At 66.1% G+C, this 57671-nt stretch carries 48 protein-coding genes; 19 read left to right on the top strand and 29 right to left on the bottom strand.

The annotated features are described in order from the left end of the window. Positions 1-394 precede the first annotated feature (394 nt). Together SPHI_RS08265 and SPHI_RS14970 are read right to left on the bottom strand one after the other, a co-directional pair. Positions 395-1612, bottom strand: a complete 1218-nt coding sequence (locus tag SPHI_RS08265) for a TetR/AcrR family transcriptional regulator (RefSeq protein WP_076744454.1) — start codon at positions 1610-1612, stop codon at positions 395-397. Continuing rightward, positions 1596-1811, bottom strand: a complete 216-nt coding sequence (locus SPHI_RS14970; RefSeq protein ID WP_158049660.1) for a hypothetical protein — start codon at positions 1809-1811, stop codon at positions 1596-1598. The genes SPHI_RS08265 and SPHI_RS14970 overlap by 17 nt, the downstream gene beginning before the upstream one ends. A 213-nt stretch (positions 1812-2024) precedes the next feature. Between SPHI_RS14970 and SPHI_RS08260 the strand changes: the two genes are divergently transcribed. The 7 genes from SPHI_RS08260 (at position 2025) to SPHI_RS08230 (ending at position 12826) form a co-directional block, all read left to right on the top strand. Continuing rightward, positions 2025-4601, top strand: coding sequence for a TonB-dependent receptor (locus SPHI_RS08260; RefSeq protein WP_083719893.1), 2577 nt, complete (start codon positions 2025-2027; stop codon positions 4599-4601). A gap of 60 nt (positions 4602-4661) precedes the next feature. Next, positions 4662-6128 carry an MFS transporter gene (locus SPHI_RS08255; RefSeq protein WP_076744452.1) on the top strand — a complete coding sequence of 489 codons (1467 nt, stop codon included), beginning with the start codon at positions 4662-4664 and terminating at the stop codon, positions 6126-6128. Between the two features lie 32 nt (positions 6129-6160). Continuing rightward, the gene (locus tag SPHI_RS08250; RefSeq protein ID WP_076744451.1) at positions 6161-7102 is read left to right on the top strand and encodes an SDR family NAD(P)-dependent oxidoreductase; all 942 of its coding nucleotides are present in this window, start codon (positions 6161-6163) and stop codon (positions 7100-7102) included. Between the two features lie 55 nt (positions 7103-7157). Next, positions 7158-8969, top strand: a complete 1812-nt coding sequence (locus SPHI_RS08245; protein ID WP_076744450.1) for a flavin-containing monooxygenase — start codon at positions 7158-7160, stop codon at positions 8967-8969. 1045 nt (positions 8970-10014) lie between these two features. Further along, a complete protein-coding gene (locus tag SPHI_RS08240; RefSeq protein ID WP_076744449.1) occupies positions 10015-11073 on the top strand; it encodes a type III polyketide synthase in 1059 nt (352 codons plus the stop codon). Further along, a complete protein-coding gene (locus SPHI_RS08235) occupies positions 11070-11759 on the top strand; it encodes a methyltransferase domain-containing protein (protein WP_076744448.1) in 690 nt (229 codons plus the stop codon). Before SPHI_RS08240 ends, SPHI_RS08235 begins: the two co-directional genes overlap by 4 nt. Further along, entirely contained in the window at positions 11738-12826 is a 1089-nt protein-coding gene (locus tag SPHI_RS08230) for an NAD(P)/FAD-dependent oxidoreductase (RefSeq protein WP_076744446.1), read from the top strand. Before SPHI_RS08235 ends, SPHI_RS08230 begins: the two co-directional genes overlap by 22 nt. A 139-nt stretch (positions 12827-12965) precedes the next feature. Here the strand turns inward: SPHI_RS08230 and SPHI_RS14965 are convergent, their stop codons facing one another. Both SPHI_RS14965 and SPHI_RS08220 read right to left on the bottom strand, forming a co-directional pair. Then, positions 12966-13130, bottom strand: coding sequence for a hypothetical protein (locus SPHI_RS14965; RefSeq protein ID WP_158049659.1), 165 nt, complete (start codon positions 13128-13130; stop codon positions 12966-12968). Between the two features lie 106 nt (positions 13131-13236). Next, positions 13237-13929 carry a DUF4197 domain-containing protein gene (locus tag SPHI_RS08220; RefSeq protein WP_076744444.1) on the bottom strand — a complete coding sequence of 231 codons (693 nt, stop codon included), beginning with the start codon at positions 13927-13929 and terminating at the stop codon, positions 13237-13239. 264 nt (positions 13930-14193) lie between these two features. Between SPHI_RS08220 and SPHI_RS08215 the strand changes: the two genes are divergently transcribed. The 3 genes from SPHI_RS08215 (at position 14194) to SPHI_RS08210 (ending at position 16537) form a co-directional block, all read left to right on the top strand. Beyond that, on the top strand, positions 14194-15255 hold the full coding sequence (locus SPHI_RS08215; RefSeq protein WP_076744443.1) for an AI-2E family transporter: 1062 nt from the start codon (positions 14194-14196) through the stop codon (positions 15253-15255). Between the two features lie 95 nt (positions 15256-15350). Beyond that, positions 15351-15491: a hypothetical protein gene (locus SPHI_RS14960; RefSeq protein ID WP_158049657.1), complete on the top strand. Its 141-nt coding sequence runs from the start codon at positions 15351-15353 to the stop codon at positions 15489-15491. Positions 15492-15706: 215 nt separating this feature from the next. Next, positions 15707-16537 carry an acyl-CoA thioesterase gene (locus SPHI_RS08210; protein ID WP_076744442.1) on the top strand — a complete coding sequence of 277 codons (831 nt, stop codon included), beginning with the start codon at positions 15707-15709 and terminating at the stop codon, positions 16535-16537. Between the two features lie 90 nt (positions 16538-16627). On the opposite strand, the gene SPHI_RS08205 is transcribed toward SPHI_RS08210, so the two are convergent. After that, the gene (locus tag SPHI_RS08205) at positions 16628-17200 is read right to left on the bottom strand and encodes a hemerythrin domain-containing protein (RefSeq protein ID WP_076744440.1); all 573 of its coding nucleotides are present in this window, start codon (positions 17198-17200) and stop codon (positions 16628-16630) included. 93 nt (positions 17201-17293) lie between these two features. Next, positions 17294-18133 (bottom strand): 3'-5' exonuclease, encoded by an 840-nt coding sequence (locus SPHI_RS08200; protein WP_076744439.1) that lies wholly within the window; start codon positions 18131-18133, stop codon positions 17294-17296. A 142-nt stretch (positions 18134-18275) separates the two neighbouring features. Between SPHI_RS08200 and SPHI_RS08195 the strand changes: the two genes are divergently transcribed. After that, complete coding sequence (locus SPHI_RS08195; RefSeq protein ID WP_076744437.1) at positions 18276-18821, top strand: TetR/AcrR family transcriptional regulator; 546 nt, start codon at positions 18276-18278, stop codon at positions 18819-18821. Between the two features lie 6 nt (positions 18822-18827). On the opposite strand, the gene SPHI_RS08190 is transcribed toward SPHI_RS08195, so the two are convergent. Genes SPHI_RS08190 through SPHI_RS08180 form a run of 3 tightly spaced genes read right to left on the bottom strand, consistent with a single transcriptional unit; the run spans position 18828 to position 22974 of the window. Further along, positions 18828-20267 (bottom strand): efflux transporter outer membrane subunit, encoded by a 1440-nt coding sequence (locus SPHI_RS08190; protein ID WP_076744436.1) that lies wholly within the window; start codon positions 20265-20267, stop codon positions 18828-18830. Next, positions 20267-21829, bottom strand: a complete 1563-nt coding sequence (locus SPHI_RS08185) for an MDR family MFS transporter (RefSeq protein ID WP_076744434.1) — start codon at positions 21827-21829, stop codon at positions 20267-20269. Before SPHI_RS08185 ends, SPHI_RS08190 begins: the two co-directional genes overlap by 1 nt. 2 nt (positions 21830-21831) lie before the next feature. Further along, positions 21832-22974 (bottom strand): HlyD family secretion protein, encoded by a 1143-nt coding sequence (locus SPHI_RS08180; protein WP_076744433.1) that lies wholly within the window; start codon positions 22972-22974, stop codon positions 21832-21834. A gap of 170 nt (positions 22975-23144) precedes the next feature. Here SPHI_RS08180 and SPHI_RS08175 point away from each other — a divergent pair, with 170 nt between their 5' ends. Further along, complete coding sequence (locus tag SPHI_RS08175; RefSeq protein ID WP_233130791.1) at positions 23145-24758, top strand: mechanosensitive ion channel family protein; 1614 nt, start codon at positions 23145-23147, stop codon at positions 24756-24758. A 32-nt stretch (positions 24759-24790) separates the two neighbouring features. Beyond that, complete coding sequence (locus SPHI_RS08170) at positions 24791-26077, top strand: glycoside hydrolase family 130 protein (RefSeq protein WP_083719905.1); 1287 nt, start codon at positions 24791-24793, stop codon at positions 26075-26077. Between the two features lie 44 nt (positions 26078-26121). On the opposite strand, the gene SPHI_RS08165 is transcribed toward SPHI_RS08170, so the two are convergent. The 6 genes from SPHI_RS08165 to SPHI_RS08140 all read right to left on the bottom strand — a co-directional run bounded on the left by SPHI_RS08165 (position 26122) and on the right by SPHI_RS08140 (position 35264). Continuing rightward, entirely contained in the window at positions 26122-27171 is a 1050-nt protein-coding gene (locus SPHI_RS08165; protein ID WP_076744561.1) for a LacI family DNA-binding transcriptional regulator, read from the bottom strand. Between the two features lie 5 nt (positions 27172-27176). Continuing rightward, positions 27177-28670, bottom strand: coding sequence for a tryptophan halogenase family protein (locus SPHI_RS08160; RefSeq protein ID WP_076744429.1), 1494 nt, complete (start codon positions 28668-28670; stop codon positions 27177-27179). Continuing rightward, complete coding sequence (locus tag SPHI_RS08155; protein ID WP_076744428.1) at positions 28667-29707, bottom strand: cupin-like domain-containing protein; 1041 nt, start codon at positions 29705-29707, stop codon at positions 28667-28669. The genes SPHI_RS08160 and SPHI_RS08155 overlap by 4 nt, the downstream gene beginning before the upstream one ends. Before the next feature lie 147 nt (positions 29708-29854). Continuing rightward, entirely contained in the window at positions 29855-30574 is a 720-nt protein-coding gene (locus tag SPHI_RS08150) for a SapC family protein (protein WP_076744427.1), read from the bottom strand. Next, positions 30571-32169 (bottom strand): tryptophan halogenase family protein, encoded by a 1599-nt coding sequence (locus SPHI_RS08145; RefSeq protein WP_408640482.1) that lies wholly within the window; start codon positions 32167-32169, stop codon positions 30571-30573. The genes SPHI_RS08150 and SPHI_RS08145 overlap by 4 nt, the downstream gene beginning before the upstream one ends. 50 nt (positions 32170-32219) lie before the next feature. Next, the gene (locus SPHI_RS08140) at positions 32220-35264 is read right to left on the bottom strand and encodes a TonB-dependent receptor (protein WP_076744425.1); all 3045 of its coding nucleotides are present in this window, start codon (positions 35262-35264) and stop codon (positions 32220-32222) included. Positions 35265-35589: 325 nt separating this feature from the next. Between SPHI_RS08140 and SPHI_RS08135 the strand changes: the two genes are divergently transcribed. After that, complete coding sequence (locus SPHI_RS08135; protein WP_076744424.1) at positions 35590-37827, top strand: beta-glucosidase; 2238 nt, start codon at positions 35590-35592, stop codon at positions 37825-37827. Between the two features lie 137 nt (positions 37828-37964). Here SPHI_RS08135 and SPHI_RS08130 read toward each other — a convergent pair whose 3' ends face one another. The 8 genes from SPHI_RS08130 to SPHI_RS08095 form a co-directional block, all read right to left on the bottom strand. After that, positions 37965-38351 carry a VOC family protein gene (locus SPHI_RS08130; protein ID WP_076744423.1) on the bottom strand — a complete coding sequence of 129 codons (387 nt, stop codon included), beginning with the start codon at positions 38349-38351 and terminating at the stop codon, positions 37965-37967. 282 nt (positions 38352-38633) lie between these two features. Then, positions 38634-39746 (bottom strand): S-(hydroxymethyl)glutathione dehydrogenase/class III alcohol dehydrogenase, encoded by a 1113-nt coding sequence (locus tag SPHI_RS08125; protein ID WP_076744422.1) that lies wholly within the window; start codon positions 39744-39746, stop codon positions 38634-38636. A gap of 146 nt (positions 39747-39892) precedes the next feature. Next, a complete protein-coding gene (locus SPHI_RS08120; protein WP_076744421.1) occupies positions 39893-40918 on the bottom strand; it encodes a sensor histidine kinase in 1026 nt (341 codons plus the stop codon). A gap of 55 nt (positions 40919-40973) precedes the next feature. After that, positions 40974-41417, bottom strand: a complete 444-nt coding sequence (locus SPHI_RS08115) for a response regulator (protein WP_076744420.1) — start codon at positions 41415-41417, stop codon at positions 40974-40976. 1 nt (position 41418) lies between these two features. Beyond that, entirely contained in the window at positions 41419-42930 is a 1512-nt protein-coding gene (locus SPHI_RS08110) for a sensor histidine kinase (protein WP_076744418.1), read from the bottom strand. Between the two features lie 58 nt (positions 42931-42988). Next, on the bottom strand, positions 42989-43747 hold the full coding sequence (locus SPHI_RS08105; RefSeq protein WP_076744559.1) for a 3'-5' exonuclease: 759 nt from the start codon (positions 43745-43747) through the stop codon (positions 42989-42991). 104 nt (positions 43748-43851) lie between these two features. Then, a complete protein-coding gene (gene pgmG, locus SPHI_RS08100) occupies positions 43852-45216 on the bottom strand; it encodes a phosphoglucomutase/phosphomannomutase PgmG (RefSeq protein ID WP_076744417.1) in 1365 nt (454 codons plus the stop codon). Positions 45217-45389: 173 nt separating this feature from the next. Then, complete coding sequence (locus tag SPHI_RS08095; protein ID WP_076744415.1) at positions 45390-46118, bottom strand: c-type cytochrome; 729 nt, start codon at positions 46116-46118, stop codon at positions 45390-45392. Between the two features lie 105 nt (positions 46119-46223). Between SPHI_RS08095 and SPHI_RS08090 the strand changes: the two genes are divergently transcribed. Both SPHI_RS08090 and SPHI_RS08085 read left to right on the top strand, forming a co-directional pair. After that, positions 46224-47114, top strand: a complete 891-nt coding sequence (locus SPHI_RS08090) for a prephenate dehydratase (protein WP_076744414.1) — start codon at positions 46224-46226, stop codon at positions 47112-47114. Between the two features lie 200 nt (positions 47115-47314). Further along, the gene (locus tag SPHI_RS08085; RefSeq protein ID WP_233130787.1) at positions 47315-49423 is read left to right on the top strand and encodes a S9 family peptidase; all 2109 of its coding nucleotides are present in this window, start codon (positions 47315-47317) and stop codon (positions 49421-49423) included. Between the two features lie 149 nt (positions 49424-49572). Here SPHI_RS08085 and nudC read toward each other — a convergent pair whose 3' ends face one another. The 3 genes from nudC to SPHI_RS15270 are packed head-to-tail and all read right to left on the bottom strand — an operon-like array spanning position 49573 to position 53005. Beyond that, the gene (gene nudC / locus SPHI_RS08080) at positions 49573-50442 is read right to left on the bottom strand and encodes an NAD(+) diphosphatase (protein ID WP_076744412.1); all 870 of its coding nucleotides are present in this window, start codon (positions 50440-50442) and stop codon (positions 49573-49575) included. Continuing rightward, positions 50439-51782: a serine hydrolase domain-containing protein gene (locus SPHI_RS08075; RefSeq protein ID WP_076744411.1), complete on the bottom strand. Its 1344-nt coding sequence runs from the start codon at positions 51780-51782 to the stop codon at positions 50439-50441. The genes nudC and SPHI_RS08075 overlap by 4 nt, the downstream gene beginning before the upstream one ends. After that, positions 51773-53005: an A/G-specific adenine glycosylase gene (locus tag SPHI_RS15270; RefSeq protein ID WP_233130802.1), complete on the bottom strand. Its 1233-nt coding sequence runs from the start codon at positions 53003-53005 to the stop codon at positions 51773-51775. Before SPHI_RS15270 ends, SPHI_RS08075 begins: the two co-directional genes overlap by 10 nt. 41 nt (positions 53006-53046) lie before the next feature. Here SPHI_RS15270 and SPHI_RS08060 point away from each other — a divergent pair, with 41 nt between their 5' ends. Genes SPHI_RS08060 through SPHI_RS08050 form a run of 3 tightly spaced genes read left to right on the top strand, consistent with a single transcriptional unit; the run spans position 53047 to position 54993 of the window. Continuing rightward, positions 53047-53574, top strand: coding sequence for a DUF721 domain-containing protein (locus SPHI_RS08060; RefSeq protein ID WP_076744410.1), 528 nt, complete (start codon positions 53047-53049; stop codon positions 53572-53574). Next, a complete protein-coding gene (locus SPHI_RS08055) occupies positions 53571-54242 on the top strand; it encodes a DsbA family protein (RefSeq protein ID WP_076744409.1) in 672 nt (223 codons plus the stop codon). The genes SPHI_RS08060 and SPHI_RS08055 overlap by 4 nt, the downstream gene beginning before the upstream one ends. A 19-nt stretch (positions 54243-54261) precedes the next feature. Next, entirely contained in the window at positions 54262-54993 is a 732-nt protein-coding gene (locus SPHI_RS08050; protein ID WP_076744408.1) for a thioredoxin domain-containing protein, read from the top strand. A gap of 153 nt (positions 54994-55146) precedes the next feature. Here the strand turns inward: SPHI_RS08050 and dapF are convergent, their stop codons facing one another. The 3 genes from dapF to SPHI_RS08035 form a co-directional block, all read right to left on the bottom strand. Next, a complete protein-coding gene (gene dapF, locus SPHI_RS08045; RefSeq protein ID WP_076744558.1) occupies positions 55147-56085 on the bottom strand; it encodes a diaminopimelate epimerase in 939 nt (312 codons plus the stop codon). Positions 56086-56356: 271 nt separating this feature from the next. Next, a complete protein-coding gene (locus SPHI_RS08040; protein WP_076744557.1) occupies positions 56357-56833 on the bottom strand; it encodes a DUF6456 domain-containing protein in 477 nt (158 codons plus the stop codon). A gap of 67 nt (positions 56834-56900) precedes the next feature. Continuing rightward, on the bottom strand, positions 56901-57671 hold a 771-nt coding region (locus tag SPHI_RS08035; RefSeq protein WP_332888909.1), incomplete at its 5' end, for a phosphatase PAP2 family protein.

Here is a 57671-nt window from a genome sequence, read left to right as displayed (position 1 = left end):
ATTCATTTAAGAGGACAGCTAACGAGCTTCAGCACCCAAGAACGGGCGGATGGCTAAGTCCCAAAGCCGAACCGGTAAGATACAGGCTGAGCAAACGACGGCTTTCGCGTATCGATCTGCCCGACGGGAACGGCAAGATGATTCACAAGCGGTCAGCGCCTTTCGGCTACACAGACCCATTCCCCCCACGCTCAAGGCCATCAGACAGCTTCCCGGAACCGGACGTCCGTTCATCGCCGCGAAGCATCGAGTCTGATCCGCCGCCGAGTTGCTCACGCGCTGGATTGCTATGAGTGTCGACTCGTCATCTCTGGACTCTGCTCCGCCCTGTCTCTCGACGATCTATATCGTCGTTCACCGATTCTCCTCGTAGCGGATTTTGGGTAAACCTGCCCTACCCGAACAACCCCGTTCGCAATGGTTCAAGATAGGCGCGAACCGCTTCCTCTCTGGACCGAGGCTTGGCCCATGTGCTTAGGTCCGAGGCGGCGCTGATCGCGGCCATTACCGTCTGGCTGGCGATCAGCGGATCGACCGGGCGGATCGAGCCATCGGCGATGCCGTCGGCGATCGTCCCCGCCACATGGCGGGTCACTTGGCCTGCCTGAATTAGCATGTCGCCCCGCAGATCAAGCGGCAGCGCTTGATAGGCGCTCATCCGCAGCAAGGGGCTATTGTCGTCGAACTGCAACCCGACGAGGAACGCCGCGGCGGTTGCCAGCCGCTCGCCTTCATCCTTTCCCACCGCATCACCATGCGCCTGTGCCGCCTCAATCGTTGCAAAAGAGCGTTGAAAGCAGGCGAGCACCAGATCGTCCTTGTTGGCGAGGTGATGGTAAAAGCTGCCGGTGCTGACGCCCAACTCGGCGGCGATCCGCTCCACGCTCGCGCCGACATAGCCGTGGCTATTGATGAGCCGGGTCGCCGCGGCAAGGAAGCGGGCCTGCACCGTATCTGCTTCATCATTGCTCCGATCAGCCGGCATCACCGCCCAGGCGCGGCCATCGCGCGACAGCCCGTGTGCCAGCACGTCGAACAGCCGCGCCTCGATGCGGGGAAAGTCGCGCAACTGATATCGATCGATCCAAGCGGGGAGCCATTGCAGGCTGGCGCTGAGATGCGTCGCCGCGATCGCCGAGCGTGATCCGACAGCAGCGCCGCTTGCGGGCACGAAATATCCGCGGATGATCGCGAACGATTCCGCATATAGTGTTTCCAGCGGCTTCCGCGCCGGCGCATCGAGCGCACGAATGTCGGAAAGAACGGCAAGTTCGCCAGCGCCCGGCGCACGCTGACTGCGGTGCAGATCGAATTGAGCGGCGATCAGGTGGCGCACCCGCGCGGGCCCGTCGCACTCCCTCGCCGCCGCCACGACCGCGTCGTGCCACCATTGCAATGTTCGTTCGAAACACGCGGCGGCCAACTGCTCCTTTCGCTTGAAATAATAGGTCACGCTGCTGGTATCGAGCCCCAGCGCCTTGGCCACCGCCGTCAGCGTCATCCCCCGCGCGCCATGGCGATTGATGTGCGCGGAGGCGGTGTCGAGGATCTGCGACCGCCGCTTTGCGAAGCGGACGGTGCGATCGGAGTCGAGATCAGGCCCGGCGTTCACCCGAAGAACGTACCCGATCCTGCGGCTGTTCTTCAACCATAACCCAATTTGGAATCTTGACAGTCGCGTGAGTTTTTCCAAAACTGGTTATGGAGAGAAGGATGATGAGGCGGTACGCGAGGATAGTCACGCCGGCCTTGGGTCGCGCATTGCGGATCGGCGGCGCTTCGGTGCGGCCAGCGACGGGCGGCACGGGCATCCCCTGCCCCTTCTCACAGATATGCCGGCCACCCCCGGCAGTCACAAACCAACGGGCAGCAAGCGTCAGACGCGCGGGCGCAATCGTCCGCGCCAGCCGGCACCACACAACAAGGCTTCAACAAGCGGATGGCAACAAGTTGACGAGTGAGACCTAGCGGACACGGGGCGACACGATCGCACCCGGCCGCCTTTTTTCAGGAGGAGGAAGGCGATGAAGGCAAGGATGCTGGCGGGTGCGGCGCTGATCGCGCTGGTGAGTGGGCGGGCGGGTGCGCAAACCGCGATTGAAGAGGCGGCGGCGCCGACAGCCGGCGCGGCAGCCGCGCCCGGCGGGGGCAACCCCACGGCGCCACAGGCCAATCCCTTCATTGCCGACATCATCGTCACCGCACAACGCCGCGCCGAAGCGATCCAGGACGTGCCGGTCGCGATCAGTGTCTTCGAATCCACCGATCGGGATCGCCGCGGCCTACGCTCGATCCAGGATTTCGCCAATTTCACGCCGGGGCTGACCTTCTCGTCGTCGCTCGACCGCTTGTCGCTGCGTGGCATCGGGCGGCTGACCAACACGATCGGATCGGATCCGGGCGTCGCGATCTACAATGACGGTTTCTACACCTCCTCTAACGCGGAGGCGTCCAAAACACCGATGTTCGTCGATCGCGTGGAGTTCCTGCGCGGACCACAAGGCACGCTTTACGGTCGCAACTCGGTCGGTGGCGCAATCAACGTGATCTCCAAACGCCCGACCAGCGATCTCACCGCCGAATGGCGCTTCTCGGTCGACAATCTGCAGATGGTGTCCGAAGGCTACATCGCCGGGCCGGTTGCCGGCGGGCTGTCGGCACGCCTTTCCGCGCAGCTTGGCCGGGCGATGGACGCGCGGTTCGAAAACATCGCGCGCACGCCGAATTCACGGGACGAAGGCTTTACCAACCGCTTCTTCGTCGAAGCGCAGCTTCAATATGATTTCTCCGACACCACGCAATTATGGCTGAAGTACAGCCATGCCGAATGGAACGACAGCAACCCGGTCGGCAATCAGGTCAGCCCCTATGTCACTGACGACATCGACGGCGCGACCAACAATTCGCTCACACCCGCGGCCGCCTTCGGCTATCCCGTGCTCAACCCGGGTGTTACTGACGCGCGTCGGATCAACAGCAACACGCGCAATCGATCGCTGCTGAGCGACAATCACACCTTTGTCGCGAACTTCACCGCCGATCTGGGCAATGTCGGGCTGAAATACGTCGGCGGATACAGCCAGTACAGTTATCAGGCGCTGTCCGATCTGGATTATACCGCAAACGAGCTGGTCACCACCAGCTTCGGATCGGCGCCGATTGCGGCACTGGCGCCGTTCGGTCTCGCCAATGCTTTTCGCACCTACAGCTACAATCCGACCTATGTTCAGGATTATGGCGAGCAGAAGAAGTATTTTACCAACGAGCTGACGCTTTCCAACGCCACGTCGGGGCGTTTCAACTGGATCGTCGGTGCGTTCCAGTTCTACGAGGAATTCTTCCAGCCCGTCACCTGGTTCGTGGATGGCGCTAATACCGATACGCTGAGCCAGCGGATTGCCGCGCCGATCTGTGTCGCCCCGGTCAGCTTCGCGGTGGTGCCGGACTGCCCCACCAACCCGCGCCGCGCCTTCTACGATGGTTCGGGCGATCTTCGCACGGAGGGTTATGCCGGCTTCGGCCAGGTCGATTATGAGCTGGTGGACGGGCTGAAGGCGACGGCCGGCCTGCGTTATTCGTGGGACAAGAAGCGGGGCGACGAGAGCTATCGCGTGGTCCAGTGGCAGCCGGCCAGCGCGAGCGTCTATTGCACGCTGACGCCGGGTGCCAATGCGACGGTTATCGGGTTTGGCGGGTGCGGCGCGGCTACGGCGGCGCAGGATCTTACTCGCTTCCTGCTCAACCAACCCGGCGTCGGCGCGGCGACGCGTCGGCTGGAGGATAGCTGGGACGGCTTTTCCTGGCGCCTTGGCCTCGATTGGAAGCCGGACGACAATACCCTGGTGTTCGGCAGCTACAGCCGCGGGCTGAAGGCGGGAGGGTTCAACCTCGGCAGCTATGCCGACGCGCCCGTGGTCGACAAGGAGACGGTGGACGCATTCGAACTCGGGCTGAAGAGCCGGCCGCTCGCGCCGCTGATGCTCAACATCACCGGCTTTTTCTACGACTATAAGAACGCCCAGATCCCGATCGTCGTGGTGCGCCCGGGATCGACGCTGACCACAACCAACTTCTTCAACATCGATCGCTCGCGCTCTTGGGGCATTGAGGTGGAAAGTGCGTGGAACGTCACCGATGCGCTGGAGCTGACCGCCAATTATTCGTTCAACGATACCGAAATCAGACGCGCGCCGCGGCTGTTCGACGACGAGGGCGTGCCCGGCAACGTGCTGGAGGACATCACCGGCAACCGGCTGCCCGCCGCATCGCGGCACAAGCTGGCCGTCTCCGCGCTCTACGATATCCCCGTCGCGGCCAACGATCACGTCTTCCTGGCGGCAAGCTACGCCTACCGCTCCGACGCTTATTATTCGGTGTTCCAGAACCCGATCAATCGCGCCCCGGGCTGGGATCAGGTGGATGCGCGGATCACCTATGCGCGGCCCGACGATGGCATGACGCTGATCCTCTATGCCCGCAACCTGTTCGACACGCTGGGATATGACGGCGCCTTCTCGACCAATGCCGGTACCATTTACCGGCAGGTCTTCAGCTACACCCTGCCGCGTCAGATCGGCGTGGAAGCGCAGTTCAAGTTCTGACCGCTCGCCACAAACCCACAAGCGCCGGATGCGACCGGTAGAAGGATTAGGGAGAGGATCATGGCGACCATTGCAGCCGACGTTCCCGGCGTTCCCGCAACCCTCAAGCGAGCCGGCCTGCCGCTCGCGACCAAGCTCGCCCATGGCACCGGTGCGGCGGCCAATGGCTCGCTGATCTATCTGCGGTCGCTGCTGCTGCTGTTTTACAGCCAGGTCGTCGGGCTAGAGGCGTGGATGGTCAGCCTGGCGCTGGCGGTGGTGATCGCCTTCGATGCCATCTGGGATCCGGCGATCGGCCACTTTTCCGATACGCTGCGATCGCGCTGGGGCCGGCGCCACACGTTGATGTTCGCCGCTCCTGTCCCTGCCGCGATCCTGTGCGCGCTGATGTGGAACCCGCCCCTTGGCATGACACCGGGCATGACCTTCGCCTGGCTGCTCGCCACCGCGATCCTGCTGAACCTCAGCTTCAGCTTCTTTGAAGTGCCGGCCAATGCGCTGACGCCGGAACTGGCCCCCGGCTATCACGTGCGCACCAATTTGCTCGCGTGGCGCTGGGTGCTCGGCACCGTTGGGGCGATGATCACGGCGCTGCTCGGCCTCGGCTGGTTCTTGTCCCCCGAGGCGGGCGCGGTCGGCCAGCTGGTGCGATCGGGCTATGGCAAGCTCGGCATTGCCGCCGCGCTGCTGATGCTCGTCGCCATGCTGGTCAACGCCTTCGGCACGCGGCGCTATCGCGGCATGCTGTACGAGCCGCCCGAGCGCAGCGGCGGGCTGCGCGCATCCCTGCGCGATGCGGTGGAGACGCTGCGCAACCGCAACATGGCGGTGGCGGTGATCGCGGGCGCACTGGCTGGCATCGGTTTCGGCATCCGTACCGTGCTGGAGGCCTATATCGCCACGTTCATCTGGGGCCTGCCCGCCTCGGCGCTGCTGCTCACCACCATTGCCGGCTTCGTCGCGACGCCGATCGGCGCCCTGGTCGGCGCCATGCTGTCGCGACGCTTCGGCAAGAAGCCGGCGTGCATGGGGCTGTTCTTCGTCGGTACGATCCTGACCAACATGCCGCTGCTGCTGCGCATGTCAGGCGTGTTCTTCGCCAATGGCGATCCGTTGCTGCTGCCGACGCTGATCGGTTTCGCCTTCACCTCAGCGGTCTTTTACTACGGCGGCTTCGTGCTGGTCAGTTCGATGATCGCCGACATTGTCGAGGATGCGCAGGCAAAGACGGGGCGACGATCGGAAGGGCTGATCACGTCGGCCGATCAGTTCATCCAGAAGATCATCACGGCCATGGGCACCGTGCTGGGCGGCGCGCTGCTGACGGTCATCGCCTTTCCGCGCCAGGCGCTACCCGGCCAGGTGCCGGCGGAGACGCTGGCGTCGCTCGGCTGGACGTTCCTGGTGCTGGTGACGGCGCTCAGCTTCCTGTCCATCGCGGTGTGGAAATTTTACCGCATTGACCGCGTCGGGCACGAGGCCCGGCTGAGCGCGCTCGACGTGCCCGAGGTGCGCGGCGCCGCCTGAATCAGAACAAAACACGTGGAGGGGACAGGATCATGAGGGATTTCGCGGGCAAGCTGGCGGTCGTCACCGGCGGCGGCACCGGAATGGGACGCGAACTGGTGCGCCAGCTCGTCGCGGAGGGCGCTAGCGTCGCGATGTGCGACCTGTTCGCCGATGCGATGGCCGAAACCACCCGCCTGTGCGAGGCGGATGGCGTCACCCAGGGCGCGCGCATCACCAGCCATGTCGTCGACGTCGGCGACGAGGCGCAGGTGATCCGCTTCGCCGCCGAAGTCGCGCGCGATCACGCTACCGACCACATCCACCTGCTGTTCAACAATGCCGGCATCGGCGGCGGCGGCAGCTTCGTGCTGGACGATCGCGCGGAATGGGACCGGGTGTTCCAGATCTGCTGGTTCGGCGTCTATTATTCCTGCCGCGCCTTTTTCCCGATGCTGGAACGCGCGGCGGAGGGGCATATCGTCAACACTTCCAGCGCGAACGGCTTCTGGGCGGCGCTGATGCCGGGCGTGTCGCAGACCGCCTATAGCGCCGCGAAATTCGCGGTGAAGGGCTTCACCGAAGGGCTGGTCACCGACCTGCGCAACTATGCCCCGCACATCAAGGCGTCGATCGTGATGCCCGGCGGCGTCGGCACGCCGATCGGCCTCAACTCGCGCCGCGTGCTGTCGGGCGAAGGCATGACCGAGGTGACGCGCCGCAAGCTGCGCCAGCACCTCAAGGCGATCGGCATGCCCGGCGGCGAAGACATGGACGATGCCGCGTTGGAAGCGGCGCAGCAGATGCTCGCCAGGCGCTTCGAGGAACTGGCGCCGACCAGCGCCGCGCAGGCCGCGACGATCATCCTCGATGGCGTCAAGGCCGACCGCTGGCGCATCATCGTCGGCGATGATGCGACCCGCCTCGACCGCCGTGTCCGCGCCGAGCCGGAACGCGCCTATGATCCCGATTTCGTCGCCTATGCGGCCGATTGACACCCGCCACGCACCCGGAAATCATCCGAAAAAAATATAGAGTTGGAGAGGATCTATGACCGTCAGCAAACGTCAGGAGACGGCGCCCGATATCGACGTGGAAGCATTGCGCGCCCGCTACAAGGCGGAACGCGACAAAAGGCTGCGCACCGACGCCGATCGCCAGTATAATGAATTGTCAGGGGATTTCGCCCGCTACGCCGAGGAAGACCCTTATGTCGAACCCGGCTTCACCCGCGCTCCATTGACCGACCGTGTCGAAGTGGCGGTGATCGGCGGCGGCTTCAGCGGCATGCTCGCCGCCGCCCGTCTCAAGGAGCAAGGCGTCACCGAACTGCGCATCATCGAGGCCGGCGGCGACTTCGGCGGCACCTGGTATTGGAACCGCTACCCCGGAGCGCAATGCGACATCGAAAGCTATTGCTACCTGCCGCTGCTCGAGGAACTCGGCTATGTGCCGAAGGAGAAATATTCCTACGTCACAGAGATTTACGAACACTGCCAGCGGATCGGCAAGCATTACGATCTCTACCCGATCACCCTGTTCCAGACGCGCGTCTCCGAACTCGCGTGGGACGATGCCGATCGCTGCTGGATCATCCGCACCAATCATGGTGACGCGATGCGCGCGCGCTTCGTCGTCTCCGCGCTCGGCACCGCCAGCCGCGCCAAGCTGCCGGGCATCCCGGGCATCGACAGTTTCGAAGGGCACAGCTTCCACACCAGCCGCTGGGATTATGGCTATACCGGCGGCGACACGACCGGCAATCTGTGGAAGCTCGCCGACAAGACCGTCGCGATCATCGGCACCGGTGCGACCGCGATCCAGTGCATCCCGGCGCTTGGCCGCCATGCCAAGCAGCTCTATGTCTTCCAGCGAACGCCCTCATCGGTCGACACGCGCGGCAACAAGCCGACCGACCCGGAATGGGTGAAGTCGCTCCAGCCCGGCTGGCAACGCGCGCGGCGGCATAATTTCGCCGACATCATCGAAGGCCGGCCGTTCGAGCACGATCTGGTGAACGACAATTGGACCGCGATCTTCCGAGAGGTGCAGGGCTTCGTCATCCGCAATGCCAAGACGATGGGGCCCGAGGCGGCGATCGCGCACGCCGAGGTTGCCGACTTCCGCAAGATGAACGCGATCCGTCAGCGCGTCGACGATGTGGTCGAGGATCCCGCCACTGCGGAAAAGCTCAAGCCCTGGTATCGCCAGTTCTGCAAGCGACCGACCTTCAACGACGAATTCCTGCCGACCTTCAACCGCCCGAACGTCGAGCTGGTCGATGTCAGCGAAAGCAAGGGAGTCGAACGGATCACTCCCAAAGGCTTAATCGCCAATGGCCGCGAGTACGAAGTCGATTGCATCATCTACGCCTCTGGGTTCGAGATCACGACCTCGTTCAAGCGCCGCGTCGGCTTCGACATCAAGGGCCGCGGCGGGCTGTTGCTCCACGAACATTGGGCGAACGGGTACAAGACGCTGCACGGCTTCGCGAGCCATGGCTTCCCCAACTGGTTCTACATCGGCGTGTCGCAGAACGGCCTGTCGGTGAACATGACCGCGATGTTCGACGATCAGGCGCAGCATATCGCCTACATCATCGCCGAGGCGCGCAAGCGCGGCGTCACCGAAGTGGAGCCGACGCCCGAAGCGCAGCAGGAATGGGTAAGCACGATCAAGAAGCTGTCAGTGGTCAACCGCGCCTATCTCGAAAGCTGCACGCCCGGCTATTACAACAACGAAGGCGATGTGAGCGGCGGCCAGGCCGGCCAGACTTACGCCCCGGGCATCAACGCCTTCAATGCGCTGCTTGCAGATTGGCGCAGCCAAGGCGAGCTCAGGGGGCTGTCATTGCGGGTATGATGGCGCTTCGGGACGCTGCCGGATTGATGTGGCAGCGTCTGGCGAGCGCTGACCGGCCTCGTTTGAGCTGGCGTTCAAGAGCCAAGCCATCCGGGGGGATGTCACGCTAACGTCCACAACCACTTCAGCCTCGAGCGACACCTTACCGATCGACAGACCTACAAGGAACGCCGCCCTGGCGGAATGGCAGATTCTTGCGAGCTAGTCCCCCCTCGCAGATCCACGCGCATCGTGCAGAGGCCGGTTCGCGTTAACTTGACAGCACCTTCGCTCGCTAGGCGGAGCCGGAAATTGGGGATCAATCCAAACACAGCGGCCAGATGGCGCAAGCGGTGGAGGTGGAGGACTGGAACAACGAGGCGAACGCCTCCATTCCACCACCCTTACTGAAGTCGAGGAGGCGATGGTTGCGGCATCCCGACGACACACGCTGCTATCGCCCAATCGGGAACAACACTGAGAGCGCACCGTTTCTGTCGCGCGGCTCTAGCCAGTCGCCAAAAAAGATGGGTCGCACCCGCGACCCGGCGAGTTTCCCTAGTCTCGTCGGGTCCAATCGTCTGTGTCAGACCCGACGATCAGAGCGGTAGCGGTAGCTGCGCCTTCCATCACCGTCGATGGGCGCTCAAGAACGAGGAGGCAGCCGCCTCACAACAGCTAATCTTCCCGTAAGAAGCTGCGCGGGCAAAGCTATCGAATCGCCTATTGCCCCGGAACATCACTTGATCCAGTTCATGCTGAACCCCGCTGACAAGCTGGCCGCCGCCGCGAAGTCGTCAAGATCCTCGCCGCACTTCCCAGCTTGGGCGGGCGTTCGCGCCCGACGGGGCAGGCCGATCCCTAACTCGCGAGCTCGTGGGTGACGTCTTCAACACGGCCGCTGGTCGTAGCGGGCTGAGGAAGTTGTAAAGGTGCAGCTCCCGGGCTTCTGTGGGAATAAGCGGACCACAAGCTCGGAGTAATTATTTGCCCCAACCAGCACTGCAGCGGGCCCCATAGACGCGGGCGGCGCGTTGTCGGACGGTCACTTTCTTTGCGAGGGCGTTTGTCCGCTTTTCTCCATGCAATCGGGACAGCAGTTCCCCGCAACGACGTCCATCACCGCTTCATCGACTGGGCGCGACAGCGGCTGAGCGGCGCGCGCGAGGCGGCATTGTTTGATCGCATGGCGGCACGCGCGGGCATCACCCACCGCTGGTCGGTACTGCCGGAAGCGCACGATCCGACCGGACCTGACGGCCTCTACGGGACGGACATATGGCCCGGCACCGCCGCGCGGATGGACATTTACGCGCAGGCCGCGCCGGCATTGGCACTCAGCGCCATCGGCGACCTTGCCGAAAAGGTGCCGCTCCGGGGGATCACCCATCTGGTGGTGGCGAGCTGCACCGGTTTCATTGCGCCCGGGATTGATCAGATCATCGCTGCCCGGCTCGGCCTGCCGTCTTCGATCGAGCGGATCCTGATCGGCTTCATGGGTTGCTATGCCGCCGTCTCGGCGCTGCGAACGGCGCGCCACATCATGCGCTCCGAGCCGGCCGCGCGCGTGCTCGTCGTCACCGTTGAACTCTCGACTTTACACCTGCAGGCCACGGGCGATCTGGAGGCGCTGCTTGCCATGCTCCAGTTCGGCGATGGCGCGGCCGCCGCGCTGATCACCGGTGAACCCGGCGGTATCGACCTGGGGCAACCCTTCGTGACGACGCTGTCCGACAGCGCTGACCTGATCCGCTGGACTGTAACCGATCACGGATTTGCCATGCATCTGTCCGGCGAGGTCCCGGGGCGGATCGCGACTGCGCTCGCTGACCCTGTTTTCGCCCTAGAGGCGACTGGTGGAACGTCACCTGCCGCGGTGGATGGGTGGGCGGTGCATGCGGGGGGGCGCTCGATCCTCGATGCCGTCGAGCGGTCGCTCAATCTCCCGCAAGAGGCTCTCTCTGCCTCACGCACGGTGCTGTCCGAAAATGGCAACATGTCGTCGTCCACGCTGATGTTCGTCCTCGCCCGGCTTCTCGACGGCCGCCGCATCGAACAAGGCGTAGCGCTCGCCTTCGGCCCCGGCCTGGCCGCTGAAGGCTTTCGGTTCGCGAGCGCCGCGTGAGCCTCGCCGCGCGACGCAATGCCGTCGAGCTGATGGACGCCGACGATCTCGACCCGGCGGTTTATGCCGCGGTCGTGGCGGATCTCGCCCGCGTGAACGCAGTGACGCTCGCCGCGCGACCGACGCTCGCCTTCTTGAACCGCATCGCGCGCGGCCGATCCCGTCTGCGCATTCTGGACGTCGGGTTCGGGGATGGCGACATGCTGCGCCGCGTCGAGCGCTGGGCCACCCGGCAGCGCCTCCTAGCGGATCTGGTCGGGGTTGATCTCAATCCCCGCAGCGAGGCGGCAGCGCGCCAACACACGCCGGCAGGGTCGCGCATCCGTTGGATCACGGGGGATTATGCCGATCTGGCCGACCAGAAGTGGGACGTGATCATATCCAGCCTCGTCGCGCACCACATGACTCATGACCAGTTGATCGCTTTCTTGCGCTTCATGGAGGCGCATGCGGCAGCAGGATGGTTCGTCAATGACCTGATGCGTCATCCAATCGCTTATCGCGGCTACCCGCTGCTGGCGTGGATCGCGCGGTGGCATCCCATCGTTCGTCACGACGGCGCGGTGTCGATCGCCCGTTCGTTTCGACCGGCGGACTGGGACGCGCTGCTGACGGAGGCCGGGATCGTCGACACACGCGTGTTCCGCGTTTTCCCCTTTCGGTTATGCGTCGAACGCCGGCACTGATCGTCGGCGGAGGCCCCGCCGGAGCCACGCTGGCGCTTCAGCTCGCCCGAGCTGGCATGCCGCACCTGCTCGTCGAACGGACGCGCGAAACCGGCGATGCGCTGTGCGGCGGGTTTATGAGTTGGCACATGCTGGGGATGCTGAAACGTCTCGGCGTTGCTCCCGAGACGCTGAACGCCGAGACCGTGATGCGCGTACGGTTGGTGACCCGTGACGCCGTAGCGGAGGCGCCGCTGCCCTCGCCCGCCCGCGCTGTGTCGCGGCGGCGGCTCGATACCGTGTTGCTGGCCGCCGCCGCGAGCGCCGGCGCGGTGATCGAGCGCGGGCTCGGTGTTCGGGGCGTCGCAGACGGCGTAGCTCGGCTGGATGACGGTGCGTGCGTCCGAGCCGACGCGCTGTTTCTTGCCAGCGGCAAGCACGACACGCGTGGACTGGCTCGCCCGCCGGAAGCACGCGGCGAGGATCCGACGCTCGGGCTGCGGGTCCGCCTCGCCCCGGGCAGAGCGTTGGAGCGCCTGGTCGGCGATGCCATCGAATTGCATCTGATGAAGGGCGGTTATGCCGGGCTGGTCCGGCAGGAGGACGGCAGCGGCAACCTGTGCATGGCGGTGCGTCGGTCTCGCCTTCAGGCGGCCGGAACGCCGGAACGGCTGCTCGACATGCTGGCGGGCGAGCAGCCGGCGCTTGGCGAACGGCTGGCGCTGCGCGCACCGAACAGCTTGGTCGATGCAGTCGCGAACGTGCCTTACGGCTGGCGCGCGACCGCGAGCACGGCGGGCATCTTCCGGCTTGGCGACCAGGCCGGCGTCATTCCCTCGCTGGCCGGCGAGGGAATGGCGATCGCGCTCGCCAGCGCACTGGCCGCGACCGACGCCTACCGAGCCGGCGGACCTGGAGCGGCCGTATCGTTCCAGCAACAGTTCGCCGCACGATTGCAGCGCCCCATCGGAATCGCCGCCGCTGCCTGGCATGCCGGCGAACGGCCGTGGCTTGCTTCACTCGCGATGCGCCTGGCGCATCTGTCCCCCACCCTGTTGCCGCTACTGGCACGCGCCACCCGTGTCTGATGTCGCGCTCTTTCGCGCCGGCGATCAGGCAGCCTGCCATATCGCTGGCCCGCAAAGTGGGTGCTTGACCAGGGGTGCCAATCGGCCGACCGAAGCCCCTCGTAGGTGGCTATCACCTACCCCGGACGATCAATGCCGGTCAGCTCGGATGCCCTTCGCTCTCCGTCTCGTCAGACCCACCCTCTTTGGGCTGAGAGGCGTTCTGGTAGGCAGCGCCTTCGTCGGCGATATTCGCGTCCTGGCTGCGCTGCGCGGTTTCCTTGAAGTCACTTGGCTTCGGTTCGCTAGGCTTGTGATCGGACATGGAGCTCTCCTTCATGTTCGCCCTCAACGCGCCGACGGCCGCTTCGGCTTCACAGTCTTCGTTATGCCAAAGCGGAATGCCACAGCAGGCCAAGGCCCGGCGTGATTCAGCCGATCAGCCGGCTGCCGTTCAGGACCGCCTCGACAAGTGAATCGCCCGCGCTGGCGGGCCTGGTGCGGATAGCTGCCTCCTCTCGCCCGATAGCACGCCATAGCCCGCGGGCAGCCTGGTCGGTCACGGTGCGTTGGATGCCCGCGATGTTGATCCCGGTGGCTGCGCCCAACACCGGCCCGAGAAGCGAGTTGCCGTCGAACTGGCGGAGCGCGCCGCCGACCTCCGGGAACATAGCGTCGATGATCCGATCTCCGATCGATCGCTCGAGGTAGGTTGTGGCCGCGGTGGGGCCGCCGCGCACAATGCCGAGTGCGTCGGAGAAGGTGAGCGAACGAATCGAGTCATAGATCAACGGCGCCGCCCGATCCGCAGCTTCGCCGGCGGCGCGGTTGATCGCCAGAGATAGTTGTCGCCGCACCGGCGCTGATCCCAGCAGCGCGCCAAGCACCGCCGTTGAGCGATCGTTGAGCTCGGCCGGGAAGGTGATGCGAGCTTCCGGATCGTTGAGAAAGCCATTGTCCGCGACCAAACGCGTCAGCGCGCGTTCGCTGGAGATGGCCAGAAGGCGGCGCAATCCTTCGGCCATGCCGCCATCGAGGCCGGTCGTGGCGCACGCCGGAAGGAGCAGCAGCGGCACGGCCAGGCCAGCGCCGAGCAGAAGCGATCTGCGGGTGGGATTGTTCATGCGGTGCGTCTCCTGCCTCAAGGACCCGCTCGTTGATCGCTGCGGTGTAACGGGCGCTGAACGGGCCGGCTGCGCAGCAGGATGCCACGGGATCGCGAAGGGCGGTGCCAGCTTTTTTCCGCTTCTTCATCTCGCAAACAGGGAAGCGGGGCTTGGAACTGGCCACATGCGGTCGGCGGTGCCAAAACGCGCGCTTGCTTCTTCCGGTAGGATCCTTGGATGTGCCAAGCGCAGCTGCCGGAACTCGCCGTGGCAGGGGGGACGATGCTTGCACGCAGACGCATAGAAAATGGCGGCCTGATCGCCTTCCTTGCCCTTATCACGATTGCGTTGATCGCCACCGTGTTCAGCTTCCTGGGTGCGCTGTTATCGGCAGCGCTGGCGGCCATCCTCTTCCAGCCGCTGTTTCAACGCATGTTGGCGCGCTGGCCCGGTCGGCGGAACCTCGCGGCTGCGATCACGCTGCTCATCATCACGGTGGCGGTGGTGATCCCGGCGATGATCATCGCCAGCCTGGTCGTCGATCAGGCCACGGGCGTGTACAATCGCATGCGTTCGGGACAGATCAACTTCGCGCTATATTTCCAGCAGGTTCACGACGCGCTGCCGCAGAGGCTCCAAGGATTGCTCGACGGCGCCGGGTTCAACAGCTTTGAACGGGCGCAGACACGGATCTCGCAAGCGATGAGCAGTTCGGCCACCTCGCTGGCACAGCGTGCCTTCTCCATCGGCGCAAACGCTGCGGCCTTCCTGCTCTCTTTCGGTGTCGCGCTATACGTGACATTCTTCCTGCTTCGAGACGGGGAACGTATCGGCCCAGCCATCGTCGAAGCGCTGCCGCTTCAGCCGGACGTTGCGGAGCGGCTTGCAGACAAGTTCGTCGCGGTCGTCCGCGCGACGATCAAGGGATCGGGCGTGGTTGCGCTGGTGCAAGGCGCTTTGGGCGCGGCCACCTTCGCGATCGTCGGGCTTCCGGCGGCCATCCTGTGGGGCATGCTGATGGCGATTGCCGCGCTGCTGCCGGCGATCGGACCAGCGATCATCTGGGGCCCGGTAGCAATCTATCTGCTGGCGACCGGGGCGATCTGGCAGGCAATGGTAGTTGTGCTTTCCGGTGTTCTCGTGATCGGCCTGGCCGACAATATCCTGCGGCCGATCCTGGTCGGGCGGGACACCGGCATACCGGACTGGCTGGTGCTGGTGACGACGCTTGGCGGGATCGATCTGCTGGGGCTCGGCGGGATCGTGATCGGGCCGCTGGCCGGCGCCCTGTTTATCACCGGCTGGCAGATACTGACCGAGCAACGGCAGGAAGCCCAGGCTTAGGCCCGATACTTCCGGACACATGGAGGCTTGTTGGGCGTTACCCTCCTGCATCGCACGTCGGTGCCAGCAAGGCGTGACGCGAGCAGGAGATGATCATGGGCCCCTCACCTGTGCCAGGCAACCAGCCCGATCCGGACGACATGTTCACCGACCCGGGCGTCGGCGGTCCGGGCGGCCTGCCGGACGAGCATGGTTTGCCCGAGGATGATGCCGAGAAGCTGGGCGACTTTGCCTGATAACAGGAGCGTGAGATGATGAACGATCCCGAACAGAACACGCCAGACCAGGCCGACGAAGCCGAGGAAATGGAAAAAGTTCAGGAGGACGCCGCAGAGGAGCGCGAGAACAACGGCGGCTATCAGTAAGCGTCAGGGGCCGGCATCGCTCTGGCCCGGCCGCGGCGCACCCTCGCCAGCTAGACAGGCGCCGCCGAACCTGTGAACGTCGGCGTATGTGTCGCCCCTTCCTCAACGTCGAAGATACGCCGGACGCGGCGCTGTTCCGCCTGGCCATCACCGATCAGGTCTGCGTCGGCCCGCCAGGCAACGTCTTCATGTTCGGCGGCGTCGGCCTTGCAGCAGCCACGATTGCTGCTGAGCGGGCAACCGGACGCAATGTCGTGTGGTCGAGCGCCCAGTTCATCTCCTACGCGCGGGTCGGCGACACGCTGGACTTCGTGGTCGATGTGCTTTCGGGTGGCCGCAACATCAGTCAGGTGCGGGTGGTCGCGTCCAGCGGCGGCAAGCCGATCCTCGCCGTCAACGCAGCCTTGGGTGATCGCGATAACCTGCCGTCCGGGCAGTGGGTCAAGCCGCCACCCGACATGCCACCCCCAGGCGAATGCTCGCCGCAGCCCTTGTGGCCGGTACAGGACGCGGCGCTGATGAGCCGCCTCGACGTTCGCATGGCGCAGGGCCGCTACGGTGCAGGGCCGCGTAACGGTACGCCGTCTGACGACGGCCGCATGGTTTTGTGGATGCGGCCCAAGGAAGAAGCGCCGATCGACGCCAGCATGCTGGCGCTATTCGCCGACTTCGTGCCGTCCGGGCTAGCTGCGGCGTTTGGGCGCCGAGGCGGCGGAAACAGCCTCGACAACACACTTCGGGTGGCGCGGATCGTGCCGACCCAATGGGTTCTTTGCGATGTGCGGATCAGCGCGGCGGCGCGCGGCTTCGGGCATGGCGCAATCCACATGTTCGCAGAGGACGGAACCATGATGGCTAGCGGCAGCCAGTCAGCAATCCTCCGGTTCATGGATGAAGACAGCTTGGGCTCGTCGTAGCGAAGCTAGCCGCCAAACGACTCAACGACGCCACGCCAGCTTACCTGTCCGGAAAGCCGAGCCCGGACGGCGGCCTGATCTAACAGCCGGTCAGGCCAGTTTGAATCCTTCCTTGTTCATCGCCGCAGTTACATGCTTGTTCTGCTCATCGGACAGCTTTGACCGCAGCCGCGGGAAGAGGTCTTTCTCTTCCTCGCGCATATGGCTTTCGATCATGGCCCGGAATTCCTTCACTTTGGGGAGCCAGGCCGGGTCGTCCTTCGCCATCTCGGTCAGGTCGAAGAAATATTGCTTCACGTACCCGTGCTCGTGATTGAGGTGATCGGCACTCTCCGTCAGGCCGTGATCACGCATCATGGTGTAAATGACGTTCTCTTCCTGGAACGCGTGCTTACCGACGGCGTGCTTCAGCTGCATCAGCAACGTCGAACGCTTGCCGGTGTCGTCCTGATCCGTCTGCTCAATGAGGTCGAAAATCTTGAGCGCGGCGGCATGCTCGGCGGCGAGAGCGACATCCCAATTGCCAGCCATTGCGGTCGGCCCCTGCACCGCCGCCTTGCGGAGCAAATTGGCGGCGAGCCCTATCGCGACGCCCGCTGCGGCCCCGATCGCCAGAGTCGGCCCGAAGCCACCCGAATTGCTCGCATCGTTCAAGGCCACCATTGCTCGTCTCCTGGTTCGGGGGAAGCAACGATACGCCAGCGTCCATGTTCCTGAAGCAATGCCCATAAAGCCGGTGAACAGCACCGCTGATGGTTAGGCCCCCAGCCGGCGGCGCATCTCGTTCTCGCCCACGATCTCGATCGGTCGGCCTGTCGATCGCAGTTCCTCGGCACGCTTGTACGCTGGGCTGGCATGAACGAAGCGGCCGTAGGGCTGGTCGTTGCTTATCACCAGCAAGGTGGTGCTGTTTCCAACCGACGCCACGACGCGCCCGCCTGCTGCTGCCAGCGACGCGGCGAGCGGCCCGTGCCGGGGCGCACCAAGGATCGCGATCCGCTGTCCCTTGAGCGGCCCTTCGGGCGCCGGCTTGGGCGCGGCGACGCTTTGTTTCACCGGCTGCAGCCACCCCGCGAGATCGATCCCGGTGTGATCCATGGCACGCACCACCACCATGCCGGCAGCGCGCGCATCGCTCAGCGCATCATGGTGGCGATGCTTCAGGCCGAGGAACCGCGCGAGCGCGTTCAGCCGATGGCTGGGAAGATCCGGCCAGGCGCGCTTGGCGATGCGCACGCTGTCTAGCCACGTCGCCTCGATCGCATGCCGGTCGTGCACCCGGCAGGCAGCGGCGAGCGCGCCCTTGTCGAAGCTGGAATGCGCAACGGTGATCCGTCCGCCGAGATGCGCGTCAATCGTCGCATGCACATCGGCAAAGGTTGGCTGGTTCATCACATGATCGGCGCAAAGCCCGTGTATCCGTGTGTTGAACGGCGCGAATTCGTCACAGGGATCGACCAGGGTTTCATAGGCGAAGACCTCAACGCCGCCGCGGAAGCCGACGATGCCTACCTGGCAGATGCTGCTGACCCGCGCGCATGCCGTCTCTACATCGATGACGACGAAATCGGGCGCGATCGGTGCAACGATCGACATAACTGAAGCACTCACCCGTGGAACATATCATGCCCGCAGCCGGGATGCACCCTGGGCTTTCGGACCCGCCGGCAGTTGCCTTGTCGAGCACGCCGCGGATAAGCAGCGGGCATGGACGCGCCCTGGACCAAAAGTCGCCGCGATGCGGCGTGATGCGCGCGAACGGCGGGAGGCACTGCTGGAGGCGGCAGCGGCCTGTTTCGAGGCAAACGGCTTCGGCGTGCCGCTGGAGGAAATCGCCGCGCGCGCCGGCGTGGGCCGCGGCACGCTGTATCGCAACTTCAAGGACCGGCTCGACCTTGCCTTTGCCATCTTCGAGCGGCAGATCATGCGATTGGAGGAACGGTTCGATCCGACCCTGCCGATCGCCGAACTGCTGCCGCTAATGGTACGCGAGGCGCTGCCTTCGTGGCACCTGTTCACACGATTGCGGCTCGACATGCATCTGTCGGGCGAGGCGCTGGTCACGTTCACCGCGCTGGGCCGGCGGCTGGAGGTCATGTTCGCGCCGGCGGTGGCGCACGCGATCGCGGCTGGCGAGTTGCGCACCGACGCGACGCCGCGCCACCTGCTGGTTGCGATGCGAATGATGTCCGGCTTTCTCGTCGACAAGCAGGTGACCGATGCGGTGGAGGAGGATCTTGCCGATGCGCTCGACCTGCTACGTCGCGGGCTGACGCCGCGCTAAACCTTGTCAGGGCTGTGGCGGCACCGCCGGCGTCCAGCCCAGCCCCAGCGCCTTGTTCACCGCGACGAAGCTGTTGGTCAGCTGCGCCTTGCCTTGCGCGACGGCGATCGACGCCGACAGCCGTTGGCGCTCCACGTCGAGCTGGTCGATCAGCGTGCTCGTCCCCGCCGCCACGCGCTGGCGGTTGAGCGCCTCGGCACGCGTGGCCGACTCCTCCGCGCTGACCAGGCGCGCGAGCTGGCGTCGGCTGGCGGCGAAGCGCGACAGGCTGGTTTCGGCATCCTGCAAGGCGGCAAGCACCGTCTGGCGATAGTTCGCCTCGGCCTCGTCGCGCTGCGCCTCCGATTGGCGGACGGCGGCGGCGGTGCGACCGAAATCGAGGAACGACCAGCTCAGCATGGGCGCGACCAGGGTCGTGAGATTGCCGGGATCGAGCACGTCGCCGGGCGACGTGCCGCCAAGGCCAAGGATGCCCATGAAGCGCAACGACGGAAAGCGTCGCGCCTCGTTCACGCCAATCGCGGCAGTACCCGCGGCGAGCGCGCGCTCCGCCGCGCGGATATCAGGCCGGCTGGCGATCAGCGCCGCGGGATCGCCGATCGCGACGCTTGCCGGCGGCAACGGCACGGGGACGACCACTGCCAAGGTGGGGTCAAGCGCACCGGGGGTTCGACCGGTGAGGATCGCCAGCACGTCGCGATATTCATCGGCCTGCGCGTCGAGCGGGATGGCCTGCGCACCGGTGCTTTCGAGCTGGTTCTGCAACCGTTCGACCTGCAATGCCGACACGGTGCCGGCCGCATAGCGCTGCCGTGTTAGCGCCAGCGCTTGCCGCTGGAGTTCTGAGGAGCGGGCGTTTAGGCGGATGCGCGCCTGCACGTCGCGATAGCCGACATAAGCCTGCACCACTTGGGCGGACAGGCTGACCTGCGCATCGGCGAGACCGGCGTAGCGCTGCTCGACAGCGGCGCGGGATTGTTCGATGCCGCGCCTTACGCGACCGAACAGATCGGGCTCCCACGAAGCGTTGAGCCCGAGATTGTAGAAATCGAGCCCCATAGACGAGTTGGCGTTCTGCCTGTCTTCTGCTGTGCCCAAGCCTGCGCCGGGAAGCTCGGCATGGAGATAGGTGCCGTTGGCGCTGACGCTGGGCGCCTGGTTGGCGCGTTGCTGGCGTAGCTGCGCTTGCCCTTGGCGGATGCGCGCCTCGGCAGCCGCGATGCTGGGGCTGTTAGCGAGCGCCTCGTCGACCAGAATGGTCAGCGTAGGATCGCCCAGTGCTTCCCACCAGCGCGCGGCGGGCGGGGCTGGCACCGCCGCTTGCCCCGCCCGGACGAAGCCGCCGCGTGCCACCGCCTCGGCGCCGACTGCCGGCGGCCCGTTATAGTTTGGGCCGACGGTGCAGGCCCCGAGCAGGAACAGGCAGAAGAGGGGGGTGAAGCGCATCAGTGCATCGCCGCCGGCGCGGCGTCCTTCGGCAAGGGACGGAGAAACAGAACCAGCGGCAGCACGATCAGCGTGCCTGCGCCCATGATCCAGAAGATGTCGTTGTAGGCCATCACCAGCGCCTGTTGCTGGATTTGCTGCCCGATCAGGCCAAGCGCAGCGGAGGTGCCGCCCACCGTCCCGCCGAGCCCAGCCACATAATCCTGCACCATGACGGAATTGGCGTTCAGCGTTTCCTCGATCCGCCGGCTATGCAGCCACAGGCGGTTTTCCTGAATGATCGCGATGCCAGCCAGCGCGAAGCTGCCGCCGAGGTTACGCACCGCGTTGAACAGGCCGGAGGCGTCGCCAGCGTCGGCGGGCGGCACCGCACGCACCACCGCCTGGCTAAGGAACAACATGCCCAGGATCTGCCCCACCCCGCGCATCAGCTGCGACGCGGTGAAATCACCCCCCGCCGTTTCGGTGGTGAGCCCTGAATCGAGAAATGCCGATCCCGCCATGATTGTAAGGCCGACGGCGACAGCGATGCGAATGTCCACGGTGCGCAGCAGGAACGGCACGATCGCCATCATGAACAGGCTGGGCAGCCCGGACAGCAGCACCACCTTGCCGGCTTGCAGCGCATTATACCCCGCCAGCGCCGCCAGGAATTGCGGGATCACATAGGAGGTGCCGTAGAGCACCATGCCGAGCACCAGCCCCATGAGCGCCACCGATCCGAACTGACGATCGAGCAACAGGCTGAGCTTGATGATCGGCCGCTTGGCCGTGCGCTGGCCGATGAAGAGCAGCACGAAGCCGATGATCGAGGTCAGCGCCATCATCCGGATCAGGCCGGATTCAAACCATTGTTCGCGCTGCCCATCCTCTAGGAACACGGTCAGCCCGCCCAGCCCAAGCGTCAGGCCGGCGATGCCCAACCAGTCCGCCCGCCCGAGTTCGGACGGATCGGCCTTTTCGTGCCGCAGCCCGACGAGCAGCATCGTCACCAGAATCGCGCAGATCGGCACGTTGATGAAGAACGCATAATGCCAGCTGAGATTCTCGGTCAGCCAGCCGCCCAGCAGCGGGCCGACCACGGGGCCCAGGATCGCAGTGACGCCGAACAAGGCGATGCCGATCGGTTGCTGGCTGCGCGGCAGGCGTTGCGCGATGATCGTCTGCGCGGTTGGGATCATCGCCCCGCCGGTGAAGCCTTGCCCGACCCGCCCGATGATCATCATCGACAGCGTCGTGGCGAGCCCGCATACCACCGAGAACAAGGTGAACAGCCCCGCCGCGGTCAGCAGGAAGGTGCGCAGGCCAAGCAAGCGCTGAAGCCACGCCGCCATCGGGATGATGACGATCTCCGCCACCAGATAGGCAGTGGCGACCCATGTCCCCTCCGTGCCGCTGGCGCCGATCTCGCCCTGGATCGTCGGCAAAGCGGAATTGACGATCGAGATGTCCAGCGTCGCCATCAGCGCGCCCAGCGTCCCCGCCGCCACCGCGATCCACGCCGACGCATCGGCGCGTTCGGGCCGCGCGCCTTGATTTGCGGGGGCGGCGGCGCTCGCCATCGTCAGCGCGTCCGTTCCACCAGCCGCTCCTGCTGTTCGCGGATGCGATCAAGCTGGCCCTTGGCGCTGCGCGTATCCACCGTCACCACCACCGACATGCCCGGCACCAGCAGGCGGCGCGCCTCCGGAGTCGCCTCCAGTGCGATCCGCACCGGCACGCGCTGCACGATCTTGGTGAAATTGCCCGTCGCGTTCTGCGGCGGCAGCAACGAGAATTGCGATCCCGTCCCCGGCGACACGCTCGCCACCCGCCCGCGCAGCTCGGTGCCGTCCAGCGCATCGACGGCGATCGTCGCGGGCTGCCCGGGCCGCATCAGCGCAAGCTGCGTTTCCTTGAAATTGGCGGTGACGTAGATTTGGCTGAGCGGCACCACCGACATCAGCCGCGTGCCGGCGCTCGCGAACTGCCCCACCGTTACCGTCCTGTCGCCGATCCGCCCCGCTACCGGCGCGTGCAGGATCGTCGCGCCGACATCGACATTCGCGGCGGCAAGCTGCGCCTCGGCCCCCTGCCGCTGCGCGCGGGCTTGGCCGATCTGCGATTCAAGCGTGCCGATCTGCCGCTGCTGCGCGGCGAGCGCCGCCGCCTGTGCGCGGACGTTGGCGGCGGACTGATCGGCGGTGGCGCGAAGCTGGGCGAGCTGCTGCTTGCTCTCCGCGCCGGATGCGGCGAGCGGGGTGAAGCGCCGCACCTCCGCCGCGTCATAAGCCGCCTTGGCCTGCGCGGCGGCCAGCTGCGCCCGCGCCTGTTCGATCGCGGCCCGTTGCTGGCGGATCTGCGCCCGGCTGCTGTCGGCGCTCGCCTCCGCCTGCGCGATCTGCGCCCGCGCCTGCCCGGCCTGCGCCCGATACGATCGCGGGTCGACGCGCACCAGCGGCTGCCCGGCGCCGACATCCTGATTGTCGCGCACCAGCACTTCGGCGACGTAGCCGCTCACCTTGGGTGCGATGGTGACGAGATCGGCGCGAATATAGGCATCATTCGTCTCCTGCATGAACTTGCCGGTCGCTTGATAGCGCATGAACCAGAAAGCGCCGCCGCCCAGCACCGCCGCCGCCAGCACCAGCAGGATCAGCCTGGCGCGGCCGCTGAGCTTGCGCTTCGGCTTCGTCTCGTCATCCGGCCCGTGCCGATCGTCGCTCATCCGCTTTTCGCCCGTGGCTGCTGGTGAGGAACCCTTAACCGGACGCCATGTCCGGATGCAACGTTGTTCACGATCGCAGGGGCGAGTTGTTCCAGCGCCGCTACGGGACGTGCGACCTTTCGGGCCGCCGCCGCGTTCCCCACCAGACGCCCAAACGCATGCAGGTCCCCGTGGTTCGATCGATACGGCACATCTTCCTTCTTCTCCTGTTCACCACTCTTTCCGTGCCGCCGGCGTTCGCGCAGGAGGCGTCGAACACCGCCGCGCCGGTCGTGCCCGCCGATCCGTTCGGTCGCGAGACGCCACGTTCCGCCGTCACCGGCCTGATCGAAGCGCTGGCCAAGCGTGATTATGATCGCGCCGCCAATTACTTCGACCTGCCGGTGCAGGGGGATCGCCAAGTACTAGGCGGCGCATCCGAACTTGCCCGCCGACTTCAGGTGCTGCTGGACAGCGGCGGGTCGCTGATCCCGTTTCAGGGGCTGGCGAACGACGCGGGCGGGCGGATCGACGACGATCTGCCGCTCGACCGCGAACTGATCGGCGATCTGGGGATCGGAGAGGGCGACGCGCCGATCCTGCTGACCCACGGCGATCTCGATGGCCGCCCGGTCTGGCGCATCTCGCACGACACGATCCGACGGTTGATGGCGGCGCCCGCCACCGTCGTCGCGGCGGCGCCGGCCGGCGAGGCGACGGGCGTCAACGTCGGCGGTGCGCCGGTGGAGGATTGGGCGCTGCTGATCGGCATCGCCGCGCTCAGCTTCGTCGTGCTTCGGCTGCTGGCCACCGGCGTGCTGGCGCTGATGCGGCGGAGCATCATTGATGCCGACGCCAATGGGTTTTACCGCTTCTTCCACGCCGCGCTGCCGCCGCTCAGCCTCTTCATTTCCGTGATCGCCTTCTACGGCTGGGCGGAAAAGCTGGAGGTGGCGATCGTCGCGCGCCAGACCTTGCTGCGCTACGCCGGCGGCGTAGCGGCAGTGGCGCTGGTGTGGTTCGGCCTGCGCCTCGTCGATGCCATCGCCGACGTGGCGATCGCGCGCATGCACCGCCGCTCGCGCCGCCAGGCGGTGTCGGTGGTCAGCCTGCTGCGCCGGGCGGCCAAGATCCTGCTGCTGGTGTTCAGCGTCGTCGCGGTGCTCGACACGTTCGGCATCGACGTGACGACCGGCATCGCGGCACTCGGTATCGGCGGTATCGCACTAGCGCTGGGTGCGCAGAAGACGGTGGAGAATCTGGTCGGCAGCGTCACCGTGATTGCCGATCGCCCGATCCAGGTGGGCGATTTCTGCCGCGTCGGCGATGTCGTCGGCACGGTGGAGGATGTCGGCATCCGCTCCACCCGGATTCGCACCAACGACCGCACCGTCGTCACCATCCCCAATGGCGATTTCTCGTCGCGCCAGATCGAGAATTTCGCCAAGCGCGACCGCTTCCTGTTCGCCCCCGTGATCGGCATCGAATATAACAACAGCGCAGACAAGGTGCGCGAAGCAGTGGCGATCATCGAGGAAGTCCTCGTCGGCCACGACAAGGTGCTGCAGGACGGTCCGCGCGCTCGCTTCACCAACTTTGGCGAGAACTCGCTCGATATCGAAGTCTTCTCCTATATCGACGTCAGCGATTTCGGGGAGAGCACCGTGATCCGCCAGGAATTGCTGCTGTCGATCTACGAACGTCTGAGCGCGGCAGGCATCGGCATCGCCTTCCCTACCCGCACTATATTCCTTGCACCGCCACCCACCCCGCCTATCGCCGCGCCCGCCGGAGACAATGAATGATCGCTCTTTCTAAACGGGCCGGGCCGGACACGATCAAGGCCGCGGACGTCTTCACGACGCTCCCGATCGAACTGAAGCCGGACCCGTCGCGCACGGTGATCCGCCCGTTCGGGTTCGCTTATCCCGAGGGGTTGGACGAGGGGCGGCCGGCGCGCATGAAGCAGGTGGCCGATCGCCTGCTCGCGCTCGACAAGCCGATGCGCGAGCGGATCCGCGGACTGCTCAAGCGGCCGATGGACGAGCGGCACCGCGATGCCGACGCGACGTTCCTGCGCCGTTATGCGGAGGTTGCGCCCGATCTCGGCTTGGCCGAAACGCTCGACGAGACCGACCGGCTGCTGATCGGCGCCTATCTCAGCCAGGAATATGCGTTTGAATCGGCGGCACTTTTCAATCCCAGCATCATCCGCCTGCCCGATGCCGAGCCAGACGATGGCAAGATGCCCTTCCTCCTGTCGCTGCGCGGCATTGGTGAGGGGCATATCTCCTCCGTCACCTTCCGCACCGGTAGTTGGGACGGCGACGCCGGCGTGGTGATCGATCCGGCGAGCAACAACGGCATTCCGCCACGCCTCGGCGGCGAGGTGAACGGGTGGGTGCAACTGCTATGCGACGATAGCGCTGATCCTTCAGAAACCGTGCTTTTTCCGGTACTTCCCAGCCAGCGGTCCGGCATTGAGGATCTGCGCCTCGTCACCTTCACCGACGATGACGGCGCGAAGAGCGTGATCGGCACCTATACGGCGTTCGACGGCAGGATGGCGCGTGCCGAGCTGCTGCGGGGCATCGACATGCGGCAGGTGGAGATGCGGGCGCTTGAGGGGCGCATGGCCGCGTACAAGGGGATGGCGCTGTTCCCCCGCCGGATCGATGGTCAGTTCGTGATGCTAGGGCGGCAGGATAACGAGAATATCTGGCTGCTGCGATCCGACGATTTGCACGTCTGGGAGACCGGCGAGCGGATCATGGGGCCGAAATTTCCGTGGGAGTTCGTACAGATGGGCAATTGCGGATCGCCCATCGAGATCGACGAGGGATGGCTGGTATTTACCCATGGGGTGGGGTTGGTGCGGGGATATTGCGTCGGCGCGGCGCTGCTCGACAAGGCAGATCCGTCCAAGGTGCTGGCGCGCACGCCGTCGCCTTTGCTGTTCCCCAGCGCGGAGCAGCGTGGCGGATATGTGCCCAATGTTACCTATAGTTGCGGGGCGCTGTTGCACGGGCGCCGCATTCTGCTGCCCTATGCGATCGGGGACGAGTATAGCGCGTTCGCCGTCGGCAGCGTGGACAATCTGTTGTCCGTAATGGTGCCGGCGTAGCGATCTGGCGGGCGTATCTGGATAGTTTCCGGCGTCTTTCGGGGTCAATTGGAACTGCGTAGCGGGCCAGTTGAGCCGCGGGGAACGAGCTGCGCTTTCACTTCAACAGGCGCGATGTTCGTTTCGCCGTTCGCATCGGCGATCAGCAGGCCCACCGCGCGGGAGGTCACCTCGGCGATCGGCTGCGACACGGCGGTGAGCGGGGGATGATGGAAGCGGACAACGGGGGTATCGTCGAAGCTGACCACCGATATGTCGCCAGGCACGTCGCGCCCGCGGCGGCGGACCTCGGCAACGGCGGCGAGCGCCATCTGATCGTTGCTGGCGACGATCGCGGTGGCGCCCGCGTCGAGCAGCTGCGCGGCGGCGGCGGTACCCGAGGCGTAGCTGAAATCGCCGGCGGTGAGCAGATCGTCGATGCCGAGGCCGACCGCCTCCATGGCCCAGCGCCAGCCCTCGATACGCCACGCGCTCAGCTCATAATCGTCGGGGCCGGCGATGAAGCCGATACGGCGATGGCCCATGCCGGCCAGATGCATAGTGGCGTCGCGGGACGCCACCTCATCACCCATCGTCAGGCGAAAGCCGCCGCCAGGCTTGAGCGAGCCGATCCGGGCGAAGGCGATGCCGGCGCGTTCCAGCAAGCCGGTGATCAGCGGGTTGTGCGAGTGCGGCGGCGTGAGGATCACGCCGTCGGGCTGAAGCGCGGCGAGTGCGGCGGAGAGTTCCCGCTCGATATGGTCGCTGTGCGTATCGACCAGCTCGAAGATCATGCGATAGCCGTGCTCTGCACAGGTCAGCATGCCGCCGAGCAGCATCTGGTCGATCCAGTCGGAGCCCTCGCGCTTGCGCCAATCGGCAATGGTGCGTTCGCGATCGTTGAGTGCGAGGATCAGATAGGAGCGCGAGCCGCCCATCCGCTGCGCCGCGATCGAGGGGACGTAGCCGAGCTTGGCAATCGAGGCCTGCACCCGCTCCATCATCTCGGGGCGGACATTGGGTTCCTTGTTGATGACTCGGCTGACCGTCTGGAGCGAGACGCCCGCATCCGCCGCGACATGCTTGATGGTGACCGACTGCCTTCGACGCGCCATGTGCCTCAGGCCGCCTGCGAGCGGGCGTTGGCGCACAGCTGCGCGACGTAATCGGCGTGCGGCGGCAGGCCGGCGACGGTGCGCGACACCTGATCGTGCAGCGTGCCGAGCAGCCGCGCCAGTTCCTCATCGGTGAGCTTGTCGGCGAGCGGGTGCCACGTTTTGGGCTCGATCCCCTGCCCCAGCAGCACCTGCATCCAGCTATGCTCAGCGAACAATTCCTCGTTGCGGCGGAAGACGCGCGCGGTGTCGCGAAACAGCTCGATCTTCTGTTTCAGGCTGTCGGGGACCGGCATCGCCGCGCACTGACGCCAGAAGGCGGTGTCGCGGCGATCGGTGACCTTATAGTGCAGGATCAGGAAATCGCGGACCTGCACCATATCGGCGTGCTGCTGATCGTTGAATTCCGCCACGTCCCGCGGGCTGATCGGGCCGGCGGCGGGGAGCATGCGCAGGAAGCGGAGCACGGCGCGCTGGATCAGGTGGATGCTGGTCGATTCGAGCGGCTCCATGAAGCCGCCCGACAGGCCGACTGCGATGCAGTTGCGATGCCATTGGCGGCGCCGCACGCCGGTGGTGAAGCGCAGGTGATTGGGCTCGGTCAGCACCTCGCCCTCGACGTTGGCGAGCAGGCGGTCCAGCGCCTCGTCGCGGCCGAGATAGCGGCTGCACCAGACATAGCCGTTGCCGACGCGGTGCTGGAGCGGGATGCGCCATTGCCAGCCCGCGTCATGGGCGATCGCGCGCGTGTAAGGCACGGCGGGGCCGATGCTGGCGGTTTGCAGCGCAATGGCGGAATCGCACGGCAGCCAATGCGTCCAATCGTCGAAGCCGGCGTGGAGCGCGCCCTCGATCAGCAATGCGCGGAAGCCGGTGCAATCGAGGAACAGATCGCCGTCTACCCGGCGGCCGCCGTCCAACATCAAAGCGGCGATGTCGCCGGTTTCGCCGTCGAGCTCGACCGAAGCGATCTTGCCCTCGACACGCGTCGTGCCGTCGCGTTCGGCCATGGCCCGCAGGAATTTGGCATAAAGCCCGGAATCGAGCTGATAGGCGTAGTTGAGGCGATCGTCGGGCAAATGCGCGAACTTGCCCGCGAGCGCTGCCTGATGCTCGAGTGAATAATCGCCGAACGGCGCGTGATGCCCCCGGGCGCGGCCGGCGAGCCAGTAATGCTGGAAACCGGCGGCCCAGTGATCCTTGCCGGTGAGACCAAAGGCGTGGAGATAGCGATCATCGCCGTCGCGCCAGTCGTCGAAGACGATGCCGAGTTTAAAGGTGGCGTTGGTCGCCGCCATGAACTCCGCCTCGTTGATGCCGAGCAGGCGGTTGAAGCCGACGATCGGGGGAATGGTGCTTTCGCCGACGCCGATCGTACCGATCGCCTCCGATTCCACCAGCGTCACCGTCGCAGCGCGACCGAGCGTGCGGGCGATCGCCGCCGCCGCCATCCAGCCAGCGGTGCCGCCGCCGGCGACCACGATCCGACGCGGCGTCACTTGCTGAGCTGCCGCAGGAGGAAGCCGCGCAGCCGCCCGGCGCTGTCGGCGGTCAGCGGACCGAGCACGCTTTGTGCGCCCTCGGGAATATGCGCGCGCGGCAGTTCGGGATCGCCGAACACATAATAATCGAACATGTCGCGCCAGTAGGCGCGCTCATCGGCGGGAAGTTCGCGGATCGACATAATCGCATGGTTGAGCGCGTCCTGCGGCTGTCCCAGCCAGCGCGGCGTATCGCGCCACCAGTAATTGACCAGCACGTTGAAGGGCGCGAGCCCCTCGACATGGTGCCACCAGAGCGACGGCAGGTAGATGGCGTCGCCCGGCTCCAGTTCTACCATCTGCGCATGCGCCAGCGCCTCTCCGAAGCGGGGATGCTGCTGGAAATCGGGATCGTGGAAATCGACCATGCTGACGGCGCGGCCAGCGGGGGTGTTGTCGATCGGGCCAAGGTAGAGATTGCGGAACTGTTCGCGCGGAAACACCGTGAAGCGGCGGCGGCCGACCGCGCAGCAGGCGAGGTTCTGCGGAAAATCGTTATGTGCGGCAATGCGCGTGCGGGTGCCGATCCAGATGCTTTTCAGCAGATCGCGGTCGCCGAGATCGACGTGGTTCTCGTCGGCCAGACCGGTGAAGAAGCCGTCCATGTCGATCGAGGCGAGATACACCGGTGGGGCATCGGGCTGGTTCTCGATCGAGGCGATATGGCCGAAGATGTCGGGCAATTTGCCGCGGCCGACGCGGAAGTTCATCGCCATGGCATCGTCGTAGAACAAGCGGCCGTTGCTGCCGGCCTCGCCGACCGAGACGGTGAAGGCGACGTCCTTGCGCTTCGCCGCGAGGTAATCGCGCGCGGCCTGCGCCGATTTGAGGCCGGCTTGGACTAGCGGCCAATCAAGCACCAAGCCGCGGACGACGAAGGGCGTGTCGGCGGCGCGGATCGCGGCGTCGAGCGTGGTGGCGTCGGCGATTGTGCGCTCAGGGACCGGGGCCATGGCGGCGAAGATACTCGACATCGGCGAATCTCCCTCCGTCATGCCGGGCCTGTCCCGGCATCCACGGTGCCGCACACTCTCAAGCCACTAGGTTTGCGGAACAGCGGACCCCGGCACGGGGCCGGGGTGACGAAGCTGTTGCGGAGACGGAGCGACTGTAGCCGAGGTCTCGCGAAGATGCCGGTGGCCTCAGCCATGGCCGATCCGCTTGTTCTTTCGCGCGACGAGATCGCGGATGTTGCCGAGCGAGGCGAGCGCCATGAAGATCGGCATGAGATGGCCGTCGCCGTGCAGCTCCCCCAGCGCGACGCCGTCGAGCGTGCGCAGGCGATCCTCGTCGATGACGTGGAAGCCGACGAGGCGATGGGTCGACCCGTCGTTCAGCGTGACTTCGAGCGTCAGCGGTTCGAGCAGATCGTGGCGGCGCAGCGCGGCGAAGAAATCGGCCGATTCCGCAAAGCCCGCGTCGAGCTGCCCAAGCTTTTCGGCGATCGATTCCAGATAGGGGGTCGGCGTGCCTTCGGGTTCGAACAGGCGCATTCCCTCGGCCGCGCCGGCGATGCGGGGGCTGGCGAGATCGAGGTGGACCTGGCGATTGCCGCCGGCATCCGCGCCGCCGATCAGGAACGGCTGAATGTCATGCGCGAGCGGGAGATAATCGGCGTCCCAGCGCGCGCCATCGAGGAACAGGTTCTCGCCGGTTTCGAAGCCGAACATGGCATAAGCGGTGAAAGCGTCGCGGGTCGCATCGAGGCGGAACAGGATCGGATAATGCCGCTGCACGTCGCGGAATTCGCGCGGCATGGCGATCGCCGTCATCACCGCATCGCCAAGATCGGGGCTGCGATCGGTGCGAAGGCGAAGATCGCGGTGCGCGTCGACGGTGAGCAGGACGTGATTGGGGTTCATGCGACAATTCCGTGCGGCCGTTCGGCGCGAAGCGCGTCGAGATAGGCGCGATTGGTGGGCAGGCTGGCAGCGAGCGCCCGCGCGCGCTGGGTGATCTGGCGGATCGAGGTGGCGGCGGCATCGTGCCCGTCGATGCGCACCGGGCCGGGCGGCGGCGGGGCCATGCCCATGCCGTAGAGGACATATTGGTAGCTGGCGGCGGGGAAGATCTCGTTCACGGCAGCGAAATCCTGCGCGCTGGGCGGCTGGTGGCGCCAGATGGCGAGCAGCTCGGCGAGGCGATCGGGGATCGACGCGGGAGCGCGGTTGGCGCGCCAATAGGGCTGATCGCGTTCGCTCAAGACATAATGCAGCTTGAGGAAATCGACGATGCGATCCCAGCGGTAGCGGAACAGATCGTTGTAGCGGCGGGCGTGTGCCGCCATGCTGGCGCGGGTGGCGGGGAAATTGTCGAGCAGCGCGTCGAGCCCGAGCTCGATCGTGACGATCGCCGACGCCTCTAGCGGTTCGAGGAAACCGGCGGAGAGGCCGAGCGCGAGGCAGTTGCGCTCCCAGAAACGCGCGCGGTGGCCGGAGCGGAAAGCGAGGCGGCGCGGGGCGAGCGCTTCGAGATCGGCACCCGGCGCGGTGCGCGCGAGATAGGCGCGCAGCGAGGCGGCGGCCTCGTCATCGCTGAGGAAGGCGGAGGCATAGACACAGCCGACCCCGCGGCGGGTGGGCAGGCCGATGTCCCAGATCCAGCCGGCGTCGTGCGCGGTGGCATTGGTGGTGGCGCCGATCGCGCTGTCGGGCGCGACCGGCACCTGCACCGCGAGCGCGCGATCGTTGAACAATTCGTGGCCGCGATCGATGAAGGGCACGTCGAACGCGCCGCCGATCAGCAAGGCGGCATGGCCGGTGCAGTCGATGAACAGGTCGCCCGCGATTGCGCCGTGATCGCGGCAGCGGACGGCGGCTATGTCGCCATTCTCGCAGCGATCCACGCCCACGACATGGTCGCGGACATGGGCCACGCCGAGGCGGCGGGTGGCGTGGCGCTGGAGCAGCGCGGCGAGCTTCACCGCATCGAGATGATAAGCGTAGTTCAGCGCGCCGGCGTAATCGGGCATGGCGCGCTGGCGCGGGGCGAGATCGAGCGCGCAGGCGCGCGCCTGCGGCGTGACGGCGGCCGCGAAACGGGGTTCGTCGCTTGCGGCCCAGGCGGCGACAAGGCCGCGCGCATCGGCGTCGATCGGCGCGGTGAAGGGATGGAGGTAGCTGTCGTCGGGCGCGCCAGTGCGCCAGCCGTCGAAGCGCGAGCCCTGTTTGAACGAGGCATCGCAGGCCGCGAGGAATTCGGCCTCGGGAATGCCGATGCGTGACAGGGTGCGGCGGATGGTGGGCCAGGTCCCCTCGCCCACGCCGATCGTCGGCACGTCCGGCGATTCGACCAATGTGACGGAAAGCGGCGCGGGCGCGGCGGGATCGGCGCGCGCCGCGATGGTGGCGGCCGCGAGCCAGCCGGCGGTGCCGCCGCCGACGATCACGATGCTGGCGACTTGTCTCTCCACGGTCGCGTCCATGTAATCCGGCTTGTTGTGCCGTTCGTTCACCATAAGGGCCGCCCCTCCATCGCGGAAGGGCGGCCCTCCATGGCTGGCAAGCGTCAGAAGTTGAAGCGGACGCCGGCCGTGTAGCGGGCGAAGCCCGGCTGCGAGAAGGTGACCATCTCGTTCGAGCGACGATGGCCGCGGCGCGACGAACCGGTGAGGTTGATGCCCTCGCCGAATACCGTCAGGCCGGGGATGAGCTCGTAGCTGATGCTCGCGTCGAACTGGCCGTAGGATTCGACATAGGTCGGGTCGAAGCCGTTGTTCGAATTCAGGAACGACGCGCGCCAGTTATACGCACCGCGTGCCTGGAAGCCGAACTTGTCGAAGAACAACACCGCGTTGGCGCTGTCGCTCAGGCCGACCAGCGCGAACTGGCTGACCGAGGGATCAAGCGCGTTGTTGAACTGCGCGTCGCCGTTGACGATCGTGTAGTTCAGGATCGTGCCGAAGCCCGTGTCCCAGAAGCGGTGCTGGAGCGCGAATTCCCAGCCGTTGATGTTGGCGGTCTGATCGCTGTTGAACGGCTGGTTGACCTGGAAGTTGAACAGATCGTCCTCGGGCAGGCCGAAGATGTTGCCGTTCAGATAGGTCACCCCGCCCGCTTCGGTGACGCCCGTCACCTGCGACGATGCCGGGAAGTTGCGCAGGATATAGTCGCGGATGCGAACGGCATCGGTGGTGCCGCCAAGCGCCGCCTGCGCCGCACGATAGCGCGGGCCCGAACCCGGGTTGCGCAGCTCGAACGCCGACTGATTGATCTGCGTCGTCGCGATGAAGTTCTGGACGTCCTTGTTGAAGTAACCGACCGAAATGTAGCTTTCCGGCTGGTAATACCATTCGGCCGACAGATCGATGTTCTTCGACTTGAACGGGATCAGGTTCGGATTGCCGTTGGTGCCGGTGCCGCCGCCGATGCGCGGGTTGGAGGCGAGCTCCAGACCGCCCTGGAGGCTGCCGTAGTCCGCACGAGTGATCGTGTGGCTGTAGGACGCGCGCAGCTTGACGTTGCGGATCGGCTCCATGTCGAAGTCGATCGACGGCAGCCAGTTCTGGTAGCTGCCCTTGGACACCAGGAACGAACGCTCCGGCGCATAGCTCAGCGCGAATTCGTTCGCCGCGGTCCAGCGCGTGCCGGTCGGCACCTGCACCAGCGCGCGCGAGCTGACGGTGGTCTGGTCGTAACGGACGCCGGCGATGATGTGCGCTGGGCCTTCCAGCAGGTCGAACTTGGTGTTGACCTGAAGGTAGGGCGAAATGGTCTTTTCGCGGATGCGACGATCGGTGGTGAAGTCGGCAAGGCAGGTGCCAGCCTGCGACGTGCCGATCTGCGGGTTGCTGCAGATGTTGTACTGGCCACGCAGCAGCTCGGCCATTTGTTCAAAGTTGAAGCCGAGGATCTGCTGCGGCACGGCCGCATTGCCGGCGCCCTGCACCCCCTGGAACTTGTCCGGCAGGCTGATCAGCTTCCAGAAATCGTCGGGCACCGCAGCCGCGCCGAAGCTGGCGCCGCGCGGATCGATGCCGCCCCAGGTCTCGTTCTGGATGAAACCGTATGCGGAGCGCACCTGGTTATCGACATAGGAGAAGCCGAAATCGATGCTGTCGAGGAACGCGCCATCGTGCTCGTACCGGCCCTTGATCTGGAACTGGTTGATCTCGTCACGGAAATAGGCGTTGCGGAACGAATTGCCGGTCGGCGTCGCCAGCGACGCGTTGAGCGGATCGATCCCGGGCTGCATCGAATAAGAGATGATCGGCAGATCATTCTCGAAGTTGATCGTCTGGCGCGCGACGCCGAACACGGCGCTGCCGATGTTGGTGCTGGTGCCGTAGTCGTTGGTCGGCTTCGATTCCGCGGTGGAGTGATGCGCGTCGAACGACACGGTCACGCCGCCGGGTGCCTCCCAGTTGAGGTTGAAGCCGAGCGACTTGTTCTCGGTGACGTTGGCGCTGAGCGCGGCGCTGTACGAAAGGTCCTTACCCGGCGCGAAGGCTTCGCTGTAGAACACCGGGCCGGCGATGGGGCCGTCGGTCCATTCGCTCGACACGTCGCCGAAGTTGAACCAGACGCCGACGCTGTTGTTGCGGACTTCGACCTTGTTGCGCGAATAGGTGAAATCGGCGGTCGCGGTCAGCGTGTCGGTCGGTTTGACCTGGATCACCGCCTGGCCGTTGATGCGTTCACGATCGATGTCGCGAACATTGTACGACGCTTCCTGCGGGATCTCGTAAACGTCATTGCCGGTCGGGCGGTTGGCCTGCTGCGCATTGTTCGGCAGCACGCCCCAGCCGTCGCCCGAACCCAGGAACCCGTCGCGGAAGCCGACGAACGCCTCGTTCGCGCTCGCCTTGCGGCGCTGATAAATGCCGTTGACCATGATGCCGACGCGATCGTCGGCGAAGGTGGTCGAGAAGATGCCCGACACTTCCGGCAGGATCTGGTTCTTGCCGTTCTGCGACGAGTCCAGCACGCCCTTGGCGGCGATGCTGCCGCGCATGCCGGGCTTGTCGAGCGGGCGCGGGGTGCGGATGTTGATCGACGAACCGATGCCGCCCGACGGCACGGACGCGCGGCCGGTTTTGTACACCTCGACTGCCGAAATGCCTTCTGACGCAAGGTTGGCGAAGTCGAACGAGCGCGAGGCCGGTGCGCTGGCGCCGTCGCCCAGCGACGACGTCGGCATCTGACGGCCGTTCAGCGTGACGAGGTTATATTCCGGGCCGAAGCCGCGAACGGTGACGAACGAGCCTTCGCCGTTCGAACGATCGATCGACACGCCGGTGATGCGCTGGAGCGACTCGGCGAGGTTGGTATCCGGGAACTTGCCGATATCCTCGGCCGAGATCGCATCAACGACGCCCTGTGCGTCACGCTTGATGTCGATCGTCGCGCGCAGCGAGGCGCGGATGCCGGTGACGACGATATCGTCCTCGCCCTCGGTCGGGTTCTGCGGGAGCGATTCGGTCTCGGACGGACCGGGATTGCCCACCGTCGCGGCGGCATCCTGCGCCCAGGCCATGCCCGGCGCCGTGGCGAGCGCCACCACCGATGCACCGATCACGAATCGCGAAAGCGAGCGAGCCGCAAAGCTCCCCATCAGAAATCCTCCCCTGTACCCTGTGTACGTCGAACGCCCCCGCAAAATGCGGGTTGAGAACGTTCACTTCTACCCGGTTTGAAAAGCTGTCAAGCGCCTGTCACAATGCTTGTGAACGTTCCCAAAATGTGTTGTGGGGAAGCCACAAGTTGAAGGTCCGGTACGTCGCTCCGCCGTCACCCCGGACTTGATCCGGGGTCCCGCTTCTTCGCGACGATGAAGAAGGCACCGGGACCCCAGGTCAAGCCCGGGGTGACGGCTGGGCGGGCAGTTCGGGATCGATGATCCGGTGTCGCCCGGCGGCACCAGGGAAAAGGGGAAGTTGATGCTCAGGAACAAGCTCGCGCTGCTCGGCGCTACCGCCTTGGCGCTGACTGTCGCGCAGCCGCTCGTCGCGCAGAATGCACCCGCGCAAGACGGCCGCGCGCGCGCCGAATCGATCGTCGCCCGCATGACGCTCGACGAGAAGATCGCGCTGGTCCACGCGCTGTTCCCGCCGATGGCGGCAGGCAAGACCACCAACGAGCTGATCCCTTCCGCCGGGCATATCGACGGCATTGCGCGGCTGGGCGTGCCGCTGGTGCGCGAAAGTGATGCGTCGCTCGGCGTCGCCAATCAGGTGGAGCAGCGCAAGGGCGATGTCGCCACCGCCCTTCCCTCTGCGCTGGCCACCGCATCGACCTTCTCGCCCGAGATCGCCCGCGCTGGTGGCGTGATGATCGGTTCGGAAGCGCGCGCCAAGCGGTTCAACGTCCTGCTCGCCGGCGGCGTGAACCTGACGCGCGATCCGTGGAACGGGCGCAATTTCGAATATATGGGTGAAGATCCGCTCGTGTCGGGCCTGCTCGGCGGCGCGCATATCGCGGGCGTGCAATCGAACAAGATCGTTTCCACGGTGAAGCATTTCGCGCTCAATGCGCAGGAGACGGGACGGATGATCCTCGACGCGCGGATCGACGAGGCGCCGCTGCGCATGAGCGACCTGCTCGCGTTCCAGATCGCGATCGAGCAGGGCAAGCCCGCATCTGTCATGTGCGCCTATAACAAGGTGAATGGCGACTGGGCGTGTGAGAATGATTTCCTGCTCAACAAGGTATTGAAACAGGATTGGGGTTATCGCGGCTGGGTGATGAGCGATTGGGGCGGCGTGCATTCCACCGCCAAGGCGGCGAATGCGGGACTCGACCAGCAGTCCGGCCAGGAGTTGGACCGCGCTATCTATTTCGGCGCACCGCTCAAAGCCGCGGTCGAGAAAGGCGAGGTCTCGGTCAAGCGGCTGGATGACATGGTCGTGCGCTATCTGACCGGGCTGATCGAGAGCGGCGCTTATGATGCGCCCATGCCGGCCAAAGCGCAGACGCCGCCTTACGCGCGCAATGCGGAGGTGGCGCAGCGTGCGGCCGAGGCGGGCATCGTGCTGCTCAAGAACGAGCGCAACGTCCTGCCGATCGCCAAGACGGCGAAGAAGATCGTCGTGATCGGCGGCGCAGCGGATCTCGGCGTCCTCTCGGGCGGCGGATCGAGCCAGGTGCGATCGGTCGGCGGGGCGCCGATCGAGATCGCGCTGTCCGAAAGCGCGCCCTCGTCATTCGTGCGGGTGACCTATCATGCCTCCTCGCCGCTCGCCGCGCTGAAGAAGGCGCTGCCGGGCGCTGAGATCACCTTCCTCGATGGGCGCAATTACAACGCCAATCTCGAAGCCGCCAAGGCGGCCGACCTCGCCATCGTGTTCGCGACGCAATGGACGACTGAGGCGGAGGACGTGCCCAACATCAAGCTGCCCGACAATCAGGACGCACTGATCGCCGCAGTTGCAGGCGCGCAGCCAAATACGGTGGCGGTGCTGGAGACGGGCGGCCCGGTACTGATGCCGTGGATCGACAAGGTGCCGGCGGTGATCGAGGCCTGGTATCCCGGCCAGCGCGGCGGCGAGGCGATCGCGGCGATCCTGACCGGGGCGGTGAACCCGTCGGGCCGCCTGCCAATCACCTTCCCCGCGAATGCGGCTCAGCCACCGCGGCCCAAGCCGGTCGGGCTCGACCTGTTCGATGCGGCGGAACTGGCGGCAGCGGCGAACTCGGCGGCCAATCCGAGCGCGACGCCCAAAAGCTATCCGGTGACGTATCATGAGGGCGCCGACGTCGGCTATCGCTGGTACGAGAAGAAGGGGATGAAGCCCTTGTTCCCGTTCGGCCACGGGCTGAGCTACACCAATTTCGCCTATCGTAACCCGGTGGTGACCGGCGGCGACCAGCTGAGCGTGACGGTGGAGGTGGTCAACACCGGCAAGCGCGCGGGCGCGGACGTGCCGCAGATGTATGTCGCGCGTGACGGCAGTGGCGCGCCGATGCGGCTGGCGGGGTTCCAGCGGGTAGAGCTGAAGCCGGGCGAGTCGCGGCGGGTGACGCTGACCGCGGAGCCGCGCGTGGTGGCGGATTACGACACCAAGCTGCCGGGATGGCGGATCGCTGGCGGCACCTACCGCGTGGCGATCGGGCGCGACGCGACGGATCGCAGCTTGATGCTGACGACGACGCTGAACGAGACGACGATGAAGCCGTAAAGTCTCACTCTCCCCGCTGGCGGGGAGAGGGTCGGGAGAGGGGCAGTCAGAAGCGTTGCGCCCTGACACTGCCCCTCTCCCGACCTCGCCTTCGGCTCGGCCACCCTCTCCCCGCAAGCGGGGAGAGGGAGATTACCTCACGCCGCCGGCATGCGGTGCATCGCACAGAGCTTGTTGCCGTCGGGATCGCGGAGGTAGGCGAGATACAGGTCCCCGAAATCGGCCGAGCGCACGCCCGGTGCATCCTCGATGGCGGTGCCGCCATTCTCGACGCCGGCCTGGTGCCAGGCATTGGCCTGTTCCGGGCCGTCCATCGCAAAGCCGATCGTGCCGCCATTGGCATGCGTCGCCGGCTCGCCGTCGATCGGCTTGGTGACGAGGAACAGCCCGCCATTGTGCATGTAGATCAGACGGCCGCGCTCGTCCTGCATCGCAGGCTTGCCGCCGACCGAGGCGAACAGGGCGTCGTAGAATTTCTTCGAACGGCCGATGTCGTTCGAACCCACCATCATGTGGCTGTACATTGGTCCTCTCCCCTAGGTGCTGCCGGATCGTGCCCCGACGGGGGAGGATTAGCCACAAATGGGGCGATGGGGGAAGCCGGGATTGGGGCCGGACAGCCGCCACAAGTCACCCGTCACCCCGGACTCGATCCGGGGTCCCGCTTTGTTGTCGGCGGGAGGGAAGAAGAAGCGGGACTCCGGCTCAAGGCCGGGGTGACGAAAGGGGGTGACGCGTAGGCTACGCGCCAAGCCGCCCTACACTGCCCCTCTCCCCGCACGCGGGGAGAGGGAGAGGGGCGTGGCTCAATAGACCACGACGCTGCGGATGCTCTCGCCGGCGTGCATCAGGTCGAAGCCCCTGTTGATCTCGTCCAGCGTCAGGCGATGCGTGATCATGGGATCGATCTCGATCTTGCCGTTCATGTACCAGTCGACAATCTTGGGCACGTCGGTGCGGCCCTTGGCGCCGCCGAACGCGGTGCCGCGCCAGTTGCGCCCCGTGACGAGTTGGAACGGGCGCGTCGCGATTTCCTTGCCGGCCTCCGCCACGCCGATGATGATGCTGGTGCCCCAGCCGCGGTGGCAGGCCTCCAGCGCGGTGCGCATCACTTCGGTATTGCCGGTGGCGTCGAAGCTATAGTCGGCGCCGCCGTCGGTGAGTTCGAGCACCTTGGCGACGGTTTCCTCGCGGCTCAGCCCCTTCGAGTTGAGGAAGTGCGTCATGCCGAAGCGGCGGCCCCATTCCTCGCGATCGGGGTTGATGTCGACGCCAATGATCCGCGCGGCGCCGGCGAGCTTGGCGCCCTGGATGACGTTGAGGCCGATGCCGCCCAGCCCGAAGACGACGATATTCTCGCCAACCTGCACCTTGGCAGTGTTGACCACCGCGCCGACGCCCGTCGTCACGCCGCAGCCGATGTAGCAGCTCGTGTCGAACGGCGCGTCGGTGCGGATCTTCGCCACCGCGATCTCGGGCAGGACGGTGAAGTTCGAGAAGGTGGAGCAGCCCATGTAATGGAAGATGGGCTGTCCCTTGTAGCTGAAGCGCGTGGTGCCGTCGGGCATCAGGCCCTTACCCTGGGTGGCGCGTATCGCGGTGCACAGGTTGGTCTTGCCTGACAGGCACGACTTACACTGGCGGCATTCGGGGGTGTACAGCGGGATCACGTGGTCGCCCGGCACGACGCTGGTGACGCCCTGCCCCACTTCGCGCACGATGCCCGCGCCTTCATGACCGAGCACGCTGGGGAACAGGCCCTCGCTGTCGAGGCCGTCAAGCGTATAGGCGTCGGTGTGGCAGATGCCCGTTGCCATGATCTCGACCAGCACTTCGCCGGCCTTCGGCCCTTCGAGGTCGAGCTCGACGATCTCGAGCGGCTTCTTCGCCTCGAATGCGACGGCGGCACGGGTCTTCATGGGGGGAGCTCCTTGATTACAGGCGCGCTTCTAAACTCTGCCTGGGCATTTTCCACCCACCCTCCCGTTCGTCCCGAGCGAAGTCGAGGGACGGTGCCGCGGGAAAAGGTGTCTCGACGATGCTCGGCACGAACGGAGGGGTGAGTTCAGACCAGCGCTGCGCGCACGATCGCGCGGGTACCGCGGTGGGCGGGGTCGTATTCCACCGTGGTCTGGAGGCTTTGCGCCATGGCGCGGATCAGCTTGGTGCCGACGCCCGTGCCGCCGGGTGCGATCTCGCCCGTCATGCCGATGCCGTCATCCTCCACCGCGAGCATGAACACGTCGTCGCCCTCCCGGTGCAAGCCCACGCGCACTTCGCCGCTGCCGGCGGGATAGGCATATTTGCAGGCGTTGCTGACCAATTCGGTGACGATGACGCCTAGCGATACCGCGCGGTCCGTCGGCAGACGAATCGGATCGGCCGCGAGGCGTAGCGCGCGGGGGCGCTCAACGGTGGACCAGGTTTCGGCAAGCTCGTCCACCAGCGTGCCGAGGTACTCACGCATGTCGACCTGCTCGACATCGCCGCCGGTGTAGAGACGCCGGTGAACCTGCGCGATGGCGCTGATCCGCCGCTGCGTATCGTCGAGCGCGTTTCGCGCCGCGGGATCGGCCACCGCGCCGGCCTGAAGCCGCACCATCGCCGAGACGAGCTGGAGCGAGTTGGCGACCCGGTGGTTCACTTCCGCCAGCAACGCTTCGAGCCGGGCATTGGAGACGCGCAGCGATTCCTCGGCCGTCGTCTTTTGCTTTTCCAGCCGGGCGCGAGCGACCACCGCGCGGAACGAGGCGTCGAGCAGGTCGAAGAAATCATCGCCGACCGATTTCACCACATAATCGGACGCACCGGCCCGCAACGCCGCCACCGCCACGCGCTGCTCCTCGGAACCGGTGACGTACACCACGCTGGGTGGATCGGGCAGTTCGCGCAGCCGGGCCAGCGTTTCCAGACCGTCGATGCCCGGCATGTAATGATCAACCGCGACGAGATTGAAACGCTGCTCCGCGGCGATGCGCACGCCGAGCTCGCCTCCATCCGCGGTGGTGACGTCCCACCCACGGCGGGCGAGCGCGCGCGAGGCCAGGCGGCGGATGCCCTCATCATCGTCGATGTAGAGGATGCGGTCCATCAGGCCGCCTGCTCGCGACGCAACATGCCGGCAGAGGAAAGGCCGCGCGGATTCATCATTCCTCGATGTCGGGCACCTGGATCACCGACAGGAACAGGCCGAGTTGGCGGATCGCCTGGGCGAAGCTTTCGTAATTTACCGGCTTGGTAATGTAGACATTGGCGCCCAGGTCGTAGCAGCGCTGGATCTCGCGGCTGTCGTCGGTAGTGGTCAGCACCACAACAGGCGTGCGCTTCACCGGACCATCCGACTGCTTGATCTTGGCAAGGATGTCCGTCCCGCTCATGTCGGGCAGGTTCAAGTCGAGCAGCACCAGCGCCGGGCCGTTGAGCATCGGCCCGTCCGGCGCATTGAACAGATAATCCAGCGCCGACGTGCCATCGAGGAAATGCTTGATGTCGTTGAGGATTCCGGCGCGGCGGATGTTCTTTTCGATCAGCCGGGCATGGCCCTCGTCATCCTCGATCATGACGATGCTGACGGATTGATGTGCGTTCATCTCAGGCCTTTTCCTGCAAGGTCATGGTCGCGGGCAGCGATAGGCGGAAGGTGGCGCCTTCGCCAAGTGCCGAGCGCAAGGTGATGGTGCCGCCAAGGCGATAGGCCAGCGCACGGACGTGCGCGAGGCCGATGCCTTCGCCGGGTTGATCCTGCGTGCCCGAGCGGCGGAACAGGTCGAAAACCCGCTCGTGATCGCGCGGATCGATGCCGCGTCCGTTGTCGGCCACCTCGATCCAGATGCGATCACCAAGCGGGCCGCCGCTGACATCGACCATCACCGCACGCTGCGGATGGCGATATTTTACGGCGTTCTCGATCAGGTTCGACAGGATCTGCTCAACCGCCACCCGGTCGCTGACCACCGGAGGCAGCGCGCCGTTGACGGTGATCGTCGCGCCCGTTTCATCAAGCCGATGCGCCATGGAATCGCGGATGGTGCCGACCAGCCGGTCCAGATCGAGCGGCTCGGGCGCGAGCACGCGGCGCCCCTGCCGTGACAGCGCAAGGATGGCATTGATCAGCCGGTCCATCTTCTGCGTCGAGGTGCGGATAAAACCGATCGATTCGGGCAGATCCTCGCGTGCCGCCAGCCGCGCTTCTTCGGTGAGCGCATCGGGCGCCTGCTCCTCCACCCGGTCGACCAGTTCGCGCAATGCGGTTGCCGCCGTTTCTAGCTCGGCCGTGAAGCCCATCACGTTGACTAGCGGCGAGCGCAGGTCGTGGCTGACGATATAAGCAAAGCGCTGGATCTCGTCATTGGCGCGACTGAGGTCCGCCGTGCGATCGACGACGATTGCTTCCAGGCTTTCATTCAGCTGTTGCAATTGCTCGCGCGACTGCGTGAGATCGGTGGTGTAGCGCACCACCACCAGCAAGGCAGCGATCGCGACGGCGAGCAGCAGCAGCCCGGCGATCGCCAGTACGGTGTAGAACAGGTTGATGCTGCGGGCCTGCTGCGCGTCGCGGGCTTCGAGCAGCTTGCGCTCCTCGCGCGCCATGGAATCGAACACCGCGCGGATCTCACGCAGCCGCTCGGCGCTCTGTTCCTGACGGAACTCGGTGATGGCAGTATCGAAGTCGCCTGCCAGGACCAGCTCAACCGTTCGCGAACGGAGCGCCAGAAGCGTGCGCAGCTCGCGTTCGAGGATGCGGATGTTCGCCTGCTGCCCCGGATTGTCATAGGTCAGCTGTCGCAGCCGCTTGGCGGATCGCGGAAGCGCATTTGCCGCCTCGCGATGCGCTTTGAGGAACTCTGACGTGTTCGGCGAAAGGAGAAAGCCGCGCCGGGTCGTTTCGCCCTGTTCGATCAACCGGCGGGTGTCGGCGATTGCCAGCTCGACCTCATAGGTGTGCGACACGGCGGCGCTGTGCCGCGTGAATTCGGCCGTCACCCAAGCGGCCGCGATCCCGGCCGCGATCAGCGCAACGAAGCCGATCGCCATGAACGCGATCAGCACGCGCCCGATGCGGCCCTCGCCTACCAGAAATTTCTGCCCGTGTTCCGCCGCCATCGCGGGCGGGCTTAGGGCCGACGCGCCGCAAATGCCAGAGGTGCTGCCGCAATCGCGATTACAGCAGCAGTTCCTGCGGGGTCATCCGCCCGACCAGCCCGCCGCCGCGGCGCCGCGCCATCTCCGTCTCGGCGGTGAAGCGCACGTCGGGATCGCGATCGGTGAGGAATTTGACCAGGCTCTCCTCCTCGATCTCGTTCCACGGCTTGCCGCGATCGGCGCCGAAGCGCACGCGCGGCAGCAATGCCGGGATGCTCGACCATTCGATCAGCTGCGCAACGCTGGCTTCGTTGAGCTGATCGCGCAGGTGGTGCGCGGTGACATAGGCATCCGGGAAGGCGCGGTGCGCAGGGAGCCCGCGCTCGTGATCGAGCCCGTGGGGTTTGCGCCAATAGCGCAGCACCTGGTTCGAAAAGCTGGGGCTGTCCGGCCACAGCCGAAGCGCGCATTTCCAGGTGCAGATCCATTGCGCGCCATGCGTCATCGCGGGGGTGCAGAATTGCTGCTCGAAATCCGCGCGATGCGCGGCCAGCGCGATGCGGCGGGGATAAGGGTCGAGCACATTGCGCGCGATCTCATGCCACCAGGGCGCGTCTTCCACGTCCTCGTCGCGGATGTGGTGGATCGCCTGGGTGACCGGCGGCATCGAGCGGCCGGGATTGACGAGGCGATTGCCGCCCTCCCCGTACAGCTCCCAGCGGCCGTCCTTGCCAAGCGCGACATCCTGCCAGCCGATCTCGCACACGCCATGGGTGGGCGGTGCGTTGCCGGTGGTTTCGAGATCGACGACACGGATGATGCTGGGTTGCTGACGCATTTTGTCCATGTGGGGGCTGAAATGCCCCCTGTCATCTGCTGGCGGGTAACTCAGCCCGTTCGGGCTGAGCTTGTCGAAGCACTCAGGGCGAACGGGAGAAAGAGCTACGCCCGCGTCACGCCGCTCAGCGCCAGTTGTGCGTCGATCGCGGCGACCAGCCGGTCCAGCGCTGCCTTGCCCTTCGCCTCCGCCCGTGCGGTGAGCATTGCCTGCGTGTTGGAGGCGCGCAGGAGCCACCAGCCATCGGGCGTGGTCACCCGCGCGCCATCGGTGCGATCGACGCTCGCGCCGTCCGCCGTGAGCCGCGCCAGCACTTCCTCCACCACCGCCTCGCGCCGCGCATCGTCCACGGCAAAGCGCAGTTCGGGCGTCGCCACGACATCGGGCATCGCGTCGCGCAGCTCGGCAAGCGAGCGCCCGCTTGCGCCAATCGCGCGGATCAATTGCACCGCAGCGTAGAGCGCGTCGTCATGCCCGCCCAGTTCGCCGAAGAAGATGTGGCCGCTCATCTCGCCGGCGAGCGGCGCGCCGACCTCGTGCATCATCGTCTTGATATTGCTGTGCCCGCTTTTCCACATCACCGGCTTGCCGCCGAGCTCGGCGATGCGATCGAACAACGTGGCGCTGGCCTTCACATCAGCGACGATTGCCGCACCGGGCGCTCTGCGGAGCACCGATTCGGCGAGGATCGACAGCAATTGGTCGCCGGCGATCACCCGGCCCTGGCCGTCGACCGCGCCGATTCGATCGCCGTCGCCGTCGAAAGCCACTCCGAAATCGAGCTTCTTCGCCGCGACAAGCGACTGGAGATCGGCGAGATTGGCGGCCTCGGTCGGATCGGGATGATGGTTGGGGAAATCGCCGTCTACGTCGGTGAACAGCAAATGATGCTCGCCCGGCAGGGCGCGGGTGAGCCGCTCGATCGCGGGGCCGGCGGCGCCATTGCCCGCATCCCAGCCGATGCGAAGGGCGGGCAGCGTGTCGGCGGGCACCAGATGCGCGACATAATCGGCGAGCACGTCGATCTCGACTACGCGCCCCGCGCCGCTTTCCACGTCGCCCTGCTCCGCCAGTGCCGCCAGTGCCACGATGTCCGCGCCGAAAAACGGGCGATGGCCAAGCACCATCTTGAAGCCATTGTCGTCAGGGGGGTTATGGCTGCCGGTTACCTGTATCCCAGCGTCGACCTGCTGATGACGCTCGGCATGATAGAGCATGGGTGACGGACCGATCCCGATCCGCACGACATCCACGCCCGCGGCGGCGAGCCCCTCGACCAGCGCGTCCTCCAGCATTGGCGAGGATCGGCGACCGTCGCGGCCGACCGCGACGCGCGTACCGCCCCCGCGCCGCACAACCGTGCCAAAGGCGCGGCCGATCGCGCCGGCGTCATCCGGGCCGAGATTGCGGTCGGTTGTGCCGCGAATGTCATATTCGCGCAGGATCGATGGGTTCAGGCGGTACCGCATCGGGCCTGTCTAAGGCTGCTGCCGGCGGCTTGCCATAGCCAGGTCCGCGGGTGGTGACCCCAAATGGATCGCCGCACCGATGGTCTTGCTATCATCCGAGTAAGAAGCGGGGCCCCGGATCAAGCCCGGGGCGACAAGGGGAAGCGAGAGCTAGGCTGGGACGCAATCCGGCGTCAGCGACCGGTCTGCTTCTGCGCCCCGGGATCGACAGAGGGCGCGCCGCTCGACGGGCTTGCGGTGTTGGCGATATCACCGGTCTGGCCGCGCACGTCCTTTTCAACCGCATCGATGGCGTTGACCGCGTCCGGCGCAGCGCCGCCGCTGCCGCCGCCCTGCACCACGTTGCCGCCGTCCGTCGCCGGCGCCTCGCCCGCGGCGGGTGCGGCCGGCAGCGGCAGGTTGGAACCCTGCTGATTCAGGTAAACGATGATGTTGGCGCGATCCTGCGGGTTGGACAGGCCGGCAAAGGTCATCTTGGTGCCGGGCGCGAACTTGCGCGGGCTGGTCAGCCACGCGTTCATCTTTTCGAAGTCCCAGTTGCCACCGACCTTCTTCAGCGCGTCGGTATAATCGTAGCCTGGATGGCCGGCGAGCGGCTTGCCCATCGTTGCATACAGGTTCGGGCCGATGCCGTGAGCGCCGCCCTGGTTGATGGTGTGGCAGGCGGCGCACTTCTTGAACACGTCCCCGCCCTTGGCAGCGTCCGCGCTCGCCAGCAGCGTAGCGATCGGCACTTCGGCCGCGCCACCAGCGCCGCCGGCCTCTTCCGCCGCCTCAATCGGATAGCCTTCCTTCTCGACATGGCCCGATTGGAAGATCATGCCGCCGACGATCGACAGGCCCAGTGCGGCGCCGCAGGCAGCCAATACCCAGCCTGCAATCGTGTTGTTGCGATCGTCCATGTCGTGAAGTCACCCCTCCAAAGTAGGACGTCCATAGAAAAGCACTCACCGGACGGCAAGCACGCTTGAGAGCCTCGATAACGTCGCCTACGCGACTTAGCTGCAATGAAAAACTACGCCACCCCCGCCCGACCGATCGTTGCCCGCATGATGGCCGAGGCCGCCGAGGCGCCCGAGCGGGCTGTCGCCTTCCAAGGTGCACCCGGGGCAAACAGCCATGTCGCGGTGAGCGAAGCCTTTCCTGACGCCTTGCCGCTGCCATGCTTTTCATTCGAGGATGCGATCGATGCGGTGAAGCAGGGCGTGGCCGATCGCGCGTTGATTCCGATCGAAAATTCGCTGCACGGCCGCGTTGCCGACATCCATTTCCTGCTGCCCGAATCGGGGCTGGTGATTACGGCTGAGCACTTTCTGCCGATCCGTCACGCACTGATGGGCACCGGCACGCGGGACGAGGTGCGCGAGGCGATGAGCCATCCGCAGGCGCTGGGCCAGTGTCGCCACTGGCTGAAGGCGCACGGCATCCAGCCGGTCGGTTATCCCGATACGGCCGGCGCGGCGGCGGAAGCGGCCGAGCGCGGCGATCCGGCGATCGCGGCGCTGGCCCCCCCGGCGGCGGCGGATATCTATGGCCTGAACCTGCTCGCCACCGACATCGCCGACGCGGACCATAATATGACCCGCTTCGTCGCGCTGGCGCGGGGTGGGCAGCCGCCGGTGGGCGACGGGCCGTGGATCACCACCTTCATCTTCGAAGTGAAGAACATTCCGGCTGCGCTCTACAAGGCGCTGGGCGGCTTCGCGACCAATGGCGTCAACATGACCAAGCTGGAAAGCTACCAGCGCGGCGGCACCTTTGCGGCGACCGATTTCTATGCCGATATCGAAGGCAAGCCGGGAGACGAGACTGTCGACCGCGCGCTGGAGGAGCTGGGGTTCCACACCAAGTGGGTACGGCTGCTCGGCACCTATCGCCGCGCGCGCAAGCGGGGTTGAGCCAATCCTCCCCATGTGAAGCATGGGGAGGGGGACCGCCGCCGGAGGCGGTGGTGGAGGGGAACGCCAAGCAGCGCACCGCTTGCGGCTTTCCCCTCCACCAGCTTCGCTGGTGCCCCTCCCCATCTGCGATGGGGAGGATGGCTTGCGTCCCGCCGCCGCTGCCGTATCACTCGCAACAACAATCGACGGGGGACATGATGCGGAAGACCTTACTGGCCGGCGCGGCGCTGGCCTTGGCCACGGGCGCCACGGCGCAACAGGCACCCACCCCGCCGCGTGCGGCCAAGAAGCCGTTCCAGGTCACCTCGCCCAACGGTAACCGCAGCGACGATTATTACTGGCTGCGCGACGACACCCGCAAGAATCCGGAAATGCTCGCCTATCTCAAGGCCGAGAATGATTATGCGGACAGTCAGCTCAACGCGCTCAAGCCGCTGCAGGACAAGCTCTACGCCGAGACGGTGAGCCACATCAAACAGGACGACAGCTCCGTCCCCTACTCCAAGAACGGCTATTGGTATCAGACCCGGTTCGACACGGGCGCCGACTATCCGGTGATCGAGCGGCGCAAGGGCGATCGCAACGCCCCTGCGCAAGTGATGTTCGACCAGCCGGCGATGGCCAAGGGACATTCGTTCTTCTCGCTGTCCGACTGGACGGTCAGCCCCGACAACCGCCTGGTCGCTTATGCCGAGGACAATGTCGGCCGGCGCCAATATACGCTGAAGATCAAGGATCTCACCACCGGCCAGCTGCTGCCGGACACGATCACTAACGCCGAGCCCAACGTGCTGTGGGCCGACGACAACCGCACGATCCTGTACGTCGCCAAGGATCCCACCACATTGCGCGGCTACAAGGTGATGGCGCACGTGCTGGGCACGCCCGTGTCGCAAGACAAGATGCTCTACGAGGAGAAAGACGACACCTTCCAGATGGGCATCGCGCGGACCAGCGACGATCGCTTCATCTGCGTCTTCGTCCAGTCCACGGTGAGCGACGAGCAGCGCTGCGCCCCGGCGACGACGCCGGCGACGCTGCAGGTGCTTGCCCCGCGCAAGCGCGACCTGCGCTACCAGGCGGATCACATGGACGGACGCTGGATCGCGCGCACCAACCTGCGCGCCAAGAACTATACGCTGATGACCGTCGCCGATGCCGATCTGGCAAAGGGCACCCCGGCGTGGCGCGACCTGACGCCGGCGAGCGAGACGGTGTTCATCGAAGGGTTCAAGCCGTTCAAGGGCTTTGTCGCGATCGATCAGCGCGAGGGCGGCAATCGCATGATCCGCCTGCTCGACGCGGCCGGGAAGTCGCTGCCCGTCAAGGCGGACGAGCCGGCGTATCGCATGGCGCTGGACGTCAACGAGGAGCCGGCGACCGATTGGGTGCGCTACACCTATGGCTCGCTCGTCACGCCGACGACCACTTATGAGGTGAATGCGAAGACCGCCGAGCGCCGCGTGCTGAAGGTGGCGCCGGTGCCGGGTTACGACCCCGCCAATTACGTCACCGAACGCGTCTGGGCGACGGCACGCGACGGCGTAGAGGTGCCGGTCAGCCTGGTCTATCGCAAGGGCACCAAGCGCGACGGCACCGCGCCGCTGTTCCAATATGCCTATGGCAGCTACGGCAATTCGATGGACCCGGCGGTTGATCCGGGCCGCATCGGCCTGCTGGATCGCGGCGTGGTCTATGCCCTCGCGCACATCCGCGGCGGGCAGGAAATGGGCCGGCAATGGTATGATGACGGCCATTTGCTCAACAAGAAGAACAGCTTCACCGACTTCATCGACGTGACGCGCTATCTGGTGACGCAGAAATATGCGGCGAAGGACCGCGTGGCGGCGATGGGCGGCTCGGCCGGCGGCCTGCTGATGGGCGCGGTCGCGAACATGGCCCCGCAAGATTACAAGGTGATCGTCGCGCAGGTGCCGTTCGTCGACGTGGTCACGACGATGCTCGACGCGTCCATCCCGCTGACGACGTTTGAATATGACGAATGGGGCAATCCGGCGCAGAAGCAATATTACGATTATATGCTGAGCTATTCGCCCTATGATCAGGTCGCGGCGAAGAACTATCCGGCGCTCTATGTCGGCACCGGCCTGTGGGACAGTCAGGTGCAATATTATGAGCCGGCCAAGTGGGTCGCCAAGTTGCGCGAGATGAAGACCGACAAGAACCCGCTGCTGTTCCGCACCAACATGGAGGCTGGGCACGGCGGCAAGTCGGGACGGTTCGAGCGTTACCGCCAGAATGCCGAATGGGGCGCGTTCGTGCTGCAGCAGTTGGCGGTGGAGTGATTTGATCTCCCTCTCCCCGCAAGCGGGGAGAGGGTGGCCGAGCCGTAGGCGAGGTCGGGAGAGGGGGCAGTGACCGGCGTTGCGCACTAACACTGCCCCTCTCCCCAACCCTCTCCCCACAAGCGGGGAGAGGGAGACTTCAGCGCCCCTTACTCCCCCGCCCAAACCTCCAGCAGCGTATGCGCGATGGCATAGGGCGGCGGGGCCACGAAGGGGCCATCACCAGCCAGCGCAGCCTTCACCTCATCGCGGGTGAACCATTGCGCATCCTCAAGCTCGTTTTCATCAATGGTGATCGCATCGCCCGCCGCCATCCCGACGCAGGCGATCATCAGCTGCGACGGGAACGGCCAGGGCTGGCTGGAGACATAGCGCACGTCGGACACGCGCACGCCCGCCTCTTCCTCGATCTCACGCGCCACCGCTTCCTCGATCGACTCGCCCGGCTCAAGAAAACCGGCCAGCGCGGAATAGCGCCCGGCGGGCCACGACGGCTGTCGCCCGAGCAGTGCCCGCCCCTCATGCTCCGCGATCATGATCACCACCGGGTCGACGCGCGGGAAATGCTCCGTGTTGCACGATCCGCATTTGCGCCCCCAGCCGGCGCGGAACAGCGCGGTCGGCGAACCGCAGTTCGCGCAAAAGCCATGCCGCGCGTGCCAGTCGATCACGCTGCGCGCCGCGGCGAAGGTCGCGGCTTCGCCAGGGCGCAACTGGTCGAGCACGCCGAACAGATTGGGCGAGCGGAACGGCGGCGGCGCCTTTTCGCCCGGCACGAAAGCGGCGAAACGCGGCTTGCCGTCCTCCAGCCCGAGCAGCACGAATTCCGCCTCGTCGGGCGCCTCGGTCAGCATCGTCCAGCCGAGCCGGCCGTCCTCCGTCACTTCGGGCTCGAAATTGTGCAGCTTGAGCAGCCGGGCCTGCCAATTGCCCATCGCTGCGGCGAGCGCATCGGCATCGTGACGCAGGCGATCGGCGCGGTCCAGCGTGCCGCCGGTGAAGCCGGGAACCAGGCTCATTGGCCGTGCAGCCGCATGGCATCGCGCGCAAGCGCGGTGGGCACGGCCTGGCGCAGGCCCCATTTTTCCGCCGGCATGAAATTGACCATCACCGTTCCCCGCGTTCCTTTCACCGGATCGACCCAGGCGATCGTCCCAGCCGCGCCGCCCCAGCCGAACGTGCCCTTCGATGGCCCGCCCGGCACGTCTTCGAGATAGACCGATCCGCCGGCGCCAAAGCCCATCTTCGCCGACATCGCGCCGCCGGTCGACGCATCGTTGCGTTGGAAGGTGACACCGGCGGGCATCAGGTTCGACATGGCGAGCATGGCCGTTTCCCGCTTCATCACCTGCCGCCCGTTCAGCGTGCCGCGATTGGCCAGCATGTGGAGAAAGCGGTCGTAATCACGCGCGGAGGAGACCAGCCCCGCGCCGCCATAGGGAAAGCTCGGCGACTGAAGATAGACGGAGGTCGCCGCCGGATCGATCGGCGTGCGATTGTCACCGACGAAGATGTAATTGGTCGCCAGCCGCCCCGCCTCGCTCGCCGGCACGCGCCAGTAGGTCGATTTCATGCCGAGCGGATCGAACAACCGCGTCTGGACGAAGCGTTCGAACGGCATGCCGCTGACCTTCTCGATCACCGCGCCGAGCACGTCGAGGCTCATGGAATAATGCCATTTCGTCCCCGGCTCCGCGACCAGCGGCACCGCCGCGGCGCGGGTGGCGAATTCGGCAAGAGTGGTCGGGCGGGCGGCGCGCGCCTTGGCCTCGACCTGCGCATTGGCCTGGAACGGCAGCAGACCGCGCCGCTCATACTCCTTCAGCAACGGCCCCTTGGAGCTGATGCTGTAGCCCAGACCCGCGGTGTGGGTGAGCAGATGGCGGATCAGGATCGGGTTCTTCGCCGGCCCTGCGTCGAGCGACGTGTCGGGTCTGGTCAGCACGCGCATTTGCGCGAAGGCGGGGATGTATTTGCTCAGCGGATCGTCGAGCCCGAGCTTGCCATCCTCCACCAGCAGCATCGCGGCGATGCCGGTGATCGGCTTGGTCATCGAATAGATGCGCCACAGACTGTCGGGGCCGGCGGTTGCGGCGGCGGCATCATCGGCGATCCGGCCGGCGGAAACGAACTGCGTGGGGAAGTCGCCGACGCCGAATGCGCCGACGATGCCCGGCATCTTGTTTGTCGAAACATAGCTGTCGAACAGCGCCTGCGTTTCGGTGAGCAGCGGATTGCCGCGAGCCGGCGCCTTTGCCGCGGCCTGAGGTTGCGGCGCGGGTTGCGCCTCCCGGGCCGAGCCAGCGCTGACCAGCGCCATCGCCGCCGCCGTTGTTCCGGCAAGCCACCTCACCCGCATCGCGTCCTCCCTATCGCCTCTGCTGCCTTGGCGAACACCGTGGGCAGCCCCGCCGATGCGAGATCGTCCACCGGCCACCATTCGCCGTCAGCGTGCGCTGAATGCGCGCCCCAACGCGCGACGGCAAGCGCGAGTTCGAGGGTGAAGTGCGTGAAACCTTGGGTGACAGCGTGGTTCAGCAACGCCCAGTCGGCGGCAGCGGGCGGATCGGCGAGGCCGGGTTGTGTTTCAATCCACGGCCCGGTTGGAAGCGCCCGCATGCCGCCCAGCAAGCCCTTGGCGGGACGGCGGATGAGGAGAACTTCGCGCTTGCCCCCTTCCGTTCGCACTGAGCTTGTCGAAGGGCTGCCTTTCCCCTCGGAAGAAGAAGGCAGGGCTTCGACAGGCTCAGGCCGAACGGAAGAAGAAGGGCTGGATTCGGCTCCAACCCCGCCCCCCGTTCGTCCTGAGCTTGTCGAAGGACGTGTCGCAAGCGTCGCGCCTCGGGCACGCACTTCGACAGGCTCAGTGCGAACGGCGGTTGGGGTGTCGCTCACCTCCCGTTCCAGCCAGAAGATCGTGCCGAACCGAACTGGCCGCACCTTCTTCGCCGGCTTGACCGGAAACGCCTCTTCGTCCCTCGCCGCATGCGCCGCACACTCCCCCGCCAGCGGGCACAGCAAGCATTTCGGCCGCTTGGGCGAGCAGATCGCAGAGCCAAGATCCATCATCGCCTGCGCGAAATCGCCCGCTCGCGTGTCTGGCGTCACCGCATCCGCTGATGCCCGCACCGCCGGCTTGCCCGCCGCGCGGAACAGCCGCGAGACCACGCGCTCGACATTGGCGTCCACCACCACTGCACGCCGGCCGAAGGCGATCGCCGCCACCGCGGCGGCGGTATAGTCGCCAAGGCCGGGCAGCGCGCGCAACGCCGCTTCTGTATCCGGCAAGCGCCCGCCGTGGTCCGCCGCGATCGCCTGCGCAGCCCGAACCAGATTGCGCGCGCGGGCATAATAGCCCAGCCCCGCCCAGGCGGCCATCACCTCGGCCTCGTCCGCCGCGGCGAGGCTCGCCACCGTTGGCCAGCGTGCCACCCACGCCTCAAAGCGTGGGCGCACCGTTGCCACCGTGGTCTGCTGCAGCATCACCTCGGACAGCCATACACGATACGGGTCCGCGGCTTCGCCCGGCAGCGCCCGCCACGGCAGCGTACGTCGGTGCTTGTCGTACCAGTCGAGCAGCATGTCGGCGATCAAGCGCTTGGCGTCCACGCCCCGGCTATGGCATGGGGCGCCAGATGAGCAAGCGGCCCCGCGCCACGCCCCAGCAAGAACCTCAGCGGTCGAATCGATCGCGCCAGGTATCCGAGCTGCTGCCCAGCGTCGGCGGCGCGGCGTTCCGGCGCTTCGGCTTTGTGCAATCGTCGATCGTGACGCGTTGGCCGGAGATCGTCGGCGAGCGGCTGGCGAGTGCCAGCGCGCCCGAATCGATCAAGTTTCCGGTCGGCAAGAAGCAGGACGGGACGCTGACGCTGGTGGCGCGCGGCGCGCATGCGGTGATGATCCAGCATGTGATTCCCGAGATCACCGAGCGGGTGAACCTGTTCTTCGGCTATCCCGCCGTCGCCAAGGTGACGATCCGGCAAGGCGACGTTGCCCCCCGCCCCAAGCCGCGCCCCGCGCCCGAGCCGCGCGCGGTGCCGACCGAGCTGGGCCACAGCCTCAAGACCATCGAAGACCCTGAACTCAAGGCCGTGCTGGAGGCGCTCGCCGCCGGTATCGGCGCCAGCAGCGGATTGCCTGTCGTCAGATGAAAAAACTTGCCCTGTTCGCCGTGTTTGCCGTCGCGGCGCCACTCACCGCCGCCCCGCAGAAGCCGTGGCCATCGGTCGCCACGCTGTCGCCACAAGGCAGCTATGTCATCGGCAACCCGAAGGCGAAGGTGAAGCTGATCGAGTACGTCAGCTACACTTGCCCGCATTGCGGCCACTTTGCCCGCGATTCAAACGCGGTGCTCAAGGGCAAGATGATCGCCTCCGGCTCGACCAGCGTTGAGATCCGCAGCTCCATTCACGACCGCTACGACATTGTCGCGGCGACGCTGGCCCGCTGCTCGGGCCCGGCGCTGTTTCCCAAAATGCACGATCTGCTGTTCGCACGGCAGGAGGAATGGCTGAACAAGGCCGTCGCCTTCGACAAGGCCAGCGGTGAAAGCCCGGCCGGCAACACGCAAGGCGAGAAGATGCGCACGCTTGCCAACGGCGCCGGCCTCACCGCCGTCGCCAAGGCCGCGGGCATGAGCGACGCCGCGATCACCGCCTGCTTCGCCAATGAAACGAACATGGCCAAGACGCTGGCTGTCGCGCAGGCAATGCAGGGCAAGATCAAGGGCACGCCCAGCTTCGAGCTCAACGGCAAGCTGATCGAGAACACCGACTGGGCCAAGCTCGAACCGATGCTGCGCGCTGCCGGCGCCAAGTAAGTTTCCACGGAGTAAGCACATGAACCTGCGTTTCGCCGCTTCCACTCTCGCGCTTGCGATGCTCGCCGCTTGCGGTGACAGCGGCAGCACCAACACCGCCGCGCCCAACTCGGTCGCGGCCGTCGCCGCGCCGGCCGGCCAGGACTGGACGCAGACGGTGAGCAAGACGGCCGATGGCGGATTTGTGATGGGCAATCCCAATGCGCCGCTGAAGCTGGTCGAATATGGCTCGCGCACCTGCCCGACCTGCGGCCATTTCGGCCGCACCGCGACCCGCCCGCTCGAAGACACGTACATCAAGAGCGGCAAGGTCTCGTATGAATTCCGTGACTTCCTGGTTCACGCGCCCGACCTGGGCGTTGCGGTGCTGGGCCAGTGCGCGGGTGAGGCACCGTTCTTCCCCATCCTTGAACAGACCTTCGCCGATCAGAACCAGTTCCTCGAGAAGCTCGAAAGCGTGCCGCAGGACTTCCAGCAGCGCTTGCAGGGCATGAGCCCGGCGCAGCAGGCCACCGCCTGGGTCGAGCACCTCGGCTACCTCGATTTCGTGAAGCAGCGCGGCCTTACCGAGCAGCAGGCGCGCCAATGCCTGACCGACGGGCAGCGGATCGAGGCTCTCGCCAAGGTCACCGAAGTGGCGATGCGCGACAAGGAAGTAACCGGCACCCCGACCTTCATCCTCAACGGCGAGAAGCTGGATGCGGCGAGCTGGGAGCAGGTGGAACAGGCGCTGAAGGCGGCCGGGGCGTAGGGCGGCGCAAGCGGCGTTCCGCCGTCACTCAACACACCTCCCTTTAACCGTTCGTGCCGGGGTTGTCGGAGCACGTGCCTTGCGCGGTGCGTCGCGTGGCACGCACTTCGATAAGCTCAGTGCGAACGGATGATGGTGACGCGGGCCGACGACTTACCGCCGCGCTACAGCCGCCCACGCCGCCACCTCATCCGCGCACCGTTCCACGATCGTCAGCTCCCCCGCGACACCGGCGGCCAGCTCCACCGTCACCCTGCCGCGCCACTCGACCGTGGCGTTGCCGCTCAGCGTCACCATGCCGCCCGCGCTCGCCGATGCGCGCACCAGCCCGCCGCGATTGCGCACCGTCACCGTTCGGTCGAACGGCAAGCGTCCGGTCAGCCCCGCCACAAAGGTCGCCGCGCCCATGGCGCTGCCGCAGGCGTTGGTGAGGCCGACGCCACGTTCAAAGGTGCGCACGTAGAGTTCGTCGGATCCCCGCACTTCAACGAAGGACACATTGGCGCGGTTCGGCAGCCAATCTGGCGCGCCCTCGCAGATCGTGCCGATACGCACCAGTTCGGCCTCGTCCACCGAATCGACAAAAGCGATCAGATGCGGGTTGGGCATCGAGACCGCGGTGAAGTGCAATCCCGGCGACAGTCGCGTGATCGGAGCATCCACGATGCGCGCGCCCTCCCCCATCAGCGGCCATTCGCGCACGTCGAGCCCCGCCGGGCCCGCCGTCTCGCGCACGGTGAACACGCCCGCCGCGAGATCGGCGTCGCGAGCGACCTCGGCATGGCTGGTCTTGAGCCGCACGGTTGCCCGATCCAGCCCGAGCGTCTCCAGCCCTGCGCGCGCCACGCAGCGCAGGCCGTTGAGGCAGGTTTCCGGCTCCGACCCGTCGGCGTTGAAGATGCGCATGCCGAACGCGGCCTGGCCGTCGCCCGCCGTCAGCAACAGGATGCCGTCACCGCCGACCGCACCATTGCGATTCGCGAGCGCACGCGCGACCTGCGCCCATTCGCGATCCTCCAGCAATAGCTCCCGCGCGTCGATCAGCGCGAAGTCGTTTCCGGAGCCGTGGCATTTGGTGATGGGAAGGCGCATGTCGGCCATATGATGTGCCCTCCGGTCCGTGTCGAGTTGCCCTTTCCGAGATCGCGGGCCGTGAAAGTTTACGGAGCTTGCGCATATCGCTGAACAGAAACGCGTATGAAATTTTTAGTCGCGGCACCGCGATCCGCTACTCCCCCCGCTCGCACTGAGCTTGTCGAAGTGCGTGCCTCACGCGGTGCGGTCCTTGGCACGTCTCCTTCGGTGAAGCTCAGGACAGGCTTCGACAGGCTCAGGACGAACGGAGTGGATTGGCGCCACCGCCTCACCCCAGCCCGTAATGATCCGCCAGCCGGTCCAGCGCCATCGTCAGCACGAGGCGGCCGGAGCGGGCGGGCCAGCCGAGCGCCTTTTCGGCGACCGGCAGCCCCTCGCCGGCGCAGATCACGCGCCACAGCACGTCGCTGAGGCCGCGGCCGACGCCGGCGATCGCGGCGTCGAAGCGGCGCTTGGCGGCGATCTGCGCGCTTGTGGGATCAAGCCCGCGCCCGCTCGCGCCATCGACCCGCGCGCTCCAGCGCATCGTCACCGAGGGCGCAAGCGCAGCGCGCTCGTAATCGGCGCGCAGCCGCTCGCCCGCCTCGATCTGCCGCGCGCTCACCAGCCCGCGCGTGGCCAACCACGCCAGCGGCGATTCGGCGACATTCACCGTCACGCTTCGGCCGCCGCGCCGCTTGCCGCCAAGCATTCCGGCCGCGATCCGCCCCTCGCCGTCGATCGCCCGCTCCACCAGTTCGCGCATCATGTTCTCCATACGTTCCCGATGAAGGCCATGGCACGCGGCGGCGGCTGTAGGACAGCGGCGCGGTTTAGGGACCCGGTCGCGCGTGGTGCAGCCTGAGCCACGAGCCGAGCGCCCACCAGGCGAGCGCCCACAAAGCCCCCGCGCTCCACCCGGCAAGTACGTCGCTGGGCCAGTGGACGCCGAGATACACGCGGCTCGCGCCGATCGTGCCGACCAGCGCCAGCGTCGCGACGAACAGGAACCAGCGCGCCGCCTGCCGCGGCACGATCTGCATCACGGTGAGCGCCATCGTCAAATAGATGATCGCGCTGTTCGAGGCATGGCCACTGGGGAAGCTGGCCGACGACACCTCGACAAGGTGATCGACCAGCGCCGGCCGCTCGCGCCCGACGAGCCGTTTGCCGACCTGCACGGCGATCGACCCGCTGACCGTGCCGCCGAAGACAAGCGCGGCGGTGAGGAGGTGGCGCGAGGCGAGCAGGAAGCCGATCGCCAGCACCACCACGACCGTCAGCACCGTCTCCCCGCCGAGCGCGGTGACATCCACCATCGCCTGTTTGAGCCCGCGCGGGCCGATCGGCGTGGCAAGATCGCCGGGGGTGCGCAAGGCAAGCATGATCGCGCGGTCGAAGGCGAATTGCGTGCCGCGCGCGATGGTGGTGCCGAGCAGGGTGATGACGAGCACCGCGCCGGCGAGGGCGGCGAGCGCGATGAAGGCATAAGGCGGGTGGGAGACGCCGGCGGGGGCGGTCTGGTCCGGCGTGGCGGGCGTGTCGGCGAGCGTTTCGAGCGGAGAGACGGGCTGCATGGGGCGGGGTGTAGCAGGGGTGCGCGG

Origin of the sequence: Sphingomonas jeddahensis (assembly GCF_001981525.1) — a bacterium.
GTDB classification, from domain to species: domain Bacteria; phylum Pseudomonadota; class Alphaproteobacteria; order Sphingomonadales; family Sphingomonadaceae; genus Sphingomonas; species Sphingomonas jeddahensis.
Note: the sequence above shows the minus strand (reverse complement) of the source record. Positions and strands in the feature narration are given on the sequence as shown.

Coding starts and splice junctions, on each gene's coding strand:
- SPHI_RS08150 (WP_076744427.1), bottom strand. CDS start 30,574: ATGAACCCCAATCACGTCCTGCTCACCGTCGACGCGCACCGCGATCTT.
- SPHI_RS08085 (WP_233130787.1), top strand. CDS start 47,315: ATGCGGAAGACCTTACTGGCCGGCGCGGCGCTGGCCTTGGCCACGGGC.
- SPHI_RS08210 (WP_076744442.1), top strand. CDS start 15,707: ATGTGTCGCCCCTTCCTCAACGTCGAAGATACGCCGGACGCGGCGCTG.
- SPHI_RS08110 (WP_076744418.1), bottom strand. CDS start 42,930: ATGGCGGCGGAACACGGGCAGAAATTTCTGGTAGGCGAGGGCCGCATC.
- SPHI_RS08255 (WP_076744452.1), top strand. CDS start 4,662: ATGGCGACCATTGCAGCCGACGTTCCCGGCGTTCCCGCAACCCTCAAG.
- SPHI_RS08130 (WP_076744423.1), bottom strand. CDS start 38,351: ATGTACAGCCACATGATGGTGGGTTCGAACGACATCGGCCGTTCGAAG.
- SPHI_RS15270 (WP_233130802.1), bottom strand. CDS start 53,005: ATGCTGCTCGACTGGTACGACAAGCACCGACGTACGCTGCCGTGGCGG.
- SPHI_RS08090 (WP_076744414.1), top strand. CDS start 46,224: ATGAAAAACTACGCCACCCCCGCCCGACCGATCGTTGCCCGCATGATG.
- SPHI_RS14970 (WP_158049660.1), bottom strand. CDS start 1,811: ATGCCCGTGCCGCCCGTCGCTGGCCGCACCGAAGCGCCGCCGATCCGC.
- SPHI_RS08205 (WP_076744440.1), bottom strand. CDS start 17,200: ATGGTGGCCTTGAACGATGCGAGCAATTCGGGTGGCTTCGGGCCGACT.
- dapF (WP_076744558.1), bottom strand. CDS start 56,085: ATGCGCCTTCCCATCACCAAATGCCACGGCTCCGGAAACGACTTCGCG.
- SPHI_RS08220 (WP_076744444.1), bottom strand. CDS start 13,929: ATGAACAATCCCACCCGCAGATCGCTTCTGCTCGGCGCTGGCCTGGCC.
- SPHI_RS08140 (WP_076744425.1), bottom strand. CDS start 35,264: ATGGGGAGCTTTGCGGCTCGCTCGCTTTCGCGATTCGTGATCGGTGCA.
- SPHI_RS08190 (WP_076744436.1), bottom strand. CDS start 20,267: ATGCGCTTCACCCCCCTCTTCTGCCTGTTCCTGCTCGGGGCCTGCACC.
- SPHI_RS08095 (WP_076744415.1), bottom strand. CDS start 46,118: ATGGACGATCGCAACAACACGATTGCAGGCTGGGTATTGGCTGCCTGC.
- SPHI_RS08195 (WP_076744437.1), top strand. CDS start 18,276: ATGCGGCGTGATGCGCGCGAACGGCGGGAGGCACTGCTGGAGGCGGCA.
- SPHI_RS08125 (WP_076744422.1), bottom strand. CDS start 39,746: ATGAAGACCCGTGCCGCCGTCGCATTCGAGGCGAAGAAGCCGCTCGAG.
- SPHI_RS08230 (WP_076744446.1), top strand. CDS start 11,738: ATGCGTCGAACGCCGGCACTGATCGTCGGCGGAGGCCCCGCCGGAGCC.
- SPHI_RS08200 (WP_076744439.1), bottom strand. CDS start 18,133: ATGTCGATCGTTGCACCGATCGCGCCCGATTTCGTCGTCATCGATGTA.
- SPHI_RS08155 (WP_076744428.1), bottom strand. CDS start 29,707: ATGACGGAGGGAGATTCGCCGATGTCGAGTATCTTCGCCGCCATGGCC.
- SPHI_RS08250 (WP_076744451.1), top strand. CDS start 6,161: ATGAGGGATTTCGCGGGCAAGCTGGCGGTCGTCACCGGCGGCGGCACC.
- SPHI_RS08120 (WP_076744421.1), bottom strand. CDS start 40,918: ATGGACCGCATCCTCTACATCGACGATGATGAGGGCATCCGCCGCCTG.
- SPHI_RS08215 (WP_076744443.1), top strand. CDS start 14,194: ATGCTTGCACGCAGACGCATAGAAAATGGCGGCCTGATCGCCTTCCTT.
- nudC (WP_076744412.1), bottom strand. CDS start 50,442: ATGAGCCTGGTTCCCGGCTTCACCGGCGGCACGCTGGACCGCGCCGAT.
- SPHI_RS08180 (WP_076744433.1), bottom strand. CDS start 22,974: ATGAGCGACGATCGGCACGGGCCGGATGACGAGACGAAGCCGAAGCGC.
- SPHI_RS14960 (WP_158049657.1), top strand. CDS start 15,351: ATGGGCCCCTCACCTGTGCCAGGCAACCAGCCCGATCCGGACGACATG.
- SPHI_RS08135 (WP_076744424.1), top strand. CDS start 35,590: ATGCTCAGGAACAAGCTCGCGCTGCTCGGCGCTACCGCCTTGGCGCTG.
- SPHI_RS08040 (WP_076744557.1), bottom strand. CDS start 56,833: ATGCGCGAACTGGTGGAGCGGGCGATCGACGGCGAGGGGCGGATCGCG.
- SPHI_RS14965 (WP_158049659.1), bottom strand. CDS start 13,130: ATGTCCGATCACAAGCCTAGCGAACCGAAGCCAAGTGACTTCAAGGAA.
- SPHI_RS08245 (WP_076744450.1), top strand. CDS start 7,158: ATGACCGTCAGCAAACGTCAGGAGACGGCGCCCGATATCGACGTGGAA.
- SPHI_RS08075 (WP_076744411.1), bottom strand. CDS start 51,782: ATGCGGGTGAGGTGGCTTGCCGGAACAACGGCGGCGGCGATGGCGCTG.
- SPHI_RS08105 (WP_076744559.1), bottom strand. CDS start 43,747: ATGCGTCAGCAACCCAGCATCATCCGTGTCGTCGATCTCGAAACCACC.
- SPHI_RS08060 (WP_076744410.1), top strand. CDS start 53,047: ATGGGGCGCCAGATGAGCAAGCGGCCCCGCGCCACGCCCCAGCAAGAA.
- SPHI_RS08050 (WP_076744408.1), top strand. CDS start 54,262: ATGAACCTGCGTTTCGCCGCTTCCACTCTCGCGCTTGCGATGCTCGCC.
- SPHI_RS08260 (WP_083719893.1), top strand. CDS start 2,025: ATGAAGGCAAGGATGCTGGCGGGTGCGGCGCTGATCGCGCTGGTGAGT.
- SPHI_RS08185 (WP_076744434.1), bottom strand. CDS start 21,829: ATGGCGAGCGCCGCCGCCCCCGCAAATCAAGGCGCGCGGCCCGAACGC.
- SPHI_RS08055 (WP_076744409.1), top strand. CDS start 53,571: ATGAAAAAACTTGCCCTGTTCGCCGTGTTTGCCGTCGCGGCGCCACTC.
- SPHI_RS08145 (WP_408640482.1), bottom strand. CDS start 32,169: ATGGTGAACGAACGGCACAACAAGCCGGATTACATGGACGCGACCGTG.
- SPHI_RS08115 (WP_076744420.1), bottom strand. CDS start 41,417: ATGAACGCACATCAATCCGTCAGCATCGTCATGATCGAGGATGACGAG.
- SPHI_RS08165 (WP_076744561.1), bottom strand. CDS start 27,171: ATGGCGCGTCGAAGGCAGTCGGTCACCATCAAGCATGTCGCGGCGGAT.
- pgmG (WP_076744417.1), bottom strand. CDS start 45,216: ATGCGGTACCGCCTGAACCCATCGATCCTGCGCGAATATGACATTCGC.